This window comes from Lysinibacillus sp. NPDC059133 (assembly GCF_042755925.1).
Taxonomy (GTDB): Bacteria; Bacillota; Bacilli; order Bacillales_A; family Planococcaceae; genus Lysinibacillus.
In genome coordinates this window covers 1-57671 of sequence record NZ_JBHZDH010000025.1, presented here as the reverse complement: position 1 = coordinate 57671, position 57671 = coordinate 1, and the positions used below count along the sequence as shown (strand labels likewise).

Annotated in this window: 55 protein-coding genes (1 of these 55 running past the window's edge); 12 read left to right on the top strand and 43 right to left on the bottom strand. The window is 37.2% G+C overall.

Annotation, left to right across the window (positions count from 1 at the left end):
- The 11 genes from ACFXN8_RS14505 to acpS all read right to left on the bottom strand — a co-directional run.
- On the bottom strand, positions 1 to 453 hold the 5' end (the start) of the coding sequence (locus ACFXN8_RS14505; protein WP_386846012.1) for a Tex family protein. 1722 nt of this gene lie to the left of the window's left edge; the window shows 453 of its 2175 coding nt (coding positions 1-453); the start codon lies at positions 451 to 453; its stop codon lies beyond the left edge, outside the window.
- Between the two features lie 221 nt (positions 454 to 674).
- Positions 675 to 1460 carry an RNA polymerase sigma factor SigB gene (gene sigB / locus ACFXN8_RS14500; RefSeq protein ID WP_386846010.1) on the bottom strand — a complete coding sequence of 262 codons (786 nt, stop codon included), beginning with the start codon at positions 1458 to 1460 and terminating at the stop codon, positions 675 to 677.
- Positions 1438 to 1908 (bottom strand): anti-sigma B factor RsbW, encoded by a 471-nt coding sequence (gene rsbW, locus ACFXN8_RS14495; protein ID WP_376072671.1) that lies wholly within the window; start codon positions 1906 to 1908, stop codon positions 1438 to 1440. Before rsbW ends, sigB begins: the two co-directional genes overlap by 23 nt.
- Complete coding sequence (locus ACFXN8_RS14490) at positions 1905 to 2240, bottom strand: anti-sigma factor antagonist (protein WP_376072668.1); 336 nt, start codon at positions 2238 to 2240, stop codon at positions 1905 to 1907. Before ACFXN8_RS14490 ends, rsbW begins: the two co-directional genes overlap by 4 nt.
- Before the next feature lie 71 nt (positions 2241 to 2311).
- The gene (locus ACFXN8_RS14485; RefSeq protein WP_386846007.1) at positions 2312 to 3307 is read right to left on the bottom strand and encodes a PP2C family protein-serine/threonine phosphatase; all 996 of its coding nucleotides are present in this window, start codon (positions 3305 to 3307) and stop codon (positions 2312 to 2314) included.
- A gap of 12 nt (positions 3308 to 3319) precedes the next feature.
- Entirely contained in the window at positions 3320 to 3721 is a 402-nt protein-coding gene (locus ACFXN8_RS14480) for an anti-sigma regulatory factor (RefSeq protein ID WP_386846005.1), read from the bottom strand.
- Positions 3722 to 4126: 405 nt separating this feature from the next.
- Positions 4127 to 4477 (bottom strand): type II toxin-antitoxin system PemK/MazF family toxin, encoded by a 351-nt coding sequence (locus ACFXN8_RS14475; RefSeq protein WP_376072659.1) that lies wholly within the window; start codon positions 4475 to 4477, stop codon positions 4127 to 4129.
- A gap of 4 nt (positions 4478 to 4481) precedes the next feature.
- The gene (locus tag ACFXN8_RS14470; RefSeq protein WP_049663444.1) at positions 4482 to 4745 is read right to left on the bottom strand and encodes a hypothetical protein; all 264 of its coding nucleotides are present in this window, start codon (positions 4743 to 4745) and stop codon (positions 4482 to 4484) included.
- A 321-nt stretch (positions 4746 to 5066) separates the two neighbouring features.
- Positions 5067 to 6188 (bottom strand): alanine racemase, encoded by a 1122-nt coding sequence (gene alr / locus ACFXN8_RS14465; RefSeq protein ID WP_386846003.1) that lies wholly within the window; start codon positions 6186 to 6188, stop codon positions 5067 to 5069.
- Between the two features lie 219 nt (positions 6189 to 6407).
- Positions 6408 to 7514 (bottom strand): LolA family protein, encoded by a 1107-nt coding sequence (locus tag ACFXN8_RS14460; RefSeq protein ID WP_386846001.1) that lies wholly within the window; start codon positions 7512 to 7514, stop codon positions 6408 to 6410.
- A 305-nt stretch (positions 7515 to 7819) separates the two neighbouring features.
- Entirely contained in the window at positions 7820 to 8173 is a 354-nt protein-coding gene (acpS, locus tag ACFXN8_RS14455; RefSeq protein WP_100546140.1) for a holo-ACP synthase, read from the bottom strand.
- Positions 8174 to 8237: 64 nt separating this feature from the next.
- Between acpS and ACFXN8_RS14450 the strand changes: the two genes are divergently transcribed.
- Complete coding sequence (locus ACFXN8_RS14450) at positions 8238 to 8858, top strand: rhomboid family intramembrane serine protease (RefSeq protein ID WP_376072647.1); 621 nt, start codon at positions 8238 to 8240, stop codon at positions 8856 to 8858.
- Between the two features lie 96 nt (positions 8859 to 8954).
- On the opposite strand, the gene ACFXN8_RS14445 is transcribed toward ACFXN8_RS14450, so the two are convergent.
- The 9 genes from ACFXN8_RS14445 to ACFXN8_RS14405 form a co-directional block, all read right to left on the bottom strand.
- Positions 8955 to 9530, bottom strand: coding sequence for a GNAT family N-acetyltransferase (locus tag ACFXN8_RS14445; protein ID WP_386845998.1), 576 nt, complete (start codon positions 9528 to 9530; stop codon positions 8955 to 8957).
- A gap of 113 nt (positions 9531 to 9643) precedes the next feature.
- Entirely contained in the window at positions 9644 to 11110 is a 1467-nt protein-coding gene (locus tag ACFXN8_RS14440) for a PH domain-containing protein (protein WP_386846017.1), read from the bottom strand.
- Entirely contained in the window at positions 11103 to 11582 is a 480-nt protein-coding gene (locus ACFXN8_RS14435; protein ID WP_376072641.1) for a PH domain-containing protein, read from the bottom strand. The genes ACFXN8_RS14440 and ACFXN8_RS14435 overlap by 8 nt, the downstream gene beginning before the upstream one ends.
- A 207-nt stretch (positions 11583 to 11789) precedes the next feature.
- Entirely contained in the window at positions 11790 to 13346 is a 1557-nt protein-coding gene (gene cshA / locus ACFXN8_RS14430) for a degradosome RNA helicase CshA (protein WP_376072635.1), read from the bottom strand.
- A 351-nt stretch (positions 13347 to 13697) separates the two neighbouring features.
- Positions 13698 to 14390, bottom strand: coding sequence for an alpha/beta hydrolase (locus tag ACFXN8_RS14425; protein WP_376072632.1), 693 nt, complete (start codon positions 14388 to 14390; stop codon positions 13698 to 13700).
- A 114-nt stretch (positions 14391 to 14504) separates the two neighbouring features.
- Positions 14505 to 15872 carry a UDP-N-acetylmuramoyl-tripeptide--D-alanyl-D-alanine ligase gene (locus tag ACFXN8_RS14420; RefSeq protein WP_376072629.1) on the bottom strand — a complete coding sequence of 456 codons (1368 nt, stop codon included), beginning with the start codon at positions 15870 to 15872 and terminating at the stop codon, positions 14505 to 14507.
- An 11-nt stretch (positions 15873 to 15883) separates the two neighbouring features.
- A complete protein-coding gene (locus ACFXN8_RS14415; protein WP_376072626.1) occupies positions 15884 to 16963 on the bottom strand; it encodes a D-alanine--D-alanine ligase in 1080 nt (359 codons plus the stop codon).
- A 40-nt stretch (positions 16964 to 17003) separates the two neighbouring features.
- Entirely contained in the window at positions 17004 to 17153 is a 150-nt protein-coding gene (locus ACFXN8_RS14410; RefSeq protein ID WP_386845994.1) for a hypothetical protein, read from the bottom strand.
- An 88-nt stretch (positions 17154 to 17241) separates the two neighbouring features.
- Positions 17242 to 17997, bottom strand: a complete 756-nt coding sequence (locus ACFXN8_RS14405) for a hypothetical protein (protein WP_376072707.1) — start codon at positions 17995 to 17997, stop codon at positions 17242 to 17244.
- Between the two features lie 384 nt (positions 17998 to 18381).
- Between ACFXN8_RS14405 and ACFXN8_RS14400 the strand changes: the two genes are divergently transcribed.
- Positions 18382 to 19569 carry an FtsW/RodA/SpoVE family cell cycle protein gene (locus tag ACFXN8_RS14400; protein ID WP_376072623.1) on the top strand — a complete coding sequence of 396 codons (1188 nt, stop codon included), beginning with the start codon at positions 18382 to 18384 and terminating at the stop codon, positions 19567 to 19569.
- A gap of 64 nt (positions 19570 to 19633) precedes the next feature.
- Here ACFXN8_RS14400 and ACFXN8_RS14395 read toward each other — a convergent pair whose 3' ends face one another.
- Positions 19634 to 19771 carry an Lmo0850 family protein gene (locus tag ACFXN8_RS14395; protein WP_166672133.1) on the bottom strand — a complete coding sequence of 46 codons (138 nt, stop codon included), beginning with the start codon at positions 19769 to 19771 and terminating at the stop codon, positions 19634 to 19636.
- 847 nt (positions 19772 to 20618) lie between these two features.
- Here ACFXN8_RS14395 and ACFXN8_RS14390 point away from each other — a divergent pair.
- The 3 genes from ACFXN8_RS14390 to cls all read left to right on the top strand — a co-directional run bounded on the left by ACFXN8_RS14390 (position 20619) and on the right by cls (position 24389).
- Positions 20619 to 21779, top strand: a complete 1161-nt coding sequence (locus tag ACFXN8_RS14390) for an MFS transporter (RefSeq protein ID WP_386845991.1) — start codon at positions 20619 to 20621, stop codon at positions 21777 to 21779.
- A gap of 96 nt (positions 21780 to 21875) precedes the next feature.
- Positions 21876 to 22667, top strand: coding sequence for a YwqG family protein (locus ACFXN8_RS14385; protein WP_386845989.1), 792 nt, complete (start codon positions 21876 to 21878; stop codon positions 22665 to 22667).
- A gap of 264 nt (positions 22668 to 22931) precedes the next feature.
- Entirely contained in the window at positions 22932 to 24389 is a 1458-nt protein-coding gene (cls, locus tag ACFXN8_RS14380; RefSeq protein ID WP_386845987.1) for a cardiolipin synthase, read from the top strand.
- 53 nt (positions 24390 to 24442) lie between these two features.
- On the opposite strand, the gene ACFXN8_RS14375 is transcribed toward cls, so the two are convergent.
- From ACFXN8_RS14375 to ACFXN8_RS14360, 4 genes are all read right to left on the bottom strand, one after another.
- Positions 24443 to 25219, bottom strand: a complete 777-nt coding sequence (locus ACFXN8_RS14375; RefSeq protein ID WP_386845985.1) for a M15 family metallopeptidase — start codon at positions 25217 to 25219, stop codon at positions 24443 to 24445.
- A 180-nt stretch (positions 25220 to 25399) separates the two neighbouring features.
- Positions 25400 to 25648 carry a hypothetical protein gene (locus tag ACFXN8_RS14370; RefSeq protein ID WP_386845983.1) on the bottom strand — a complete coding sequence of 83 codons (249 nt, stop codon included), beginning with the start codon at positions 25646 to 25648 and terminating at the stop codon, positions 25400 to 25402.
- Between the two features lie 55 nt (positions 25649 to 25703).
- Positions 25704 to 26465, bottom strand: a complete 762-nt coding sequence (gene yidC, locus ACFXN8_RS14365; RefSeq protein ID WP_386845981.1) for a membrane protein insertase YidC — start codon at positions 26463 to 26465, stop codon at positions 25704 to 25706.
- Positions 26466 to 26631: 166 nt separating this feature from the next.
- Positions 26632 to 27426: a helix-turn-helix transcriptional regulator gene (locus ACFXN8_RS14360; RefSeq protein ID WP_376072704.1), complete on the bottom strand. Its 795-nt coding sequence runs from the start codon at positions 27424 to 27426 to the stop codon at positions 26632 to 26634.
- 509 nt (positions 27427 to 27935) lie between these two features.
- Between ACFXN8_RS14360 and ACFXN8_RS14355 the strand changes: the two genes are divergently transcribed.
- The 3 genes from ACFXN8_RS14355 to ACFXN8_RS14345 all read left to right on the top strand — a co-directional run bounded on the left by ACFXN8_RS14355 (position 27936) and on the right by ACFXN8_RS14345 (position 31887).
- A complete protein-coding gene (locus tag ACFXN8_RS14355) occupies positions 27936 to 28586 on the top strand; it encodes a LytTR family DNA-binding domain-containing protein (protein ID WP_376072595.1) in 651 nt (216 codons plus the stop codon).
- A 513-nt stretch (positions 28587 to 29099) separates the two neighbouring features.
- Complete coding sequence (gene scpC, locus ACFXN8_RS14350) at positions 29100 to 30620, top strand: succinyl-CoA:acetate CoA-transferase ScpC (protein WP_376072592.1); 1521 nt, start codon at positions 29100 to 29102, stop codon at positions 30618 to 30620.
- A gap of 121 nt (positions 30621 to 30741) precedes the next feature.
- Positions 30742 to 31887: an MFS transporter gene (locus ACFXN8_RS14345; RefSeq protein WP_386845978.1), complete on the top strand. Its 1146-nt coding sequence runs from the start codon at positions 30742 to 30744 to the stop codon at positions 31885 to 31887.
- 13 nt (positions 31888 to 31900) lie between these two features.
- Here the strand turns inward: ACFXN8_RS14345 and ACFXN8_RS14340 are convergent, their stop codons facing one another.
- From ACFXN8_RS14340 to ACFXN8_RS14285, 12 genes are all read right to left on the bottom strand, one after another.
- Entirely contained in the window at positions 31901 to 32209 is a 309-nt protein-coding gene (locus tag ACFXN8_RS14340; RefSeq protein WP_386845976.1) for a hypothetical protein, read from the bottom strand.
- Between the two features lie 938 nt (positions 32210 to 33147).
- Entirely contained in the window at positions 33148 to 33429 is a 282-nt protein-coding gene (locus ACFXN8_RS14335; protein ID WP_376072580.1) for a GNAT family N-acetyltransferase, read from the bottom strand.
- Positions 33430 to 33584: 155 nt separating this feature from the next.
- Positions 33585 to 34499 (bottom strand): DUF1002 domain-containing protein, encoded by a 915-nt coding sequence (locus tag ACFXN8_RS14330; protein ID WP_386845974.1) that lies wholly within the window; start codon positions 34497 to 34499, stop codon positions 33585 to 33587.
- Positions 34500 to 34928: 429 nt separating this feature from the next.
- The gene (locus ACFXN8_RS14325; protein WP_386845972.1) at positions 34929 to 35786 is read right to left on the bottom strand and encodes a CvfB family protein; all 858 of its coding nucleotides are present in this window, start codon (positions 35784 to 35786) and stop codon (positions 34929 to 34931) included.
- 150 nt (positions 35787 to 35936) lie between these two features.
- Positions 35937 to 36356 (bottom strand): transcriptional regulator MntR, encoded by a 420-nt coding sequence (gene mntR, locus ACFXN8_RS14320; protein WP_079562516.1) that lies wholly within the window; start codon positions 36354 to 36356, stop codon positions 35937 to 35939.
- A 764-nt stretch (positions 36357 to 37120) separates the two neighbouring features.
- Positions 37121 to 37420 carry a late competence development ComFB family protein gene (locus ACFXN8_RS14315; RefSeq protein ID WP_376072567.1) on the bottom strand — a complete coding sequence of 100 codons (300 nt, stop codon included), beginning with the start codon at positions 37418 to 37420 and terminating at the stop codon, positions 37121 to 37123.
- A 168-nt stretch (positions 37421 to 37588) separates the two neighbouring features.
- Positions 37589 to 39715 (bottom strand): heavy metal translocating P-type ATPase, encoded by a 2127-nt coding sequence (locus ACFXN8_RS14310; protein WP_386845970.1) that lies wholly within the window; start codon positions 39713 to 39715, stop codon positions 37589 to 37591.
- Positions 39696 to 40067 carry an ArsR/SmtB family transcription factor gene (locus tag ACFXN8_RS14305; protein WP_376072560.1) on the bottom strand — a complete coding sequence of 124 codons (372 nt, stop codon included), beginning with the start codon at positions 40065 to 40067 and terminating at the stop codon, positions 39696 to 39698. Before ACFXN8_RS14305 ends, ACFXN8_RS14310 begins: the two co-directional genes overlap by 20 nt.
- A gap of 506 nt (positions 40068 to 40573) precedes the next feature.
- Positions 40574 to 42937 (bottom strand): penicillin acylase family protein, encoded by a 2364-nt coding sequence (locus ACFXN8_RS14300; RefSeq protein WP_386845967.1) that lies wholly within the window; start codon positions 42935 to 42937, stop codon positions 40574 to 40576.
- A 695-nt stretch (positions 42938 to 43632) separates the two neighbouring features.
- Positions 43633 to 44388 (bottom strand): exodeoxyribonuclease III, encoded by a 756-nt coding sequence (locus tag ACFXN8_RS14295; protein WP_386845965.1) that lies wholly within the window; start codon positions 44386 to 44388, stop codon positions 43633 to 43635.
- Positions 44389 to 44443: 55 nt separating this feature from the next.
- The gene (gene murB, locus ACFXN8_RS14290) at positions 44444 to 45358 is read right to left on the bottom strand and encodes a UDP-N-acetylmuramate dehydrogenase (RefSeq protein ID WP_386845963.1); all 915 of its coding nucleotides are present in this window, start codon (positions 45356 to 45358) and stop codon (positions 44444 to 44446) included.
- A gap of 223 nt (positions 45359 to 45581) precedes the next feature.
- Positions 45582 to 45887, bottom strand: coding sequence for a winged helix-turn-helix transcriptional regulator (locus ACFXN8_RS14285; protein WP_370043822.1), 306 nt, complete (start codon positions 45885 to 45887; stop codon positions 45582 to 45584).
- Between the two features lie 450 nt (positions 45888 to 46337).
- Here ACFXN8_RS14285 and ACFXN8_RS14280 point away from each other — a divergent pair, with 450 nt between their 5' ends.
- Together ACFXN8_RS14280 and ACFXN8_RS14275 are read left to right on the top strand one after the other, a co-directional pair.
- Entirely contained in the window at positions 46338 to 46613 is a 276-nt protein-coding gene (locus ACFXN8_RS14280; RefSeq protein ID WP_386846015.1) for a YceI family protein, read from the top strand.
- A gap of 261 nt (positions 46614 to 46874) precedes the next feature.
- Positions 46875 to 47243 (top strand): DUF2500 domain-containing protein, encoded by a 369-nt coding sequence (locus ACFXN8_RS14275; protein WP_386845960.1) that lies wholly within the window; start codon positions 46875 to 46877, stop codon positions 47241 to 47243.
- Between the two features lie 30 nt (positions 47244 to 47273).
- Here the strand turns inward: ACFXN8_RS14275 and ACFXN8_RS14270 are convergent, their stop codons facing one another.
- From ACFXN8_RS14270 to ACFXN8_RS14260, 3 genes are all read right to left on the bottom strand, one after another.
- Positions 47274 to 49634 carry a bifunctional 2',3'-cyclic-nucleotide 2'-phosphodiesterase/3'-nucleotidase gene (locus tag ACFXN8_RS14270; RefSeq protein WP_386845958.1) on the bottom strand — a complete coding sequence of 787 codons (2361 nt, stop codon included), beginning with the start codon at positions 49632 to 49634 and terminating at the stop codon, positions 47274 to 47276.
- A gap of 307 nt (positions 49635 to 49941) precedes the next feature.
- Complete coding sequence (locus ACFXN8_RS14265) at positions 49942 to 50565, bottom strand: FMN-dependent NADH-azoreductase (protein ID WP_386845956.1); 624 nt, start codon at positions 50563 to 50565, stop codon at positions 49942 to 49944.
- 534 nt (positions 50566 to 51099) lie between these two features.
- Complete coding sequence (locus ACFXN8_RS14260; protein ID WP_386845954.1) at positions 51100 to 51807, bottom strand: DsbA family oxidoreductase; 708 nt, start codon at positions 51805 to 51807, stop codon at positions 51100 to 51102.
- A 126-nt stretch (positions 51808 to 51933) separates the two neighbouring features.
- Here ACFXN8_RS14260 and ACFXN8_RS14255 point away from each other — a divergent pair, with 126 nt between their 5' ends.
- Positions 51934 to 53313, top strand: coding sequence for an FAD-dependent oxidoreductase (locus ACFXN8_RS14255; RefSeq protein WP_386845952.1), 1380 nt, complete (start codon positions 51934 to 51936; stop codon positions 53311 to 53313).
- Between the two features lie 218 nt (positions 53314 to 53531).
- On the opposite strand, the gene ACFXN8_RS14250 is transcribed toward ACFXN8_RS14255, so the two are convergent.
- Positions 53532 to 54458, bottom strand: coding sequence for a manganese-dependent inorganic pyrophosphatase (locus tag ACFXN8_RS14250; RefSeq protein WP_386845950.1), 927 nt, complete (start codon positions 54456 to 54458; stop codon positions 53532 to 53534).
- 975 nt (positions 54459 to 55433) lie between these two features.
- Here ACFXN8_RS14250 and ACFXN8_RS14245 point away from each other — a divergent pair.
- Positions 55434 to 56234 (top strand): GNAT family N-acetyltransferase, encoded by an 801-nt coding sequence (locus ACFXN8_RS14245; protein WP_376072510.1) that lies wholly within the window; start codon positions 55434 to 55436, stop codon positions 56232 to 56234.
- A 64-nt stretch (positions 56235 to 56298) separates the two neighbouring features.
- On the opposite strand, the gene ACFXN8_RS14240 is transcribed toward ACFXN8_RS14245, so the two are convergent.
- Positions 56299 to 57165: a MurR/RpiR family transcriptional regulator gene (locus ACFXN8_RS14240; RefSeq protein ID WP_376072507.1), complete on the bottom strand. Its 867-nt coding sequence runs from the start codon at positions 57163 to 57165 to the stop codon at positions 56299 to 56301.
- 299 nt (positions 57166 to 57464) lie between these two features.
- Positions 57465 to 57671 (bottom strand): hypothetical protein (locus tag ACFXN8_RS14235; protein ID WP_386845947.1); only part of this gene is annotated, 207 nt, incomplete at its 5' end.

The window sequence follows — 57671 nt, the reverse complement described above, 5'->3', positions numbered from 1 at the left end:
AACTTTCTCCTCATCTATGAAAGCCATTGCTAATTGTTCTAAAGCATCATTACGATACTCTAATAGAAGATCCGCAAGAGGTTCTAACCCTTTTTCTTTCGCTATTGTCGCCTTTGTTCGGCGTTTTTGTTTATAAGGTCGATATAAATCCTCTACACGCTGTAAAACAGTTGCTGCTTGAATCGCTTGTTCTAATTCAGGCGTTAGTTTATATTGTTCCTGAATTAATCGTATAACCTCTTCTTTGCGTTGTTCAAGCTGCTGTATGTAGTGATAACGATCCTCTACAGCTTTAATCTGTACCTCATCAAGGGATCCAGTAGCTTCTTTTCGATAACGTGCAATGAATGGCACGGTATTTCCTTCTTCTAATAATTTAATAACAGCCTCAGCTTGTCCAGGCTTAACAGCTACATCTTTTGCAATGAGCTGTAACATTTGCTTTTGTTCCACATCATCACTACCTTTTTTCTTTTCATTTTACCATTACACTTTACTAAAAATGCAAAAAAATAGTCTACCCTAACGGAAGAGTAAACTATTTCATTTAATTATGAAGAGGCTTTTTTCGCTAACATTTCCTGCTCGGCTTATGCTATTACTTGTATCTGCGACAACAACAGGCGTCCTCCAATATCATTATTTTCAGGACAGCCCCTCTCCCCCAAAAAAATTTAGAGCGAGACACCATCTCTTACTAAGATAGCTTCTTGTAATTTTTTTATTGCCTTCCTTTGTATTCTAGATACATGCATTTGAGAAACTCCTAATCGTTCCCCAACTTCTTTTTGAGTGAGTTGCTCTAAATATGTAAGCTGAATGATTTGTCTTTCTCTCTCATCTAAAATACTCATTGCTTCAGAAACAATCATTCTTTTATTGGTCATTTCATAGCCATCATCTTCTTTACCCATAATATCGAATAACGTTACTGTGCTACCGTCAGTATCTGACTCTACTGAATGATCCATCGAAAGAGCATGATAACTACGGCTCATCTCCATAGACTCTAATACTTCTTCTTCTTCCACTTCTAATTGATCCGCTATTTCCTTAATAGATGGCGAACGCTGCAACTCAATTGTCAACGCTTCCACTGTTGTTTTAATGCGTGGTCCTAATTCTTTTATCCGTCTTGGTACATGAACATCCCAAGTCTTATCACGTAAAAAGCGCTTAATTTCTCCAACAATCGTTGGAACAGCAAATGCTTCGAAACTTCGGCCAACGTCAGGATTAAAACGTCTTATTGCACCTAGCAACCCCAGCATACCTACTTGAGTAATATCATCATAACTAGATTTACCATTCGAATATTTACGTGCAATGGCCTCCACTAAATATCGATAATGAATCACTAAATTTGTTTGAGCTTCATCATCCTCCGTTGATTGGTACAGCGCAATCCACCTTAGTATATCTTCTTTAGACGAAGTTTTATGTTGTGATTCTTTCGACATTTTCCTCCACCTGCTCTCTTGCGACATACTTAGTCATGAAAACAGTTACGCCACCATCGTTATTTATCATCACCTCATCCATCAAAGTTTCCATTAAATAAAGCCCTAAACCACCTTCGCGTAGACCCGCAATACTCTCTTCAGGATGATACGGACCAATTTTCGATTTTATCTCCTCAAAATTGAAACTGTTACCATAATCTGCAATCATCATTTCTATTTTATTCTCATACAAAGCGCAACCAATGACGACTTCTCCCTCTTCTTCGTCCTTATAGGCATGATGTACAACATTTGTTACCGCTTCACTTGCTGCAATTTTCAAATCTTCAATATCATCGTAATTAAATCCAACCCGACTAGCTAAGCCAGAAACCGTCAATCGAATCACACTGACAAATTGCGGTTTTGCAGGAACCCTTATCTCAATATAATCAAATTCCTTCATTTTCGTAATTCCACCTTTTTATCAGTTTCAATATCCATTAAATCGCTTAAACCAGTAATTTCAAACAACCTTTGTAATCTATTCGATAATCCAACCAGTTTAACTTTACCATTTTCGCGTAGCGTTCTTTTATAAAAGGCTACAAAAATCCCTAGTCCTGTACTATCCATATAATTAACTTTTGATAAATTAAGTACTATTTCTAATCCTTCAGTAATTTTTACTGCCTCTAATTCCTCCCTAAGTCCTGAAGCAGTAAAAGTATCTATTTCACCCTCTACAAATCCGTATAGTTTATGATCAAGTTCCTTAAAGTGTATCGCCATGTCCATACAGCACACCTCCACCAATTTGTTAGACTGTTTTTCTATTCCCGTAATTACAAAAAATCAAACCTAAATAATTATTTTTTTATAATTGCAATCGTAAAATCATCTGATAGTTTAAAATCCTGTAAATTTTCAATTTGCTTATAAAGAAGATTACATAATTGTTGAGCTGACAAGTATTTATTTTCCAATATTAATGACGTTATGACCTCTCGCGAATTCACTTCATCATGCGATCTGAATTCAGTAACACCATCCGTCATCATGATTACGATATCGTTTTCTTCCAAAGCAATTTCATTATAAGAATATTTCGTTTCTGGCAACACCCCTAATAATAACCCCGTTGATTCCAAAGGGATAAATTGATCACGTTTAGCACTGTAATGAAGAGCTGGCTCGTGACCTGCAGAAGCATAAGAAAAAATACTATTTCGCATATCCAAGCAACCGTAGAACATAGACACAAACATACTGTCGTCTACACTCTTCTCAATCACTCGGTTAATGACCTCTAATACATATGAAGGATCTCTATATGCATATTCCAATGCTTCCAATCCATATTTTACCATAGACATACATAATGCGGCTGGAACACCTTTACCTACCACATCTGTCACAGCTACACTCAAATAATCATCTCGATTATATAAAAAATGTACATAATCCCCATTCATTTTCCGGATTGGAATAGATATCATTCCTATATCGATGTTTGAAAGTTGTGGTACTTCTGTTTTAAGTAATGTTTTCTGGATACTTGTAGCAATTTTCATTTCTATTTCATACTCAGCTTGTTTTTGTAATAAACTTTGGTGCTCCCTATGAGCCATTCCATAATGCACCATAACTTCGATAAGAAAATCATATGCAAGCTGTTCTTCACTCATTCTACGTGGAAATAGCTTTTCAACTGCGTTTTTATGAATACTTACAACATCCTCTGGAGATATATTATTTTGGATTAACTGACGAGTGAAATTTTGAGCAATATACAAATTCTTTTCAGTTTGATCAGCCATATAATCTGATAAAATCTTTTTATATTGAGATTCTAATCGGTCCAACAACTCCACATCCTAACGCAGCCATTTTTCAGCTCTAATCGTTGTTCCTTCTCCAATAACCGATTGAATATTCATACTGTCCATCAATCGATTAACGCCTGGTAAACCTGCACCGAGCCCTCCTGAAGTGGAGTAGCCATCCTCCATCACTTTCCGAACATCCTCTATTCCTGGGCCTTGATCAGTTGCAATAACAATTATTTTTTTCTCTGTGTCTGACTCAAATTTCTCAATTTCAACGACACCTATCCTTGCATATAAATATATATTTCTAGCTAGTTCACTTATAGCTGTGGTGATTCGAGCCTGATCAACAGTGTCAAATCCAAGTGCCTTTGCTTCGTCACGCCCCAGTTGTCTTGCTGCTACTATATCCCACTCAGTAATAATTTCAACCGAAGACTTAATTGTCACTGCTGTCCCCCCAATTCCTTTCGGAGTTATACTCTTAACTTTTTTCGACCTACTTAACTAAATACTTTAAATATTTTTATTATATTATCGATTTTACCTTAGCGTAATGGTTGCTGTCGCTACGTTTGCATTTCGCTTTCGCACAGACAAACCTTGTTGCTGCCGCTTCGCTTTCGCACAGACAAACCTTGTTGCTGGATGAAGGTAAAAATCTATGTATATTTTCTTAAACCACTCAATGTTTTTTCAAAAATCTATTCTAAGTTTAGATTTTGACTACACCTTAAATCTATTAATACCATTTTTGAATAGCGATTTCAATTTATGGTAATAAGTATTTGAGGTACAATATAAAAAAGCATCGAGATGAAAATTCATCTCGATGCCGCTATACACATATGTATATCAAAATTTAACCAGCCCTAAACTAATCATCAATGCACCATCAACTTTCTCCATCAAAGAATGGTCAAGTTGTGTAATACGATCTGTCAATCTTGACTTATCAATCGTCCGCACTTGCTCGAGCAGAATAACCGAGTCACGTTCAAAACCATACTTTTCAGCATTAATTTCGACGTGCGTCGGTAACTTTGCTTTTTGAATCTGTGCAGTAATAGCTGCGATGATGACAGTCGGACTAAATCGATTGCCAATATCATTTTGAATAATCAGCACCGGCCTAGTGCCCCCTTGCTCGGACCCAACTACCGGCGATAAATCTGCAAAAAAAACGTCACCACGTTTTACATTCAAAGTGTCATCCCCCGCTAACGAGACGCTCCACTGTATGTTGTGCTTCATATTCTGCATGCAGGCATTCACTTGCAATACTCAGATTTATATGAGACATTTCAACATATCCTTTCATCATAGCTTCCCGTATTTGATTTGGTTGCTCCTGCATTAAAACTTTGCGCGACAAAATACGCGCAAAAGATTCACTTTCAATTACTTCCTTTGTTTGTAGAAACAGTCTATCCTGAACAGCAATTGTAGCTTCTCTTAACTTTTTCTCGTACACAGCAAGCACCTCCAACGGAACCATCCACTTTTCATTACTACCCATTCTACCATTGAAAGATATCGTTGAAAAGACACGAAATGACAAAATATCTGACAATTTAAAGTCCAAGTTGTAAAAATATGTAGGTTGTCGAAGGTATATGCCGATTCATTCACCTTGCAATATGCCACAAATTATGAACGGCTCAGCTACTCGGTAATTTAACATCCTAATTAATAAGTAGTTATTCACCAAGTTTTTTTAGTTGTTCTAATATAGTATTCATTGTCCCAAGATCAATTATGCCTCGGGATAATTGCATCCGATTTTAGTTTAAAGTCAAATGTATAATCTAGGAACCCTCGCTGTAATAATGCACGGTACTTCATAATTAATGGTTTCAAGCTTCGCTGCCCATTCATTCATTGAAATAACATCCTGTCCTTGACGACCAATGAGTGTTACTTTCTCACCTATAGCATATGCTTTTGGCAAGGCAACCATACATTGGTCCATACAAATTCGTCCAACAATCGGCATTCTTTGTCCATCAATTAGTACTTCTTGTCCACCTAATTTGCGAATTACTCCATCAGCATAGCCTATTGGTATCGTTCCTATCCACATATCCGAAGAGGCCGCAAAAGTTGCTCCATAGCCTACTGAATCACCTGCTCGTAACTGTTTCACATGAACAAGCTCACTCTCAAGCGAAAACGCTGGCTGTAACGAAAATGGTAAAATACCTTCTACATAAGAAGATGGTGATAAACCATACATTGAAATACCATATCTGACGGCATCAAATTGTAAATGAGCATCTTTCACTAAGGATGTAGCCGTATTTGATGCATGAACAAGTCTAGGTTTTTCAGGCAACACTGTTACACATTTCTCAAAAAATTGTACCTGTCTATCGAAGTATGAGGTATCTTCTTCATCCGCAGTCGCAAAATGTGTGAATATCCCATCAAGCTCCACATTCACTGTATTCTGTATTGTTTGATAGAGTTCCAATAATTCTTGTTCTGAACGAACGCCAATTCTGCCCATTCCACTATCTACTTTTATATGTAGTCGTAAAGGATTTGCTTCATTAGCTATGAACAGAGCTGCTTGCTGCACCCATTCACTTGCAAAAGCTGTAAGGATTATGCGCTGCTGGGCAGCATATGGCACGAACGAAACTGGAGAAGCACCCAATATTAGTATGTCTGGTTCTTCAAAATGCGCTCGAATATGTAATGCTTCATCGGGCGTTGCCACGGCAAGTATTGTTGCCCCTGCCTCAAGTGCCGCTTTTGCAACGGCTACATCTCCATGGCCGTATGCATTTGCCTTTACGACAGCTATAATTTGAACATTAGGTCGAAGTAGCTTTTTCAAATTTTTTACGTTTTGTTGAATTGCTTGTAAGTTTACAATTGCTTTGGTCGGTCTAAAATACTGCTGTATTTCCATTAGAATACCCTCTTTATATTTTATTAAAACAATATGTATTGATTAAATCGCCTTTGCTCTACTGTTTTACCATAAGTTTTTCTATTTTAGACTAATTTTCTACATAACTTTTATCATATATGACTTAACACTTTCTAAACAGTGTTAATTTTCATCAGAACTGTACTATTTTACTTAATAAGCTACAGCTTTCCATATAGAAAGCTGTAGCTAGAAAAATTATTTCATACTACCTATCGTCATAGAAGTGGCAACTTCCACCATTTCTTCACGAGACAATTTACTAGACGCTACAAAGAATTCGACGCCATCCTTTTCCCAGCTAATAGATGTATCTGTAATAGCTCCAATCGTAAAGCCTAAATCTACCGGATCACCAGGAGATGATACTGGCAACATAGCCGTCTCTTTCGTAACTGGTTGTTGCATAACCGTAAATGGCTTATCACCGTCAAATGTTAAGATAACACGTTCCATGCCACCCTCTTGCATGACTTTCTCATCCACCATTTTCGTATTTCCTAAACTTACAACAGGGTAATGAGTTTGGAACTTTGTATTTTCGGCTTCTGCACTTACTGCTTGTTTCCCTTCATTTCCATTCGCATTATTGTTGCTCTCTTTATCTCCTTTATCCTTTTCTTCCTTGTTATCTTTTTCTGGCGGTGCAGCTTTTTCCCCTTTTGTTTCATCTTTTTCTGTAAATTGCTCAACCGCATACTCTTTAGCCGCGTGTTGAACACCTAATTTTATATTTTTAAATGTGATACGAATTTGTTCTTCTTTTACATCATTCATAATTACTACGGAAGTTGGAAGCATTGTTTTCTTATCAACTGTTATAACTTGATGAGGCATACTATTTTTATAGCTGTTTCTAGTAGCCGCTTCAAATATATATGCTTTGTCCTCTTCTTTCATGACTAAATTTTTATCTTGAGCTAAATCTTCTGCTAGTGCACCTATTAAATAAGCTTGACTATTTTTCTTCGGCCAATCACTTTGGAATTTATACATTTTGTTCAATGTAGGTGTAACAACAAAAACTCCATCTGCATTTCGCACTATCATTTGTGAAACATCTTTCCCACTTTCTACTACTTCTACTCGATAGAAATCAGGTTTCGTATGCCAAACCGTTACATCATATTTTTTCGGATCCCCACCAGATTTAATCTCCATCGTAGCATTTAACTCATAACCATTGGTCTCTGCCCATTTTCCGTTAACTTTCTTCAACACTTTTTCCTGTGAGTCTGTACCACATGCCGATAGAAGTAATATCGTACAAAGTAAGACGAGCCATTTAACTATTCGGTTGCCCACGCTTTCACCCTTTCCTTCTTTCAAATCCACTACGACAATATATGAACCGTATTTGTCAGTTATGTCATTTGAATAAGGGTAATATATTTATCTTCACTCAGAAATTGATTTACTTTTTAATAGCGATCACCATAAAGTGTGGTTGATTTCCGTTCCGACTGGGCGCTTTCCTGGAGGCGTCGGGACAACAAATATTTTCTGTGCGAAAGCGTAGTGACAGCGACACATGTTTCTGTGCGAAAGCGTAGTGTTAACATAGCGACAGCAACAAATGTTTTATATGGCGAAAGCTTGTTTTACACTTTTTATTGTAATAATATTACTTGTGCTGCTGCGTATTGCTTGGAGTGTGTTATACTTACAAATCCATTTACAAGCTGCCCTTTGAAATATAAAACCGGATTTCCAGCTTCCCCTCTTAAAACTTCAATATCATGAAGCTTACATTCTTCACCAATACCAGTTCCTAATGCCTTTGAAAATGCTTCTTTTGAAGCGAATCGTCCAGCTAAAAATTCTATTTTACGAGTTTCTGAATGTGCATCAAACAAAACTCTTTCCTTTTCAGTTAAAATGCGATCTTTAAATTTATTTGTTCTTTTCATTGCTTTAGCAATACGGTCAATTTCTACAATGTCGAGACCAATTCCTTTAATCATTTGAACTTCTCCTTTTCCTATTTCTAAAAAGCCATGTATAATAATTGTAAATTGAGGTGGAGTTATGTTTAGTAGAACAGAAAATTTTAAGCAATACACAAAGTATTATCCGATTGTTTCAACATTAATAGCAGTTAATTTAATTGTTTATGTACTAACTATTTTACCTGGAGTAGGAGAAAATTTATTGAATTACGGAGTTCAAGCGAACTTCCTTATACGATCAGGTGAATGGTGGCGTGTTTTTTCTGCAATGTTTTTACATGCTGGCTTTTTGCACGTTTTCTTTAATATGTTTTCACTGTATTTATTCGGGCCAGAGCTTGAAAAAATTGCTGGCAAGGTACGTTTTACGACAATTTATTTAATGTCTGGTATTGTAGGCAACATGGCAACCTATTTACTTTATGATAGTAGCTATGTAAGTCTTGGTGCAAGTGGAGCTGTTTTTGGAATATTCGGTGCTTTCGGAGCACTTGTCTACTATACACGTCGCACAATGCCTATGCTGCGTAAACTTATTTTGCCTATCATTGTTATCAGCGTTATTATGACTTTCCTACAGTCAAATGTGAATGTCTATGCTCACTTAGGCGGCTTAGTAACAGGATTCCTTCTTGGACTCGTTTACTTACATCCAAAAAGAATTTTAAGCTGGCGTAAACAAAAGATGGCAGGTAAGTAATAGGTACAAGAGGAGCACTCCTCCGTGATAAACTATCATCACGGATTGCTCCTCTTATTTTTATACTAGAGTGATATGCAATTCGTCAATTTTATTTCAAAGTGCGACCGTATCCTCTTTCGCTGCCTTTATTTTTTTCCATTCAACCGCTGTTAAGCCATAGACAACTTGGTCTACATGATGATCATAAAGCCACTCAGCATCTCTTAAACGTCCCTCTTCATGAAAACCTAACACTTTTGGAATTGTACGACTTCGAATATTCCCTACCGCTACCCGCACTTCAATGCGATTTAATTTTAAATAGCTAAAGGCGTAATCAATAAATGCTTTCATAGAATTTGTGACTAAGCCCTTACCAACAAATTCGTTCCCTAACCAATATCCAATACTTGTCCATTTATGCTGCCAATTCACTTGATGATAGCCAATCACTCCCGCAAGCTTCCCATCATAATATATCCCCGCTTGTAGGCCATTATTATCTGCGTATTGTTGCATCGCACCTCTTACAAATCGCTCTGTATCCTCTACTGTTGTCACATCATCTACAAAAGGTAACCATTCACGCAACGTATCTCTCGAACGATCCGTCAACGCGAATAATTCATCTACGTCACTTAAATCCAACAATTTTAAATACGTGTTCTTATTAATATCATACTTAAACAAAATTACCACCCCTTTTGTTTGATTTATTCTATTATAAACAGTATATTTGCATATTTATAGATAAAAAAGGCTAATCCTCCTATTAATTGTAAGGATTAGCCAAATTATTGCATTCAATGTTCATACCAAGATAATATTGTTTCAGCATCTTGCTGCTCTAAGTTTCGTACATTCCCTGCCATACCGGTCATGCCTGACATGACCGTTGCTTTTACAGACATAACATTCTTTCTTTTTTGGAAATAGGTTTGAGTAGTCCCAATAGATTGTATGCGTTTTTTCTCCATAAAGAATGTAGTACGACTGAACACACGATATTGCATAGTTAGTTGCTTTCCATCGATCATATAACCAGCTGATTTATGTTGCCAAACACCAATTACTATCGTTAATGGAATTAATAATAACGAAAGCAACCCATACGGATATAAGAAATAACTACATCCACCAATTATAGGTATGAGCCAAACAAAATCAATTCGGTAAAAAAATGGACGAGCTCGTTCTGGTGAATTAATAAATTCTGGTCGCCAATTTATATCTGGAAAAAGTTGCTCTAGCGTTCCCAAACAATCTTGCTTCTGAATAAGTGGGAACAGAGTAATTTTTTTATCATTTCCCTCTCCACCATTTCCTCCAGCACTCTCAACAACAACTGTTGCAAAGCCAAATAATTGGCGCACTGGATTCTCTACAATACGAATCGCCTGAATTCTATTTAACGGTAAAGTAATCCGTTTTTTCTCAATTAGCCCTTTTGTAATAATAAGCTTTTCATCTTCAATTCGGACTGTATATTCGTAATAATTGAACAGTGTAATAACAAATGACACAAACCATGCCAGAATTAGGCTGAATATCACCATTAGTACAACTAAAAATGCACCAATTTTCGCAAAGTCTGCTAGCTCGTGAAAAATTTCCTCATATGGGATTATATCCGAAATCTGGGGGATAAACGCTGCTACCCCGGACAGAACGAACCCAATTCCACCTGAAGTTATGGCCAATATAAGCAAATCACGTATCGACATATGATAAATAGTTGGAACTGGTATTTCCTCTATTAGCGACTGTTCATCATTCATCTGTTCATTTACTTGGTTCTTTGCACGGCGCATTTCTAGCTCTATTACATCTGCCGCTGCCTTACGTATAGCCGTTAGCTCTACCTCAGGTTTTCTATCCTTACTTCCCGCAGTTTCAACCTGAACTTTTACTAAGCCAAATAGTCGATGAAAAATACCCTCATTGTAATTTAAGCTTTGAATACGTTCAAATGGGATATAACGTTTCTTTTTAACGAACAAGCCATACTTTACACGCAATTCTCCATCTTCAAACCAATATACAAAGGTACGCCATTTAACAATGCCACTAACAAGCGCAAGTAAAGCCCCTACTCCCCATATACCAAATAAGAAAATCATCCGCCAAAAATTATCACTATGGAAATTAAAGGAGAAGTGAAACCCATTAGTTGCAATAATAATAATTAACGGGAAAATCATACTCTTTAATGCTTTTGCACTTGTAATAACAGCCGATACTGGGTGTAAACGATTAATTTCCTTAGACATCATCTTCCGCCACCCTTGCTAATTCCGAAATACGTGCACGAAGCCCATCAGCCTCGTCCATTACAAGTGCAGGAATTGTATGTACAGTTGCAGCCGTAGATATTGAAATATTACCTAAACCATATTTTTTTAATATCGGTCCTTGCGTCGTATCAACATGTTGTACACGCACCATTGGAATAAGTGTGCGTTTAACAACGAATAAACCATGTTGCACTTCAATCTCATTTTCACGCACCTCATAGCGCCAGCGTTCCCATCTCACTTTCGGAAATAGATAAGCAGATAGGATAGCACTAAGTATAACTACAACAACTGCAATGAAATAAATAAATGATGGCCATTCAAAATAATAAGTTCCATAACATACTAAAGCCGCTACAATCAAAAGAAATATCGTTTGCAATACACCATATAAACGCCATACTGTTAACCCTTTCCTAGAAATCTTATGAATTGGTTCAGATCTCAAAATCGATCCCTCTCTTTCCTTATCTATGTATACGTAACCAATTATCTTTTTGTTTCAAAATTTTATCAATTTCGCCTTGGCGTAATTGTTGCTGTCGCTTCGCTTTCGCACAGATAGCCTTTGTTGCTAGACACCCGCTGAAAGAAGTTAAAAAAAACCTTACAGCCACTTTGACTGTAAGGTTTAATCATTTTCGTGAAGATAAAATTAATCTTCGTGACGACGTGGTGCGCGTGAACGACCTTGTCCACCTTCACGGCGTCCGCCTTCTCGACGACTTCCACCGCTTCCTCCACGACGATCTCCGCCGCTTCCTCCACGACGATCTCCGCCACTTCCTCCACGACGATCTCCGCCACGTCCGCCATCACGACGTCCGTTAAAGCTACGGTTACCGCCACGTCCACGATCTCCACCACGACTGTTAGAACGCTCACGACGCATTGGTAATGGTCGTTCTTCAGTAATTGTTACTGGCGAGTCATCTGGCTCTTTTGTTAATGAGCGAAGTGCAGCAGCTACAACATCGATTGCATCATGGTTTTCAAGTAATTCTGTCGCAAGTATACGATAATCACCTAAATCGTTGTTCGCAATAAGACCTTCTAGTGTCTCCATAGATAGGCGTTGTTGACCCACTAAAGCTTCGTCCGATGTTGGTGGTTGAAGTGGTGTCATACGTTTTTTCGTTGTTTCTTCTACAATACGTAGGTAACCCATTTCGCGTGGTGTTACAAATGTTACTGCAAGACCTGATTTACCTGCACGACCTGTACGACCAATACGGTGAACATAAGATTCAGGATCTTGAGGAATATCGAAGTTATAAACATGTGTTACACCAGAAATATCAAGCCCACGAGCAGCTACATCTGTTGCCACAAGAATATCAATTTTATTCTCTTTAAATTGACGTAACACAGAAATACGTTTCGCTTGGCTTAAATCACCATGGATTCCTTCAGCAAGGTAACCACGAATTGATAACGCTTGTGCAAGCTCATCCACACGGCGTTTTGTACGTCCAAAGATGATAGCAAGTTCTGGTTGGTGAACGTTTAATAAACGAGATAAAATGTCGAATTTTTCACGCTCAGCAGATTTCACAAAATATTGATCGATGTTATCAACTGTTAGTTCTTTCGCTTTAATTTTTACGATTTCTGGATCACGCATAAATGTCTCAGCAATTTTACGGATTGCTGGTGGCATTGTTGCTGAGAACAATAATGTTTGACGTTCTGAAGGCACATTTTCTAAGATTGAATTAATATCATCGATAAAGCCCATGTTTAACATTTCATCAGCTTCATCAAGTACCAATGTTTGAACATCTTCTAATTTTAAAGTACGACGATTAATATGGTCAATTATACGACCAGGTGTACCTACGATAATTTGAGGTTTATTTTTCAGTGCACGGATTTGACGGCCGATTTCTTGACCACCGTAAACTGATAACAATTTTACACGTTTATCATAACCAATTTTATATAGCTCTTCTGAAACTTGAATCGCTAATTCACGAGTTGGTGCAATTACTAATGCTTGGATATTAGGGTTTTTTGGGTCGATTTTTTCGATAAGTGGAATCCCGAAAGCGGCAGTTTTACCTGTACCTGTTTGCGCTTGACCTAATACATCACGGCCTTCAATTGCAAAACGAATAGTACCTTCTTGGATTGGTGTTGCTTCTTCAAATCCCATACGCTTTACTGAGCGTAATGTAGATTCGCTAATATTTAATTCTGAAAAATTTGTCAAACTTCTCAATCTCCTTTTTTTGCTTTTAAGTTGACAAATGGTTACATTTTCAGATGAAGTTGTCGGCAAATTCGAGCCTGTGTTTTGGAACGTTTCCGTTACTTAAAATTTTTCTCTATATGATGGTCACATAGAGCTCTCTTATATGAAAAGGAAAGCCCGGTCTTTACCGAGCGGTTTGATTCTGTCGTAATTATTCACTTTAGAATAAAACCGTTGTGTTCAAAAAAAAGTACTCTTCAATCAAATATGAAGAGTCTTCGCACAAAATGTATCCATTGCTTACACTAGTCTAACATGGGATTAAAACGTATGCAACGATAACGCATGAGTCGTAATAATCTGACTACTTTACGCACTCTTTAAAAACGACAAAACATAAGAAAACCATTCAGAACAATCTTCACCATAACATATATGATGCTTCCCATTATCAGAAATATACAAAGTTTTTTCGTTTGAAGTTAATTGATCGTATAAAAAGCGAGCAGTGTGATAAGGCACAATTCCGTCTAATTTCCCTTGTACAATATACACTGGAATTTTAATATCTTTATAATACGGCTCCACCATTCGAACAAGCTTCATGAATTCAATCGTTGACGATAGTGGCACATGATTAAACTTATGCCGGTATCGTAAATACAGCTCATTATTAGACAAATTACGATGGTATGCCTCAGTGGCAAGCATTTTAAAATCTTTAACCAGTTGCTTCGGGCTCACATATTTAGCAGCAGCGCTTAGTAATACGAGCTTTTTCACTTTATAACGCTTGGCTAAATAGAGCGCTATAATGCCTCCCATCGAAAACCCAACTACTATTACTTCATCTACTTTTTTGGCAAGCGCACGAAAAGCGAGCTCGGCATCCATTAACCAATGCTTAGCGGTGAAACCACGCATTTGTAGTTCTTCTCCATGCCCTGACAAGGTAGGTTCTTCAATAAGCCAATTTGTATGCGTTCGTAAATAGGTAGTAAAAGGTTCTACTTCATAAGGTCCGCCTGAAAATCCATGTATACATAACACACCTACTGACATTACTTTCACCTCTAAATGTGTAACTCATTTAAATCAAGAATTTAAAGAATCGATGAGAGAATGTCCCACCGATTCCTTGTTTCATTTTATCTCACATTAATCGCCCGTTTAAAGTTACTTTGTAAATGCACGTAAGATCGTTTCTAATTTCATGCCACGAGAGCCTTTTAGTAAAACGATAGACTCCTCTTTAGCTTGCTGTAGTTTATCGATAATTGGCGAATAATCATCCTCTACATATAGCAAATGGTCCTCATCAAATCGCTCTTTTAAGACTTCATTTAAATAAGCCATTCGTGGGCCAAATAAACATACATAAGCGATTTCATCCGCATGAATATCCTTCGATAAATCTTCATGGAAACGCTTTTCATTTGGTCCAAGTTCAAGCATATCACCTAACACAAGCCATTTTTCTGGGCGAATCGTTGTCGATGCGACAAATTGAATAGCCGCCTTTACAGAAGTTGGTGCAGCATTGTATGCATCATTAATAAACAATGCCCCATTTGATCCATTCACTTGCTGCATGCGCATATCCGTAAGAGCTACTTGTTTTAAGGATGCACGAATTTGGTCATCATTTAAACCTAGCTGTTGAGAAATTAACATGGCGACTAATGTATTTTTCACCTGATGCTTCCCGAGAACGGAAATAAAGAAATCCCCTTCAATCACACCTTGTGTGGAGAAGCTACTACCATCAGCAGTTGCTTCAATATTGTCTGCATACAATAAGTTGCCATGCTCTAAGCCAAATGCCACGGCCTTTAACTGCTGCTCTTTCGCAACTAGTTCTTGAAGCAGTGGTTCATCTCCATCATAAAATAGCACTCCATCTGGTTGCATTCCTTGAATTATTTCAAACTTAGCTTTTGCGATTCCGGCACGTGAGCCTAAATCTTGCATATGAGCCTCACCAATGTTTGTAATCACTGTCATATGTGGACGAGCAAGATTCGTTAAAAACTCAATTTCACCAAAACCACTCATACCCATTTCAAGTACGGCAACATCAGTATCTTCATCTAGCTGTAATACCGTAATAGGTAAACCTAGCTCATTATTAAAATTCCCAATGGTCTTTTGTACTTTAAAAAATGGTGTGAGCGTTCCTGCTAAAATATCTTTCGTCGATGTTTTACCATTTGAACCAGTTATGCCAATAAACTTCGCCTTATGCTCATCGCGATAGGCACGTGCCATTTGTTGAAGCGCCACTTCTGGATCATCTACAAAGAGTAATGGTACATCTTGAGGTGGATTCGGTTCATCTTTCTGCCAAAGAGAAGCACCTGCTCCTTTTTCAATAGCCTGCTGAACGAATTTATGACCATTGGCCTTCTCGCCACGAAATGGAACGAATAAGTCTCCTTGTTGAATTGTTCTTGTATCAATGGAAATTCCTGATACGACCGTGTCGCCAAAAGCTGGTTCTTCTTCATTTAACCATGTAGCTAACTGCTTTAATGTTTTTTTCACAATAATCCCACTCAGTCTTTTTTATAGTGAAGCTGTTGTTTTTCTTCAAAACGCTCAATCGCTAGAGTAATCAGACGATCAATAAGCTCTGAATAGCTTACATTTGTATGTTGCCAAAGTAGTGGATACATACTTACAGGTGTAAAACCTGGCATTGTATTCACTTCGTTAATATAAATGCTGTTATCGGCTGTCACAAAAAAGTCCGCACGAACTAAACCGCTTCCATCAATAGCTTTGAATGCACGTTTAGCTAGCTCCTGTAAATTAGATACTGTATCCTCAGGAAGCTCTGCTGGAATAATAAGGATTGTTGAGCCATCTTTATATTTAGAGTCATAATCATAAAATTCAGTAACTGGTTTGATTTCGCCAGGTACAGAAACTTCCGGGAAGTCATTTCCTAGCACAGCTAGTTCAATTTCACGAGCGATAATACCTTGCTCAACTACAATTTTACGATCATACTGTAAGGCTATTTCGATAGCCTTCACTAATTCATCACGATTTGTTGCCTTGCTAATTCCAACACTTGATCCTAAGTTTGCAGGTTTCACAAACATCGGCCAATCCAGGTTTTCTTCGCAACGAGCAAGGATAGCCTCCTGTTCATGAGCCCATTCGCTACGAATGAAATACGTATACGGCACTTGTGGTAAGCCAGCAATTTCAAATAATTGCTTCATGATTACTTTATCCATGCCAGTTGCTGATGCTAACACACCATTTCCTACATAAGGTAAATTCAGAACTTCAAGTAAACCTTGGACAGTTCCATCTTCACCATTAGTACCATGAAGTAATGGGAAAATTGCATCGAATTGTACAGATTTACCATCTTTATCAATTAAAAAATCTGTAATATTATTTTCTAAAATAGTGGCATTACCACCAAATTGTAATTCTTCAATTGTACTTGCAGGTTTTTTTAGACGCTCACCGCGGCGCCATTCTCCTTCAAGGGTAATGAAAATCGGATATACTTCATACTCCTCGAAATTCAAAGCTCCCGTGACCGCACGTGCTGTCGATAATGACACCTCATGCTCTGCTGACTTTCCACCGTATAATAAACCGATTCTTTTTTTCATTTTTGTGCCCTCCACATACTTCTTGTGTACTATTAGTTTATCATGAAACGTCTTGATAAATGACATCAATTTCGCCTTGCCGTAATTGTAGCTGTCGCTTTGCTTTCGCTACATAAAACATTTGTAGCTGTCGTTTTGCTTTCGCTACACAAAACATTTGTAGCTGACTCTTTACTTTCGTTACAAACATTAAAACAATTACTGAATGACGATAAAAATCTCACCGTAATTTTGACGGTGAGATTTAGTGTATATTCATTCTACGTACAAATGAACGGTTAAATAATATAAATCAATTCATCGTGCTCATTTTTCAAAATTGTATTTTTTAAATCATCCCACACCTCATCAGGGAAGGAATACTCTGACAGATTGCGAATTTCGAGACCATAAGCTACTTTAGGCTTTTCAATTCGATACAATGATAACAGTGCCCCATCTTTAGCAAATGAACGATAGGCACGCAAAAATTCCGGTGAAATAGCAGGAATACTCGAATTCACCTTCCTTCGCCAAAAACCAGTGCTACGTTCCTTTTCACGAATCAAACCGTTCAAAACATTAGCTATGAGTAAATCTGAATCACTTAAATGGCGAAAATAAATTTTAGTCATTTTCTCTAAATCTGAAGAATAGTAGACAAATCGATTTTGTAATTTATTAAAAAATGGCGAAGTAATCGGTTCCTTTTTATGACTTATGTAAAGTAATTCCCCTTGTTCCATCGGTGTTAGTTGGTCTAGCCTCTTCTCATCCATAAAGTCTATCCAACATAATTCTTTGGATTCGGTAGATTTTTTTACAAACTGAGGTACTTCCTCTTCTGGTATATAATCCAACTGTGTATGCATATTAAAGGAACCATCTTCATAGGAATGTTTCAATAACAGTAAGTGATGAAGTGGTTCAAGTGCAGCCACAAATTGCGAGAATTTAAGCCCGCTAAAAACAACAAATTTATCGACCTCATTCATATGAACATAAATATGAAACATAAAATCTTCAGCTGACTTCAATTTTTTACCCACAACCATCACCCCATTCTTCACTACATTATAAAACTAAACAGGAATTTTTGAAACATTTAATGCTAATAATCGTCATAACAATATTCACAGGCGTAAAAGTGTTTTTTACGGTATAATATGAATGTTAAAGATGCTATTGCATATATGTTTTTTAACTACTCGGAATGAGCACATTTAGAAAGAATATAATTCTATTCATTTCTTACAAATATCTGAGAGGATTCTAAATCAAAAGCAAGTATTGAGCCCCCTTGTTCACACGCTCACTTCGGTTTGATATTTGCCTCTTGAGGATGCACTTTTTAAATATATTTGGTAGTATATTGAATTGGAATTAATTTAAATCAAATTTACTCATTAAGAGATACTATTTTAATATAGGTGGCTTGTATGGAAAATAAACGAAATTTCGCGAATCGTTTTGACTGGACGCTCGCTTTTATACTTTTAACCTTCCTAGTCATAAGTTTGTTAGCCATCGCGTCGGCTCAAACATCAGGTCAGTATGGTGTTAACTATGTTCCTTTACAATTGCGATGGTACGTCATTTGCTCAGTAATTATTGGAATAGTTATGTTTTTCGAACCTGACCAATATAAAAAAATGTCTTGGTATATGTACGGGGCAGGCATCGTATTATTAGTACTACTTATCTTCATGCCAGAAGGAACAGGACAAATCGGTGCAAAAATTAATGGTGCAAAAAGCTGGTATCATACACCTCTTGGAAATATTCAACCTTCTGAGTTTATGAAAACCTTTTACATTTTAGCACTTGCTCGACTTATTAGTAAGCACAACGAAGTCTATTCTTTTAGATCATTAAAAACAGACTTTATATTGCTAGGTAAAATCGCTGTTACACTGTTACTACCTTTAGCTCTTATTATGCAGCAGCCTGACCTTGGTTCAGCATTAGTGTTCTTTGCCATTACAGCTGCCGTTGTCATTGTAGCAGGTATATCATGGAAAATTATTTTACCAACTTTTCTAGGTGGCGCTATAGTAGGTGGTTCTCTTTTATGGATGGCACTCTATATGCAGGGTTTTTTAGAGAAAACATTCGGCTTTAAACCATATCAATTTGCTCGAATCTATTCTTGGTTAGATCCATATTCATATTCTTCTAGTGATGGATACCATTTAATTACTTCCCTAAACGCCATTGGTTCAGGTGAAATTTTCGGTAAAGGTTTCCGTAGTCGTGAAGTTTACGTTGCCGAAAATCATACCGATTTTATTTTTACAGTTATCGGAGAAGAATGGGGTTTTATTGGTGCTAGTATCGTTATTTGTATTTTCTTTTTATTAATCTATCATTTAACAAAAACTACACTATTATTGAAAGATCCATACTCAACTTATGTATGTGCTGGTATTATTGCAATGATTACATTCCACGTATTTGAAAATATCGGTATGACTATTCAGTTATTACCTATTACAGGTATTCCCCTACCGTTTATCAGTTATGGAGGAAGTTCATTGATGGGGAACGCTCTAGCCCTCGGTCTTGTTTTCAGTATGCGTTTCCACTACCGAACTTACATGTTTACCACTCATGATGATGATGATTAATTATGGATATAAAAAATGGGTAGTCTCAATTACAGAGACTACCCATTTTTATTTGCAAAACGAGTTAAGCTTGAACTTGCGGTGTTTGCGTTGGTGGTGTGAGCACTTTTAAAAGTTCAAGTCGAGACTTTGTTACAGTGGCTGTTACACCCAACTTAGATAAATTCGAAACAATCTTTTTCAAATCTACTTCTTTTTTCATACATTCCACCTCAATCTTTCCTCGAATTTATATAACGTTTTATTTCCAAAAAAGTTTCGTTTTTGCAAGCGTATGATGTCTGACGAGTTAATCTCTTTCTATCATACCATTTAACTTCGCTTTAAAATTTTTCATTTTTGTTACAATGTAAATTTTTCCTTCGCTTAACTATTTACGGCTTTTCATCAAAACGTAGGATGTTATTTTATTAAAACATATCCCATGTATATAAGTTGATCTTCGTTACGACTGGCCGACTCCTTAGGATTGGACGCCCCCAGAAGCTTTGCTCTGTGCGAAAGCGTAGCGACAGCAACAATTGTTTTATCTGTGCGAAAGCGTAGCGGCAGCAACAACAAAGCGCCCAGTCGGAACGGAAATCAACCACACGTTATGGTGACGAACCATTTTTTCTTCATTTACCACTAAATAGCAAAAATTAAACATGAAAAATTAAAATATCGATATACCCTCTAGTAGTATACCTCAGTGATAATTTAATACACTATACGACAATCGATACAAAAATTAAAAATGGAATGAGTCCATTTAGTTACTTTAAAAATCTTCATTAATTTTAAGCATTAATATAATTCCATTGTTAACAGTCTGCAGTTTTTTATACATCGTTTTAACCTCTTTTCTCTACTGCACTGTCCCTGAGAGCTCGTCATGCCTTCACTCTAATCACTTTTATACATGGCATGCATTTCAACAAATGTCATCCCCTACTTTTGATAATGGGAATTAACCACTTAATATGTTTTATCTTCCGTTTTCTTGTAATAGCAATAACAAGAGAGGTAGAATATACATACTAAAATATTGTATGAAAGTAGGGTACTGTATGAAAAAGGCAATTTTATTATTAATGTCTGTCCAATTCCTCGTCTACCTAGGATTTGGAATTATAATACCTGTCCTACCTGAGGTTATAGTTCAGCAAAACTGGGATAATATACATGTAGGTGGCTTACTTACAGTGTACTCGCTCGCCAGTTTTTTCACCGCACCACTTTGGGGTATGCTGTCCGATAAGGTAGGTCGTAAGCAACTTATATTAATAGGTCTTGTAGGTTTTAGCTTAAGCTTTGTTATTTTCTCTTTATTTATTAATAATTTAGTAATGTTGTACATCTCACGTGTTGTGGGTGGTTTATTCTCGGGAGCACTATATACAGCTGTAACAGGCTTTGTAGGAGATATGTCGAGTGAGGAGGATCGCAATAAATATATGGGTCTCATGGGCATGTCCATCGGGCTCGGTTTTATTTTTGGTCCAGCAATTGGTGGTATGCTCGGACACTATAGCTTGCAACTACCCTTTATCGCTTCAGCAGCACTAATTGCACTATTATTTATTTATGCAAGTTTCGTTTTAAAAGAACCTACAAAACGAAAAGATACAAATAAACGTGCACTTGTGCCAAAGGGTGCTACAAAAATGCTGCAGTACCGTGTGCGTTATTTATTTATGTTCTCATTTTTAGTGACTTTTATGCTGGCAGGAGTGGAAGCGACGTTCCAGTTGTTCCAAATTGATCGAATTCAAATTACACCATTACAAATTGGTTATTTGTTTATGTTTAGTGGCTTTGTAGATGCAGCTATTCAAGGCGGTATTGTTAGACGAATTAAAAATGGAAGCGAGACAACTTGGTTAATAGGTGCACAAATTGTCACAGCAATGGGTATGCTTTTATTCACTTTAACAGCTAACTTATTGATCGCAGGTTTTGCCCTTTGTGTTTTTACAGCAGGAAATGCACTCGCAAGAACATGCGTCGTATCCCTTTCAACTAAAGAATCTGGTGGTCAATATGGGACTGCTGCAGGTCTTTCCTATTCAATGGATAACCTAGGACGCATTCTGGGTCCACTATTCTTCACTTGGCTATTTACAATGCAATCTAGTTTAGGCTACTATACGTCAGCAGCAATAGCCCTCGTTTCAATAAGTTTAATATTTATTTTTAAAGCATCAAATAAATCTTTACGACTTGAATAATTTGTTGATAAAAAGCCGTAACTTACTAGTAATTCTAAGTATGGAAAACACGTCAAGGAATTGGACTCCTTAAAGCGGAATATCGGAGGGCTCTGCATGAACAAAACAACAAATCTTTTACTTCCAAAAGAGCTAGAATTGTTTCGTTTTGAAATTGAAGATACACTACTTTCAGCAATGATTATCACACCTTATAAGCGTTCAACTACGTTAACGGAAAGTAAATTTGCTGGAGAACCATATTTACCGTATTACCAGACATATCCGAAAGATATTACAGGCGAGCCTATGCGGCTATTAGCTCAAATTAATTTTGCAGAAATGCCACCACTAAAGGATTTCCCATCTCAGGGTATTCTGCAATTTTTTATTTCATCTACTATTTTTGTAAATGCTGATCATTATCATGAGGATATTTTCCAGCAATTTTATAAAATACGTTTTTATCCTACCGTAAATTTTGAAGCAACACCCCCTAGACAGGAGTCTTTAGCACAAATAGCAAACGATCAGTTCCCTATTCGTCAGGAATTAGCATTACAGTTTCAACCGATCCAAGAACCTGTTTCTGCTTTAGATTATCGAGCTATACATTATTTACCGAACTTAATTCCTTCATCAGAGGATGTTGATTTACGAGAGATTTATCTACAACACTTCTTAGGGGCTGGAGCTAAAATTGGTGGTTATGCTTATTTTTTAGAGGAAGATATCCGTCATGAATCACAACTTCTTAAACGATATGATGTATTATTACTCCAAATCGACTCTAATGATGAAATCGGTATTATGTGGGCTGATAGCGGCGTTGGGAAATTCTTCATTAACCAAGAAAAGCTTCTGCAAAAAGATTTTTCCGATATTTTATTCCAATGGGAGCATTACTAATTATTTATCTTCTGTGCGAAAGCGAAGCGTCAGCAACAATGTCTGTCTGTGCGAAAGCAAAGCGTCAGCAACAATGTTTTCGGTTGCGAAAGCAAAGATACAACCATTACAATACAACAAGGCAAAGTTGATTTTGGATTACCTCGTTCTTGTTTTGGAGGTAATCCTTTTCCATGCTTACTAACAAATTTCTTATCTTCTTTCCACATATAAAGTAAGCTATACTAGATATATTGCGAAAATATAGTAAAGGCAGGTGTAGGAATGAGTATTTTTACAGACTTTGGATATCTAGTATCGTTAATTATGTTTGTCAATATTTTAGCAGCAATGGTCATAATTTTTTTAGAGCGTAAAGATGCCACTTCTACATGGGCATGGATTCTCGTACTATTTTTCATTCCATTAGGTGGGTTTATTTTATACTTGCTATTTGGACGACAATTACGGAGAAAGCATTTATTCCGTTGGGAAGGACGCAAGGATATTGGTATCGATAACCTCATTAGCTATCAGACAGAAGCGATCCGAGATAATACGTTCGAGTTTCGTATAGAAAATGCGGAAAATTATAAAGAAATGATTTATATGCATCTTAAGACAAATAATGCAGTATTAACGCAGGACAACCACATTGATATTTTTGATAATGGTGCAAATAAATTTGAGCAACTTCTGAAAGATATTGAGGTAGCAAAAGATCATATTCACATTCAATATTATATTTTCCGTCTAGATAACTTAGGTACACGCATTATTGATAAACTTATAAAAAAAGCAAAGCAAGGGGTTAAGGTAAGAATCTTATATGATGAAATGGGCTCACGCAACGTTAAAAAGCGCCATTTCAAGGAATTGCTTAATGCAGGCGGTGAAATCGAAGTATTTTTCCCATCTATTTTTCCACTTATAAACCCTCGTTTAAATTTTAGAAATCACCGGAAAATTGTTGTGATTGATGGCCGTATTGGTTACATCGGGGGCTTTAATGTCGGGGATGAGTACCTTGGTCTACAAAAGAAATTTGGCTATTGGCGAGATACACATTTACGTATTGAGGGTAGTGCCGTACATCCATTACAGACACGCTTCTTACTTGATTGGAATCAAGCTTGCGCACAACAGAAAATGGGTTATTCGGACCGTTACTTCCCTGCTATTCCGAAAAAAGGTGATGTGGGCTTACAAATCGTGTCTAGCGGCCCTGACTCTGAATGGGAACAAATTAAAATTGGTTATTTAAAGCTTATCAATATGGCAAAAAAATATATATATATCCAAACGCCATATTTCATACCAGATGCTAGTTTTTTAGAAGCTATTAAAATTGCAACGCTTTCAGGTATTGATGTAAGGATCATGATTCCAAATAAGCCTGACCATATGTTTGTTTATTGGGCTACATACTCATACGTAGGACAATTATTGCGTGCAGGAGCAAAAGTTTATATTTATGAAAAGGGCTTTATTCATGCTAAAGCAATTATTATTGACGATGAAGCATCTACAGTCGGAACTGCAAACCTTGACGTACGAAGTTTCAGTTTAAATTTTGAAGTAAATGCCTTTATTTATGACTCAACGATTTCACATCAGCTTGCTGAGGTGTTTGAAAAGGATATTTTTGATTGCACTGAATTAACTTGGGAAATGTACAAAAATCGTTCCACACTAATTAAATTTAAAGAATCCATTTCACGCTTATTAACACCTATCTTGTAGAATGCAGAAAAGGAAGAGAGCTAGTTCGTTACGAACAACTCTCTTCCCTTTTTTTATTTCACACCTAAATATTCTTCTAGCGTACTATTTTGTTTTTTAATATCTTTTGCTATATCTACACCAACATAACGGTAATGCCATGACTCATACATATAACCTGTGATGTCTTCTTTATTTTGGGGGAATCGTAAAATAAAGCCGTAGTCTTGAGCATGTGTAAATAACCATTGGCCTGCTGGTGTTTCACCAAATTCTTCAGTTAGCCATAATTTATCTTTACCGCGCTCCCCTATATCAAAGGCCAAACCGGTTTGATGCTCAGAATAACCCGGGCGAGCACTATAGCGATCAGCGGCAGCTTGCCCATCACGGTTAACATAGTTATTATATAATGTTGTTTGATAGTCAAAAGATCGATAGCCGCTAAAAGCTACTAGATCAAAACCTTGTTGTTTTGCTGCAGCAAACATTTTATTTAGAGCTTGACGTGCCTCAGGACTTTCTTCAGGCGCAAAGGTAGATGGTAGCGGATATATTTTATTCGCTAATAAAATCCCTTTAATATATGTCGGCTCAGTTGGTAATGTTTGATTTGGTACATAGCCATTTTCATCTAGCTTCTGCTCAGGCTTCACAGGATTATCCGCTGTCTTTTTCGGCTCTTCTTTTACTGGTGAATCTTTTTTAGTCGGTTCTGCTGTTTGTTGGTCCTGTTCATCTGATGCATTACTTATCTGTTTATTTTTATAGTTATACACTACGAAAATAGATACAATAAGCACCACTGAGATTAAAGCACCCAGAATGAGTGGTAAACGTTTCTTTTTCACTATTTTTTACCCCTTTTAAGTTATCCAGTACTACATGGTAAGTATCCTCTTTCAAAGAATTTAGAAAGAACAGTCCTAGTAAGTACCGATACTATTTTGTACTATATTGGTATAGTCTCATTTTAGCACTGTTCACAATTTAGGGTGTAGATTTTCACCAATGATTTTAAAATTAATCTGTTAGTCTGTGAGAATAATAATAAACACTACTAGAGAAGCAATTGAGAAAAAGATTGCCATGTACTTCATCCATTTTGCTTCTTTTATATAACCTTGCTCTTTGAAACTTTTCGCCCTAAATCCATTCGATACAGCAAACATAATCGTCATTGCAAATACCGCAAAGTTAAAGTTACCCATGATAATAAATACGATAGCCGCAATACTAAAAATCGCGACTAGAATCGATGATAGCCACTTTATATTCATCTTACTGTCCTCCTAAAAAAAATCGAGGCTACATAGGCGCCTCGACAAAATTATTTTATGAGTTTATTTTTTCCGGATGTTCCGAATAGAATTTTCTACCGATATATGTTTGAATAATCAATAATGCACCGCTGACTGACCAATAAAGTGGTAGGGCCGCCATAGATGACATCGAGATAAAGACAATCATAATTGGTGAAATATAAATAAACATTTTCATTTGTGCTTTTTGTTGCTCTGGTACTGTCCATAATGATACACGTGCTTGAACTAAATAAACAAGACCAGCGACAATTGTCATAGCAATATCAGGTGAACCTAATTTAAACCATAAAAAATCATGTGCTTTCACATCTGTAGAATATAAAATAGAGAAATAAAGACCCATGATAATTGGCATTTGAATTAACATTGGTAAACAGCCCATGTTGAGTGGATTGATACCATGTTTTTGATATAATGCCATCATTTCTTGTTGATACTGCGTTTGCTCTTCTTTTGTCTTTGCTTCCTTCATCTTTTTCTGAACAGCTTCCATTTCAGGCTTAAACGCATCCATTTTCGTTTTCATCTTTTGTTGCGAACGATAATTTTTTAACATAATCGGCATTAAAATTAAACGAATAAGAACCGTAATAGCGATGATTGCTAAACCATAGCTACCTAAAAAAATAGTATTACCGAAAAATTCCAATAAAAATTCCATAGGTTTTACAAAGATACTATAGAAAAAACCTTCTTTGTTTTGCACAGCTTGACAGCCACTAAGAACAAAAACGACAAGTCCAAGCATTGAGAATAGCTTCAAATTTTTCATTTTTCCACCTACTATTATTTATCAACTAAAATGAAGTATACATTATAGGTCCTATTTTTATCAAATAGCAAGTGCTACTAATTCCATTGTCATTGATAGCATAAAAAAAGATGCGAGCTATAGCATCGCTAAGACGTCGCATCTATTTATTAATCTTCTTATGACTTTAAACGTTTTGAAGCTCCGATTCCGCCATCTCAAAACGATAAAACTCATGATGTAGCTCGTCTCGGAAATGTTTGGGCGTTACCCCCGTATATTTTTTAAAGATGCGGGTAAAATAGCTTTGATTACAAAAATGGAATTGATCTGAAATAGAAGTTATACTTTTATTAGTATGTCTAAGGTAGTACTGTGACTCTTCTACTCGACGAACATTTAGATATTCAACTAGCGTAATACCAACATGCTCTCTAAAAATACGTGATAAGTGACTAGTACTTATATGAAAATTATTTGCGATGCTTTCCACTGTTAAGTCATTTTCCAATTCATCATTTATATACATTATTACTTTATTAACGGTCTGGTGACGGAAAGTCGGTTGCTTGCGATCTGCGATAAAGTAGACAAAAAAATCAATTAAATCATCCGCGAATTGTAAAAATTCCGCATCTTTCATTTGATTTTCAATCATATCATTACAAGCAATGTTAAAAGCAAAAGCCTTTTTCGAAGGAACTTGATTGTCTAGCAATTTACGTGCAACAATTGACGACAAAACAGAAAAATAACTTCGAACAATTTTAATGACTTGTTTGCCAAAACGTATTGAAAGAATATCAATTAATTTATGCAAAGATTTCTTAGCCTTCGCAGATTCTAAATGGTAAATTTCAAATATTAATTTCGACTCAATATTAAAAAATTCTTCTACACCGATGTATTGGTTAATACTATCGATTTCCTGAAAGTATCTTTTGGATATCGTTTCTGACATAGAATGTTGATGTAGTTGCATAATCTTCCCCATCTTTCCTCAGATTGCACGAATTGCTTTTACAATTCTTGACACCAATCTACTTATTTCAAAATAAGAAAATAGTATTTCCTTATTAATTGTACGAATTGAGTCATATTTCACATATTATATAATGAATATAACTAAAAAAATAACCCAACTATACCACCCGTTACAAAAAAAATTAGACTATACAGTGAATTTTACCATATTCTGCGATTTCCTTTCAACCACATTTTGTCTTTCACACTAGTTCTAATTTATCATATATACACAGTTGAAACCTCGTAAACTTATTTCGCACAATTAAATTTTACCATATATATATCAAATTGAATTAGTAATTATTTAAAATTTGTTACAAATTATGTAATGGCATTTCGCACCTATATTTTTCATCAATCGACATTTCTCTTTTTTATTCCGAAATCTTCTCTATATAATTTATACGAATATGTAGTAAAATAGATGATAATACTATTTTTAAAAGTTTAGACGAGGTGTTTATAGTGGATCCAAAACAAATAGAAGAAATTATGGAGATTATTAAGGAGTTCTTCCCTGAGAATACTTCCATTGCAATCTCCGATACAAACGAATACTTGTACTACCAAGCAAGCAAAAAAGTTGATTTAAAAATCAAACCTGGCGACCCAATTAAAGAAGGTTCAGCGGCTCATAAAGCGTTAAACTACGGGCAAAAGATTAGTTCTTACATTGAGCCTGATGTATTTGGAGTAGCATATTATGGCATGAGTATTCCTTTAATGGAGGAAGGCGAAACTACGGGTGCTATCACTGCAATCTTCCCACAAAAGCCATCAGCATTTTTAACGAACTATATTACTATTAAAATTGATGACTGCTGGTACCCAATCAAACATGATCAAGTTATTTATCTTGAAACACAGCTTCGAAAAACATTTGTTAAAACAATGAGTCGTGAAGGTTATCACCGCTTAAATCTAAGTGATCTTGAGCTATTTTTAGCACCTGACTCATTTATACGTTGTCACCGCTCTTATATCGTTAACATTGACTACATTGATGAAATTCAACCAGATTCTCATTCAACGTTTTTATTAATTATGAAAGACGGTACTCGCATTCCAGTTAGCCAACGCTACGCAAGTTACTTCCGTCGTTCTTTAGGTTTCTAATCTTTTATAAGTACAGCGAGCATTTTTATTGTTCGCTGTACTTTTTTCTTACTGCACATCACCAACAGTTTAGGATGACACGTTAAAGCTCATCAGACGCACCCAGGAAGCTCTGCTCTGCGCGAAAGCGAAGCGTCAGCGGCAAATGTTTTCTGTAGCGAAAGCAAAGCGGCAGCTACAATTGTTTTATCTGTGCGAAAGCGAAGCGTCAGCGGCAAAGCGCACAGTTGGAACGAAAATCACCCCCCATTATGTTATTTAATCTTTTATTTTTAGAAAATTTCCTTTGTAGCTCTACATTAAAACGTTTTCTCTGTCGAAAATTCGTTTTTATGCTCATTTTTCCTCTTTTTACTCAATTTAATGCTATTTCTAAAGTAATTGTGACAATTTGGTGATAGTATTATTCAAATGGTTGGTGTCATACTACAACTAAATAAACAGAAAATTCTTACACGTTTTTTCTAGTTTTGTAATCGGTTTCCATCAAACTTTTTAGGGGAGGATTTTTTAATGGATGCAATTGTTCAAAAACGCCTAGGCTTAAAAGAACTTGAAAGTAAAATTGTTACTGCTGAAGAAGCTGCAGCACTGATTTCTGACGGTGATGTAGTTGGTATGAGTGGATTCACTCGTGCGGGGGACGCGAAAGTTGTTCCTATGGCTTTAGTAGAGCGCGCTAAAAACGAAAAATTTAAAATTGATGTATATACAGGGGCTTCTTTAGGACCTGAAGTAGATAAATACTTAGCTGATGCTGGTGTTATCCGCAAACGTGGACCATTCCAAGGGGATGCAACGATCCGTAATTTAATTAACTCTGGTGATGTCCTATATGTAGACGCTCATCTTTCGCATAATGCTGAATTAGTTCGTCAAGGAATTATTGGACCAATTAAATATTTAATCCTTGAAGCTGTTGCTATTACAGAAGATGGATTTATTATCCCAACAAACTCTGTTGGTAACTCACCAGTCTTCGCTGAATACGCTGAGAATATTATTATCGAATTAAATATCTCTCACCCAGAAGCGTTAGTAGGTATCCATGATATCTATGTTCCAGGTGAACAAGGTCAACGTGAAGCAATCCCAATGACTGATGCTATGCAACGCATTGGTGACATCGGTATTAAAGTAGATCCAGCTAAAATTAAAGCGATTGTTATTTCTGAAGAGCCAGATGCTCCTTCATTAATCGTTCCACCAGATGAAGAAACACAAAAAATGGCGAACATTTTATTAGACTTCTTCAGCGATGAAATTAAAGCTGGTCGCTTAACAAAACAATTAATGCCATTACAATCTGGTGTAGGTTCTGTTGCAAACGCTGTACTTGACGGCTTCGCAAATTCAGAATTTGAAGATTTAGTTGTTGCTTCTGAAGTACTTCAAGATGCTGTATTCAACTTAATTGATGCTGGTAAAGTTAAATTTGCAGCAGCTACTTCAATTACACTGACTGAAGAATTACAGAAAAAAGTTTACGGCAACCTAGAGAAATATGCTGATAAAATTTGCTTACGTCCACAAGAAATTTCTAACCACCCAGAGCTTATCCGTCGTTTGGGCCTAATCTCAATCAACACTGCTCTTGAATTAGATATCTATGGAAACGTAAACTCAACACACGTATCTGGTACTCGTATGATGAACGGTATCGGTGGTTCAGGTGACTTTGCACGTAACGCACGTCTAGGTATTTTCGTAACTAAATCATACGCAAAAGGCGGCGCTATCTCTTCAATCGTGCCTATGGTTTCTCACGTAGACCACACTGAACATGATGTCGATGTAATCGTAACTGAGCAAGGTATTGCTGACTTACGTGGTCTTGCACCACAAGAGCGTGTGCCATTAATTATCGAAAACTGTGCACACCCAGATTACAAAGAACAACTTTGGGATTACTATAACCGTGCTCTAGAAGCAACTGGCGGCCATCAAACACCTCATATTTTAGAGGAAGCACTTTCTTGGCACGTAAATCTTGCTAAAAACAAAACAATGAAAAAAGAAGTTGCTAAAGCTTAATTTTCATAATTCAGGAACGCCTCATTAAGTCAAAAAACTTATGGGGCGTTCTTTTTTATTGAAAATGGTATACTAAGAGTGATATTCATTCTCACTTATACAATTTTCTATTGGAGGAACTATGAAGAAGCTTATCTATTTGATTATATTCTTTTCATTTTTCGACTTATTTACCCAACTTCCTGTCATGAGTACATATGCTGAATCCTTAGGGGCATCAGCCTTCATTACCGGCCTAGCAGTAGGTATGTATTCCCTTTCCAATACATTTGGTAATATTATCTCTGGTTTATTAACAGATCGTAAGGGACCATTCATTATTTTAATCCTAGGTCTTTTAACAACAGGTCTTTCACTTTCACTTTATAATTTAGTAGAAGATCCTATTGTTCTATTAGTAGTCCGCTTTGTACATGGATTGGTTGCGGGCTTTATCGTTCCCGCTGCTTTCACATTTTTAGCAAATGCAACTGAGCAAGAAAAAAGAGGTAAGGGTAGTGCTATCTCTGGAGCGTTTGTTGGCATCGCCGCAATAATTGGCCCTGCATTTAGTGGAATTTTAGCGAGTCGTACTAGCGTACCATTCGTTTTTAATATAACAGCAGGCTTTATGCTCTCATTGGGGATACTTTCCTTCTTTTTGCTAAAATCAAATCAAGTAAAAAAAGAAAAGTCTGCTCCGACTGCAAACATTCCTTTTTATGTACTTTTTAAAAATATAGGTGCATTAAAAGCCTTCACTAGTGCATTCTTTTTAATGTTTTCTCAAGGGGTTATTGCCTATCTCCTTCCTCTAAAAGTACAATCTTTAGGCTTTGATTCACGTTTAAGCGGGACTTTGATGAGTACATTTGGATTTATTGCTGTACTCGTGTTTATTTTACCGACTAACCGTATTTTCGATAAGGTTGCCCCAATTAAAACATTATCATTTGGTATAGGTTTAATGGGGATCAGCCAATTATTAATAAGTCAGGCGGATTCAAGTACATTACTTTATATTGCAATGTCCTGCTACGGTATCGGGTTTGGCTTCTTATTCCCATCAGTAAATTCCCTTTTAATAGACTCCACGACTGCTGAAATCCGTGGAAAAGCCTATGGATATTTTTATGCCTTCTTCTCACTAGGAGTTGTCTTAGGTTCTTCACTGCTCGGATGGCTCTCACTAGGTATTGTCAGCGGCTTTATATTTACCGGAATAGTATTATTAGTATTTGCAACGATCATCATATGTACACAAACAAAACCTTCTCACGTAAAATGAGAAGGTTTTGTTGTTATTTCTCTTGTTCCTGAATTTCTCCATTGAAATAATTGATACCTGTATGCCCTCCACCTTCAGCAACCATTTCATTTGAAGCTATTTTTGTTGGAGATGTTCCGGCTTCTGTCGCCACTTCAGTAGATATACGCTTTGTAATGTTTTCGTGCATCTCCATATTCGTTGTATTCAAATAAGATGTTAATTTAGATTTTGCACTATTAAGCATACTTAATGCTTTATCACGGTTTTCTTTTTTACTTAAATAAGATGCTGCTAAAGTTAACCCTACTAGCACAACACCTGATCCTTTACGTTTTGCCATTATAAATCCCTCCCAAAAATATAGAAACTGGCTCTATATTATATCTTTTCCCTATTTTTTGAGGACTAAACATAATTTTTATATACATTACAGCATATATAAAAAGAGAGTAGTCATTTATTCCCCTTTGCTTCCATTATATAAAGATATTTCCTAGTACGCCTATATTTTTATAGACATAGCTAATCATACTTCTACAAAATTTTATGGTAAAATTTTTTTCATATATCACAATATTTTTATAACTTTTTATGATTATAAAGGACAAGTAAAGGGAATTAATGAATTAATACTAATAATAGGAGGGTGATTATCATGAAAGATCTAGATTCATTATATGATTGGGTAGACATGGCTTCATTAGTAGGTGGAGCAGGCATCTTAACAATACTAATTTATAGTATTTTACTGTAAGGAGCGGCACGGATGATTTACAAAAATTCAATTATGCCTCCGGAATCGGCTTTGTGCTTAGACCTGCAAATGTTTTTTGTGCGAAAGCGTAGTGCTAACGTAGCGGCAGCAACAGATGTTTTTTGTGCGAAAGCGCAGTGCTAACGTAGCGGCAGCAACAGATGTTTTTTGTGCGAAAGCGCAGTGCTAACGTAGCGGCAGCAACAGATGTTTTTTGCGCGAAAGCGTAGCGGCAGCGGCACAATGCAGGTCAGTTAGTCGTTATCGCATGGATGCGCTGACTTTAGGCTAACATCCTATGTGAACTCCTTTCCGATTCTGTGACATCCTCCGGAGGCTTTAACTTCTTTCAGTAAATGTTTTACAAAAACATTTACTGAAAGAAGTTAAAAGGCAGTAGGTTTCACCATATAATTAGCAAAATTAAAGAAGTAAGGTGGGATTAAAACTGCCCGTAAACGCCCGATTGGTGAAGACTAATAATCAGTGGGGATAAAAAATCCCCCACTGATTAAAGTTTTACTTTATTGTTTTACATCATCGTAAGCATTAGATTTTTCAAATGCTGCAACTACATACGAGCAAACCGCTTCCATTTTATAACCTTGCTCACGTGCATAAGTTGCGGCATGATCCAACAATTTTTTGGCCACACCTTGGCCACGGAGCTTATCTGATACATATGTGTGATCCATTACCATTACTTGACCCTTTTGCTGCCATGTAATTTCCGCTAATCTTTCCCCTTCTTGCTCATAAACAAAAGCATACTTTTGTTCCGCTAGCTGTTGTAATTGAAATTCCATTTCTCACCACTCCTTTTTATCATAGTAACATAGCTTTTTATATTTTTACAAAGCTGGCGGATAACACTTTAAAAAAGTCTCATCCCTGAAAAATAAAAGAATCTGCCACTTTCTCTAGTAATCGGGAGAGAGTGTTGCAGATTCTTTTCTATGAATTAACTAAACCATGATGCGATTGTATCCTTTAAATTAACAAAGAAATTTTTCACACTTCCCCAGAATCCTGTATCTTCCATTAGTGATCCAAATTTTTCTTTAATCGTACTGCTAATATCGTCTAATTGTTTAGACCATTTACCAAAATCAATGTCTAGTTTACTAATTTTGTTCATCAAATCAACTAGCAATTGACGGTCCTTATCACTTAAATTAATTTCAAGCTTGTTTAATTGCTCTTGCACAATCTTTTCAACCTCTTCTTTAGTTGCTGGCTTTGATTCTGCAATTTCTTTTTTGATTTCTGTTAGTAACTCTGCAACCTTGGCATCGTCCACTCCTGCTGATTGCGTAAGAGTAGTTGCTACTGATAGTTCGTCATTTGCAACATCTGTACGCTCAGTATCAAGCTTTTCACCTGTTGTTACTTCGTATGCTTTGTATATTCCCACAAGCGCTGAATGACCTGTTACTGCTTTAGGTGCAGCCACCTGTACTGTTGCATCTTCAATACCTGCAGTTAGCATGGCATTTGCATACATTTCAGACGTAACCTGTGTAATATTTGATGGTGTAACAATTTCAATAACTAAACCTTCTCCTGCATTTTTACGCGTAATTTTGGCAGAAGAATACATACGAGAACTTGAATTACTATCTTTAATATATTTAGCTAAGTCTTGACCTGATACTGTTATTTCTTCAACTTCAGGCTCTTCGTTCACTTTTAATGACTTTTTAACAGACTCTTTTTCAGCCTCAGATAAGTTTGCACCATATACGACGATTGGTGCTCCTAATTTTTCATCAATTGCTTTAGGTGGCGTATTATCAGCTGCAAAACCTGTTGCTGGTGCCATCACGCCAAACACTAACATAGTCGCAGTTAGTATTTTTATCCACGTTTTTTTCAAATTGTGTGACCCCTTTCGTTAGAAAACTCATTTGGCCTGTATAATGTTTGCCAATCCATTAGTAAACAATAATTAGTACGAAAAAAAGACGAGAAGGTTTCAAAGTGGCTCTCGTCATTTTCTTTAATTTTATTTAGTAGTCGTTCATTCTATCTTAGACGAATGTCTCCTACAATCAATTATACCTCGACATAATTGCGTCCGGAATCGGCTTTGTGCTTAGGCCTGCACGAGGGCCGACACGATGTCGGTCATTTCGGTAATGCCACAGGACGTGGCGTTCTTAGACTGAGTTCCTCTATTTCAGCTGATGTTTGGACACCCGCTGAAAAGTGACTTAAAACCGCATTCTTCTCACCAACTGTAGAGGTGGGAGACTTCTGTACCTGTCGTTATGCTTTCGCTACATGAAACATGTGCTGAAAGAAGTTAAATTTCCTCTGTCCAACCGTCCTGCTGTTTCACTTTACCAGCTTTCATAAGTGTACCTAACGCTCGTTTAAATGCACCTTTACTCATGTTAAACATTTCTTGAACTTCATCAGGTGAGGATTTATCGCCAAATGGCATTCTTCCCCCTACCTCTTGTAGATAATTTAATATTTTTTGCGCATCACCTGAAATACGCTCATGCTTACGTGGTAAAAGTGAACCATTCATCGAACCCTCATCTTTTACATCAATAATACGAACAACAACATCTTGTCCAAGACGAGGTTCTTCATTACGTTCTGATTCATGGACAAAAATACGGTACGGAACTTCTACACCTAATAAAAATGAGCCAACTGGTAATAAACGATATGGACGTGCCTTAATGTTTTTATTGTGCATGTCTTCAAATGCACCTTCAAATAATTCCAAAATTTTTTCTTCAGTTGCCAAACGTCCAAATAAATCACCATTGCGATCTGTGCGCAATGTCATAAATAAATGGTCGCCTGGTGCTGGCCAAAGCTCTTGTATTGCAGGTAAATCTTCAGCTCTCACTAGCACCTCGCGTGAAGTACCGATATCTACAAAAGCCCCTTCATGCTCGGCTACTTTTAGAACACGAGCCCAGCCATATTCCCCTTGTACGAAAGATGGGATAGCTGTTGTAGCCGCTAAATCGCCACGACGATCCGCAAATAAAAATACTTCAAGGCGGTCACCTACTGTAAGTGGCTCTGTCACCTCTGAAGCATTTAAGGGCAGTTCGTCAACTCCATTTGTTAAGATCCATTTCGATGCTTGTTGCTCTAATACAGTTAATGTAACAACTTCACCTGATTTTAATTCGTTCATATTGTCTTCCTTTCCCTCTTACCATCATTTTCGCAAAAAAACTTATCCGCCGAAGGCTTTAACATCTGTAGCTGTCGCTTTGCTTTCGCTACAAAAAACATCTGTAGCTGTCGCTTTGCTTTCGCTACAAAAAACATTCGCTGATAGAAGTTAAAAGTTATGATGTGTTTTAGATGCCTCTAGTTTTTTCGCGATGTCCGGATTTTCTTCCATTACCTGCACAAGATCCGCAATTCGATCAATTGAATTCCAACTTAAATGATGTTCAATACCTTCTACATCATTGTAAATTCGCTCTTCATCTACACCAATGATTCGCAAAAATTGCTCTAGAAGCTCATGGCGCTGTACAAGACGTTTCCCTAGCTTTTCTCCTTTAGGTGTCAATGTAAGGCCACGGTATTTTTCATAAACTAAATAACCATCTTTATCTAATTTTTGAACCATTTTTGTAACAGAAGAAGGAAGAACAGATAATGCTTCAGCAATGTCAGACACACGAGCATACCCTTTATTAGTGATTAATAAATATATTTGTTCGATATGGTCCTCCATACTAGGTGTTGGCATATCCTATTCCCTCTCTTTCCTTTTCTTACTCTCTAGTTTACTACAAGCTTGCCTTAAAAGTTAACTGAAAATACATATGCCAGAAAAACAATACATGTGCAACATAAAAAGAATCAACTTCATACGTTGGCCCCCATGTAGTTGGAAAATTTGTGTCAATGAAATTAAGGTATCATTTTAAATAAAGTATGCTTTTCGGCAAAGCAAGGGGGTGATTTTCGTTCCGACTGGGTGCTTTGTTGTTGCTGTCGCTACGCTTTCGCACAGATAAAACAATTGCTGCCGCTTCGCTTTCGCACAGAGCAAAGCTTCCTGGGGGCGTCCGATGAGCCGCTTCACTCTCGTTGCTCGCTCCAGGGTCTCGGGCCAACAGATGTTTTTTGCGCGAAAGCGTAGTGCTAACGCAGCGTCAGCAGCACCGATGTTGGTCACGAAGGCGTTATCACAGGATGTGATGCTCTTAGCCTTCGTTCCTCTATCGCTAATCCCCAAGGAGTCACCCAGTCTCCACTACAATCAACCACTTCACTTAGAATGTATCTTCTAGCATGACATTCTAATTTATAACGATAAAACGAAACTTCAGCAACAAATGTTTAAAGTGCGAAATTGTAGCGGCAGCAAAAGGGTTTTATCTGCGCGAAAGCGAAGCGTCAGCGACAAAGCGAGTAGCCTGGAACGGAAATCACCCTCATATAATGCATCACATCATTCACTAAGATTTCCTTGACCATTTTGTTTTTCAAAAACGTGAAAAGCCAACTTCATATAGAAGTCGGCTCCACCTTATGTCGAGGATACTTATTTACCACATGTAATGCATGAATAATCTCTTTATTGATTCGTTCGATATTTTCAGGAGTATTCATCATTTTAAATGCTTCATCTCGGGATTCCATAGATGTAACATACTTACTAGGCAATGCATTCAGTGTAAGTGCCACTGCGTCAAGTTCACAGATTTCACATTTACAAAATGTTTGATATTCCGGTCCTCGTAGTAGAAAACTTACTAAACCACGTACAATTTCCTCTGTAACATTTACTAAAATAGGATCTGACATATTCAAACCTTCGCCTCATTTATATTTAATTGTTACATTATTCCTGAAACCATAATAGCGTTAACAAAGTTTTTTTTCAAGAATCGCTAGTAACATCTATATCAATTAATATCACTAGCTCCTCAGAATGACTTTTTTTCTACACACTTCCACTGGATTATATCTTATTTACCATTTCTTAGATTTGATTAATCGTAATGAGTTCAACACAACTAGAAGTGTAGCACCCATATCTGCAAAGATTGCAATCCATAATGTTAGCCAACCTGGGATAACAAGTAACAGGGCAACTAATTTTAGGGCTAGGGCAAATATAATGTTCTCTTTAATGATACGTAATGTTTTTCTACTTAAACCAATTGTATAAGGCAGTTTCGTTAAATCGTCGCTCATCAATGCGATATCCGCAGTTTCCAGCGCTGCATCCGTGCCAGCACCTCCCATTGCAATACCAACATCAGCTGAGGCAAGTGCAGGTGCATCATTGACACCATCTCCTACCATCGCCACTGCACCAAACTGTGCACGTAAATCTTTAATGGCCATTAATTTTTCTGCTGGTAATAAACTTGCTCTCACATCTGTCATATTTAAAGAGGTTGCAATTGCCTGTGCTGTTGGTTCTGCATCACCTGTTAGCATAACTTTATGCTTCACTTTTAAACCATTTAATTTATTTAAGACATCTTTACTTTCTTGACGTAATTGATCAGCAATACCAATCATCCCTATAAACCGATCATTACTAACAGCTGCTACAACCGTTTTACCCTGTTGTTGAAGTTTATGAACCTGTTCTTTTATCATTTCATCAACAGTCGTTAATGTAGCTATCCATTTTAAGCTTCCTACATAGATTGTTTGACCGTCGACCGTTGCATAGGCACCCTTCCCTGTTACGGATTGAAAGTCTGTTGGTATAAACTCTGTCAAATCTTTTTCATGCAATGCCTGCAAAATAGCTTTAGCTAATGGATGCTGTGATTGCTTTTCAACAGCCGCTACTAGCTGTAAAACATAATCCTCAGACATCTCCTGCGATGGGAAAATATCCGTTACAGCAGGTTGACCTTTTGTAAGTGTACCTGTTTTATCAAATGCTATTGCTTCAATATGACCAAGCTGCTCTAAATGAATACCGCCTTTAATAAGAACACCTTGTCTAGCAGCGTTCCCGATTGCCGTAACAATAGCAACTGGTGTAGACACGACTAATGCACATGGACACCCTACAACGAGGACCGCCAATCCTTGGTAAATCCAATGTTGCCAATCACCTATAAATAAAGGTGGTAGAACCGCTACAAGTAAAGCAACAAGCATAATTGCAGGTGTGTAGTATTTCGCAAAGCGATCAACGAATTGTTGCGAAGGTGCTTTTTCTGCCTGTGCTTCTTCAACAAGATGAATGATCTTGGCAATTGTTGTGTCCTCAACTCGCTTTGTCACACGAACCTCTAAGGCCCCTTCTTCATTCAGAGTTCCTGCAAATACTTCGTCATCGACTGTTTTACTGACCGGAATAGATTCGCCTGTAATCGCTGCCTGATTCACTGCTGACAATCCACTAATTACTATTCCGTCCATAGCAATCTTCTGACCAGGTTTAACGATTAAAATGTCACCAATTTCAATCTCCTCAGTAGGCAGCTCCATCTCATGGAAATGTTCGCCATGTGCACGTTTTATCGTCGCTGTTGGTGGAGCTATATCCATTAGCTGACGAATCGATTGACGTGCTTTATCCATTGAATACGCCTCAAGCGCTTCACTTACTGCGAATAAAAAGACAACAACGGCCGCTTCTTCCCATTCCCCAATAATGGCTGCACCTATTACTGCAATAGTCATCAGCGTCTTCATATCAAATTCAAAGCGTGCTAGATTGAGGAAGCCTGTTTTAAAAATCCCAATTCCCCCAACTAGAATCGCGATAATAAACATCCCAATAGTTAGCGAATCCGTTTCACCACGCATTGTTCCAAACATATATCCAAGCACTACGAATAACAAAGAGATTCCAGCTAATATATTTTCTGTTTTTCGATAAAAAGGTGTTGATTTTTCAATTGTTCTTGCCGTTGATTGGGATATTTTTATGCCATCGAAGGCACCTGCTTCTTCAAGTTGATCAACATCAATATCACCAATAACTGTTATTTTAGAAGCACCAAAATTCACTTGTGCATCCTGTACCTCTGGAATAGCCTTCACGTTTTTTTCGAACTTTGCTGCACAGCTGGCACAGGATAAGTTTTGCAACCTATATTCTTGTTTAGTTGGTGTCGCTACCATTTGCAATCCCCTCTTTCACATGTTCGTAGGCAACCGTTACAATTTGATACACATGCTCATCAGCTAAAGAGTAATACATTTGCTTTCCTTTACGATATGACTTCGCTAAATTATTATCTTTCAAATAACGTAAATGATGCGATGCTGTTGCTACTGACGAGCCGATTATAGAGGCAACATCACAAACACATAATTCATCTTCAACCGTTAAGGCATACGTAATTTTAAGTCTTGTTTCATCAGATAATGCCTTTAAAAATTTAGCTACTCCCGATAGATCTGGCATTTGCTGTTGTACCTTAATGACCGATTCTTCATGAACCTGTGTTATCTCGCATACTTCTTTTGGCATTTCCTCACCTCATTCAAATGTTTGTTTGATTGTTTTCAATATAACATAATATCCCATCATATTCAAACGATTATTTGAATGTAAATGATTTATATCACAAATTTAAAAATACTTTATTTAAATTGTTAACTTATAAATATAAAAGCAAAAAAGCTATCACTTCAATGTGATAACTTTGCATGTTGTTGTGATAATGAAATTATGGTGACATATTAAACAAAGTGGAGATAAATATGCCATGCTAAGAGGTTGATTGGAGTGGAGACTTAGCGACTCCTCGGGGATCAGCGTCACAGATGAGACCCTGGAGCGAGCAGATAGGGGAACGAAGGCTAAAAGCATCACATCCTGTGATAACGCCTTCGTGACCAACATCATGTTGGCCCAAGCGGCTCATCGGACGCCCCCAGGAAAGCGCTCAGTCGAAACGGAAATCAACCACTCGTTTTGCTGAGAAACCATGTTGTCTTAATATAAAAACCTATAGATTCTTATAGCCTCTCATCCTATTGTGCTTTTAAGCGCAACGTTTTACCTTTAATATCTTCTTTTCTCACAAACGTTTGATGATAATCTCCATTAGCCCAATCCATTACTTGATCTTGATACCAAGCAGATTTTACATGTCCACTCTGTCCAGGACCAACGATATGATAGGCTGAACTTAAATCACCAACATCTACAACAAAGCGCCATGATGCTCCATGATTAACATTTCCAGCTAAGTCATTATCAGCAGCCTGAACAGTAACCTTTGAACCACCAATAGGAACCTTTTTAGCATTAAAATATGCTGCAAGAATTGGCGAAGCTTTACCTAATGTATGGTCAAAGGTAAGCTGATGGAAGTTACCCCATTTCCATTTCGATACGTTTTTTCCGAATTGATCTTCTATTTGTGCGACAGTGAGCTCTAACGCCTTGTAAACTGTTGCATCTACTCCACCCTGCTCATCAATCCATAGGCTATTCTTACCAGCATAAGCTGTACGTAAAAGCTGGTCTGTAATATTAAATTTCCCATACATTAATTCATACATATCATCTGGCATCTGATCCTTAAATAACACTTCCTGTAACTTTTCCATTAATGTATGGAACACTAATGGCGCCCCTGAATCCTTTGCATCTACCATATCCCAATTCTCTAATAATTTAATAACATCTTTATATTTCCCATCCTGATCTTGTGCTTTTATTGATGTTAATAAATATGGTAAAAACTCACGAGCATATAGGTTATGCTGATCCATTTGTAAATTCATCATGTCTTCCACTGTTAAAGAGTCATTCGCCGCTAAAACTTCCTTAATCCGTTCAAAACGATAAGGCTGTGCCCAGAAATCTGTTATATGATAAGGATATTCTTCCCCAATAACTTCATTATTCGCTGTTGCAATAAAGCCTTCATCTGGGTTTACTACAGTCGGAAGTTCATTCCACGGAATAAAGCTCTCCCACCCATAGTCACTAGAATCACCCGGTACCGGCAATTGCCCGTCCCCTTGTTTTCGAATCGGAATTTGACCATTCGCTTTATAGGCAATCGTGCCATCCTTTGATGCAAAAACAAAATTTTGAGCTGGTGCCTTAAAATCCTCTAATGCTTTTTCAAATTCACTCCAGGATTTTGACTTATTAAAACCTAGCACTGCACGTAGTTCTGTCGTTGGTTGCAGTGCCGTCCACTGCATCGAAAATTGTGCTGTAGGCTCAGTATCTTTAAAAGCTAAATCTGTCATGATTGGGCCGTGACGTGTGACAACGACTTCAAAATCTACTGTTTCGCCGTCCTTTACCTTAATCGGTTCATTACGCACCTCTGCTTGCTCCCACTTACCATCATAGCGGAACTGTGTTGGATTATTCGGATTTGGTATTTCAATATATAGATCCTGTACATCAGGTCCAACATTCGTTACACCCCATGCAATGTTATCGTTGTGGCCTAAAATAATGCCCGGAACACCCGCAAAGATTACGCCACTCACATTTTGCTCGGGAGATTGTAGATGCATTTGATACCAAATAGATGGTGTACTCAATCCTAAATGTGGATCATCTGCTAAAATTGGCGTACCGTTTTTTGTTTTCTTCCCCGATACAACCCAGTTATTACTGCCATTAAATTCATTTGGCAACAGTTCTGTCTTAAAATGCCCTGCCACGGCTACCGGATTTTCTTTATTTGCCTTGATAATGGATGAAGCGTTTTCAGGATACTTTATAAATAATTCTTTAGCTTTTTCTTCACCAAAGTTTTGTAAAGCCCAATGACGGAACGCAAGCGTATTCCAATTACCCCCTAAGTCATAGGCCATATATTTACCAATAGTAAGAGAGTCTACAACGGACCATTCCTCCGGTTCGTAGCCTAGTAATGCAAATTCATAGCTTAATGTATTATTTTTCTTAGCCTGTGCAATAAAAGCATTGACGCCATCTGCAAACCACTCAAGTACCTGTCTACTTTCTGCATCATAGGTAGATAATGATTTTTCAGCTGCATCACGCAAGCTAAACGTTCGGAAATGTTTGTCAGTATCAATAGTTGCCTCACCGATTATTTCCGACAAACGACCACTAGCTTGTCTTCGTGCCAAATCCATTTGAAACAGTCGATCTTGTGCTTGAACATAGCCTTGTACCCGATACAAATCTGCATCCGTATTTGCAAAAATATGAGGGATCCCCTTGTCATCCCTTGTGACGGTTACATCTTCATCTAGCACGCTCAGCGAAAGCTCTCCATCAATTACTGGTTTTGATTTATTCATAAACCATGTAAATCCGATAAATGCGACAATAGCTACTACAGCTAAAAATCCTGCTATAGCCAGTAGCCACTTTTTCCATGTAAACTTTCTCACATCTCAACCCCCTTTTTGCAATATATTCTTTTACCCGCTTTCAAATCCTTTTAAAAGGTTTGAAATTTAACTTCTTTCAGCGGGTGTCCAAACCCCCGCTGGAATAGAGGAACTCAGGCTAAGAACTTCACATCCTGTGAAAACGCCTGAGTGACCAACATCGGTGCTGCTGACGCTGCGTTAGCACTACGCTTTCGCACAAAAAACATCTGTTGGCCCAAAGCCTCCGGCGGATGTCATGGAATCGGAAAGGAGTTCCCAGAGGATGTTAGCCTAAAATCATCGCATCCATGCGATAACGGCTAACTGACCTGCATCGGTAAAAACGCTACGTCCTGTGGCATTACCGAAATGACCTACATCGTGTCGCCCCTCGTGCAGGCCTAAGCACAAAGTCGATTCCAGACACAATTATGCCGAGGCATAATTGATTATTTATTGCGTTGCAGTAAAAAAAAAATCGTATTTCCTTTTAGAAATACGATTTTTTATGTTGTTGAAAAACTATACCCAAGCGGCTCATCGGACGCCCCTAGGAAGCTTTACTCTGTGCGAAAGCGTAGCGACAGCAACAATTGTTTTATCTGTGCGAAAGCGTAGCGACAGCAACAACAAAGCGCTCAGTCGAAACGGAAATCAACCACTTATTCTGCCGAAGAGCCCTACTTTAATTGACCTTTTTATTTTCATAGATATTACTGACCAAGCTGTAATTCGATTGGGCAATGATCACTGCCCATAACCTGTGAATGAATGCTTGCCACATTAATTTTGTTCTTTAGTCTTTCAGAAACAATAAAGTAGTCAATACGCCATCCAATATTGCGCTCGCGTACTTTATTCATATAAGACCACCATGTATAGTGATCTGTCGTATCTGGATACATATAGCGGAATGAATCCACAAAACCACTTGCCAATAGCTCCGTCATTTTTTCACGTTCTTCATATGTAAAACCTGAATTACCGACATTAGACTTCGCATTTTTTAAATCAATTTCCATATGTGCAACATTTAAATCCCCACAGTAAACTATAGGTTTCTTGGAATCTAGCTCTTTTAAATATAGCGCTAATCGATCCTCCCATTTTAAACGAAGAGGTAATCTCGCTAAATCACGCTGTGAATTTGGGGTATAAACATTCACTAAGTAAAAATCTTCATACTCTAGTGTAATAATTCTTCCCTCTTCCTGCGATTCATCCTCACCAACGCCATAACGTACTGTAAGCGGGGTATGTTTTGTAAAAATGGCTGTACCTGAATAACCTTTCTTCTCTGCATAATTCCAATATTGCTCATATCCCTCAAGAGAAATCTCCACTTGTTCAGCCTGACACTTTGTTTCTTGAATACAGAAAAAATCTGCATCTACATGATTGAAGAAATCTAAAAACCCTTTGCCTAAACATGCTCGAATTCCATTAACATTCCATGATATAAACTTCATTTTCTGTTTCACTCCTCAAAAAACGCCCTCCACCATTAGCGAAGGGCGTAGTATCCTATAAGTCGTCACCAACGATTTTTACTTCTGTTTCTAAATCGATGCCAAACTTTTCTTTAACTTCTCGTTGTACCATTTGAATTGTCGCTATATATTCAGTAGCCGTTGCATTACCTTTATTAACAATAAAGCCTGCATGCTTCGTTGATACCTCTGCATCACCAACGCCTTTTCCTTGTAAGCCACTATCTTGAATAAGCTTGCCAGCAAAGTGACCAGGCGGGCGTTTAAAAACGCTCCCTGCAGATGGGTATTCTAATGGCTGCTTAGATTCTCGCTGAAGTGTTAAATCAGCAATTTTTGCATCAATTTCTTCCTGCACACCTTTTGCTAACTGAAATTCGGATGATAATACATAATAGCCCTTCTTGGCAATGATACTTTGACGATAACCAAGTTCAAGATCTTCTTTCGATAGTATTAAAATTTCGCCTTCTTTTGTTAACACTTTCGATGAAATAATAATATCCTTAATTTCACCGCCATATGCACCTGCATTCATTGCCATCGCTCCACCAACTGAGCCTGGGATACCACATGCAAATTCAAAACCTGTTAAAGATGCTGCCGCAGCCAGTTTCGATACATCCTTAATAAGTGCACCGCTTTGCGCATAAACAAGGTCACCATTAATGCGAATCTCATCTAAAAATGAAAATGTAACAACGATCCCTCGATGACCGCCATCACGAACGACCATATTAGATCCATTACCTAACATTAATAAAGGTATATTATTCTTATGGGCATAGCGAATAACTGTTGCTGCCTCTTCCTCTGTTTCAACGAGAACGAAAACATCCGCTTTACCGCCTAATTTTGTCATAGTATATTGCTGTAATGATTCATCTAACTTTATATTGGCTGGATTAACGCTCTGTGCTAAATCCGCCACCCATTGTTCTTTTGTCATGAGAGCTAATTCCTTTCTAACGTCCTTCTTACTCTACACTAGTATGGATTTAGAACCCTAATTTGACAAGTAAAATGAAGGGTAATTTTTATCTCGCCTTAACAAGTAGCGAGACTCTCCGTGCAGAGAAGATGAATAGGATAAAGAAAATTCATGGTCATTAGTATTACATATGTCCAATGTTTATCTATCCATCAGAAATTTCGAGATAGACTTCACACTTTTACAGCCAACTCGTTGCCCACGATTCGATATTGCGGATTGCTCCTTCTAGTGCCCAACCTTTATCCGTCAAAGAATACTCAACACGCACTGGTACCTCTGAATATACTTTTCTTTCAACAAGCCCTTCTTTTTCTAGCTCTTTTAAACGTTCGGATAATAAACGGCCACTTACAGGTAATGCAGTTTCAATCTCGTTAAAGCGCTGTGGTCCATCTAGTAATTGATATAAAATCAGCCCTGTCCAGCGTTTTCCGATTAAATCCATTGCTTTAGCTAAACGAGGACATAAATTTGACTCACTCATTTTTTTCACCTCTTATGTACTCTATTGTAACGATTATTTTTTAAAAAGTAAATTTGAAGTAACTTATTTACTACAGGTAATTTATTTACTATTTATTATTTGATTACTAAATGTAACTATAGTTGGTTTTCATCTTCGGCATTTCCTTTTGACACAACATCATATAAAGGCAAATGATGACATAAAAAATTAGCCATGGCCACCCGATCAGAGAGTAGCCATGGTAGCTTACTATTTAAAAATAGGCCACTTACTTCTATATGGATGCACATGATTTTATTATTATGACTACTTCTATTGTTGCATCCCCTTTGTAAAAGAAAAGTTACCGTTTATAACGTTATGTCGACTAACCTGACTTTCATTGAAAAATTCACAAAATAAACTCGCGTCAATGTAATATTCCCTCATTTTTCCAAAAACTCATTGAATATCTGAATTGTTTAATTTATCATTCGTGTAAGATCAGTTTTAGGGTGCTTTTCCAAAGTAACGTTTGATTTTAGTCATTCAACTATTGGCTTTTCTGTACGACATATGATGATATCCAAAATATATGGTGTATTTGAATCGTACACTACAGAAATAGCCTTGTCAGATATTGAACAAATGGAGGATGCAAAAATATCATTCACAATCGCTGTTGCTAGGAAAACTTTGATCGTGATGTGCATCTTGTATAGCGGACATTTATCCAAAAATTTTATTTACGTCTACATATATTAAGAAATTAGAAGGTAAGAAGTTTGCTATACAGATTTGACGAATCCTATCGTATTTACAACAGTATATACAGGGAACAGTGTAAATCCACGGGCGCAAAAAGTACATGGATTCTATGCTAAGGCACAGATTGAATTTAGTTTATAACACTCTCCTAAAACAGGTGGTGTTTTAATTAGTGATGTAATTGATGTTGTGGTGGATCTAGAAATAAATCCTTTATAACAACTTCAAGCACAATATTTCGTAGATCGGAGGACTTTTATGGTTGGGTTTGATGAATTCTCTTTTGCACATTCTTTTATTTCAATAATGTTTTTTATCGTGTTCGGTCTTATAGCATTTACTATTATTAAAGGTGTCTTACAATGGTCGAAAAACAACAATGAACCAGTATTAACAGTACCCGCTAAAGTCGTAACAAAACGGTCTAATACTAGTGGGGGTTCTGGTAACTCCAGTGCTCATACATCGTACTATGTCACGTTTGAAGTACAAAGTGGCGATCGTCTAGAATTAAAAATGAATGGTCGTGATTACGGACAGCTTGCAGATGATGACTTTGGCTTATTAACATTTCAAGGAACACGTTATCATGCATTTGAGCGACAAAAAAAGGAGAGCAGCGTTTAACAACGCACTCTCCTTTTTAACATTTCATTATTACTTAATTAAATATTTACCAAAGCCGCCTTCTGTATCGCCTAAATATTCAATATTGCTGCCTGCAGGAATGACTTTTTGTGCATCCTTTGCAGAGTTGTAAATAACTTTTGTATTTGCTGGGAACGGTACAAATGACCAATTGTTATCCGCAGCAGGATTAATTGTTTTGTTTGTCATAATGTAGTCGATTACAGCTTGGCGATTTTCATAAGCATAGTTTCTTAAGTTAGAGCCATCTGCCTTTTTAAATGTGGCACCATAAGAACCACCCACGCGGTAATTGTTCGAAATGATGATAAATTCTTGTTTTAGATCGATTGGTTTACCGTTGTATTCCACGTTTTTAATACGATTTGCTTTTTCGTCTAGTAGAATACCTCGACTATCATATTTCGCTGGTGATGTTACATCGATTTGATAGGTTAAGCCATCTAATACATCAAAATTGTAAGAACGTGCCTCTGGGTCAATAATATTTTGTTCTTTCGTTTGATTTGGATCAATTGTTGTAAAAATACCAGCAGCCATTTCTAACCATTCAATAGCTTGTGCACCTGTTACCTTAATCGTTGCAACAGTATTATCATAAAAATAAATGTCTGCCATATTTTTAATCGCAAGCGGTCCTACAGGAATGTTTGTGTAATCTGCAGGGTTATTACGAGAGCCTGCTTTGAAAGGTGCACCAGCTGAAAGAAGTGGTGTGTTTTCATCAGCAGTACCTTTTAATTCTTTTTCAATAAACCATTTTTGAGCTTGTGTCACAATTTGAATAGAAGGATCATCTTGAACCATTGAGAAGTAGCTATGGATTGGTGCAGTTGTCTCACCAACAGGCTGACGAATATACTTTAATGTACCTTCATGCGCTTCTTTAATTGCATTTAATACTGTTTTAGATGGTTTTAGGCCTTCTTGCTTGATAGAACGGATAGAACCTTGTCCATCCTTTACAACCCATTTAGAGCCTTGTTGTTCTAGTTGTAAATCAATGACTCCAAGATAGCTACCATAGCTTCCTGCCATTACAGTAGGTACACCGTTGATTGTCCCTTTTTCTTGATCGACATTTTTCAGATTTTTATAGTCACCTGGGAATGTTAAATGAGAGTGGCCTGTAATTAAAGCGTCGACACCTTTAATCTCAGAAATTTGGTATCCAACGTTTTCGTTACCTTTTACATAAGTATCCTCACCAATACCTGAATGTGAAAGTACTACAATTACGTCTGCACCTGCTTTTTGCATTTCTGGTACAACTTCTTTCACCGCTTCAACCGGTTCTTGCATTTCTACTTTGCCTGCTAAATGAATAGCATCCCACTCGACAATTTTCGTAGGTACAATTCCTGTAACACCAACTTTAAGCGTGTGCTTCTTACCTGCTTTGTCTACAACCTCTTTATTAAGAATTACATAAGGTGTGTACATACGCTTTTTTGTTTTAGCGTCGTATGTGTTTGCATTTACGACTGGATATTTTGCATCATTTAATACTTCATCTAAAAACTTTAAACCGTAGTTGAACTCGTGATTTCCTAAAGTTCCTCCATCATATTTCAGTGCATTTAGTGCTGCAATAGCTGGATGAACCTCACCTGGCTTCAAAGGATTCTCTAATGCTTTATAAGAGCCTAGTGGCGTTCCTTGAATTAAATCACCGTTATCAAATAATAATGTATTTGGGTTCTCAGTACGAGCCTGTTCAATTAATGTAGCCGTGTTTGCTAAACCTACGTCAGCTGATTCAGCATCTAAGAAATAATTGTAATTCGCAAGGTTTGTATGAATATCTGTTGTTCCTAATATTTGAAGATCTACTGTAGTTGTAGATGTTGATAATTTGTATTCGGCTACAAAGCGTTTAATAATACTTTGCATTTGCTCAGTTGTTACATAGGCACGAGGACGAATTGTGTTATCCTCAAAGCCTTGTAATAAGTTTGCTGCAACGGCATTTGCTAAATCTTGCTTATGTGTTGTAGCAATTTGATTTGCATCTTTAAACTTATCTAGTACAGAAAGTGGGGCGTTGTCTTTGGCTAATCCACGAGCAGAAATAACAAATGCTTGTTGTCGTGTCAATTTATCATTTGGACCAAACAATGTCGCCGTTTTACCTTTAATAAGATTCAATTCTACTGCCTTTTCTACATACGGAGCTAACTCCTTAGAGATGTCAGTGAAGGCAGTTTTGGAACCATCCCCTAGCTCTACATTTAAGCTTTTTACTAATTCTTTCACGTAATCCCCGCGTGTCACATCGTTTGATGCAGCATTCGCGGATAGTCCAAATGGTAACACCGTGAATAGAACAAGTAACATTGCCAAGAATTTAGTCATTAATTTCTTATTCATGAAACAACCTCCCTATAAATCTAATATTTTCCTACGATTTCTATTATATTATACTAATTGCTTTATTAACTGAACAAATAGTCCTAATTGTATGTATTTTTAAACGAATAGCAAAACACTTTACTAGAAAATGATGGATTAATATTATTTCATATTCATTTCACATAACGTGATGTTATTAAATGTAAATCAAGAATAAGCGCATAATACCAATATTTCAAACCTCCTTACCATTACCATACCTCTATGAAAGAAATAAAAAAAAGTTCTCTCAAATTAGAGAGAACTTTTATTAAAAAATAATTTATTATGCGTTTACAGTTTGTAAAGATTGAGCTACTTTTTTAACCGCTTCTAGGCCATTCGCAATAATTTCTTGCGCTTTATCTTGTGACGCGTTATGACCTTCAATGATAACTTCTTCGATAATTTCCATACCGAACATGCCAACAACGTTTTTGATATAGTTAACTGACATTTCCATTGGTTGTGCTTCAGGTGCAGAATAGTAACCACCACGAGCATTTAAGATCACAACTTTTTTGTCACCCATTAAGCCTTCTAATTGACCGTTTTCATTATATTTAAATGTATAACCAGCTTGGAATACATAGTCGATGAAAGTTTGTAATTTCGCTGGGATTGTTAAGTTCCAAAGTGGGAAAGCAAATACAACAACATCAGCTGCAGTTAAAGCATCCATAGCTTTTTGTTTTGCTGCTAAAAGACGTGATTCAATGTCAGTTAACGCTTCACCGTTTTGAACTTTACCAAAAGCATTGAAAAGATCTTGACCGAAATAAGGCATATCTTCTGCGAATACGTCAAAAGTCGTTACATCTACACCTTGTACATTTTCCATAAATGTGTCGTACATTTTTGTTGAAATACCATCTGGACGGTTGTTTGCTTTTACTACTAATACATTCATTATATAAATTCTCCCTTAAAATCAAAGTTTAATATCTCGAATTCAAGATATATAAGTATATTAAAAAATTTCGCGGAAAAAGTCAACGCTAGTAGACTCAGACTTTTGACTGAAATGCGGTTTATTCAAAATATTTACACCATAACGTAAGGTTGATTTCCATTCCGACTGGGCGCTTTGTTGTTGCTGACGCTTCGCTTTCGCACAGATAAAACATTTTGTTGCTGACGCTTCGCTTTCGCACAGAGCAAAGCTTCCTGGGGGCGTCCGATGAGCCGCTAATCCCCAAGGAGTCGCCCAGTCTCCATTCCAATCAACTTTGCCACATAATATGCGTTTAACAAAGGTCCATCCTCTTTTGGTAATGAGCCATTAAAGCATATGTGTTAGGTGCTTGGAGTGTGAAATGAACTTACCAGAGCTTCTTCGTGTTTCAAGAGTATTCTGTAAGAGAACCCAACCTTTTCGAGGTCCTTACCCGAATGTTGTAATAGTCAGATCGGTTCTATTATTTCTTACCTTTCTCCAACAGCATTAAAATTTACAACTATCATCGGTACAAACTCCACCATCTTCAGAGCCTACCATCTTTAATCTTGGTTGTAAGCCTTCTTCTTCTGCAACTTTACGTAAAGTTTCTTCAAATACTTCTTGAGGTTGTGCCCCAGAAATACCGTACTTACGATTTAACACAAAGAACGGTACCCCTCGTACGCCCAGTTGTAGCCCTTCTTGTATATCCGCCTCTACTTCTGTTTTAAAATCATCGTTTGAAAGAACCTTTGCAACTTCTTCACGATTCAAACCTACTTGCTCAGCAATATCGATTAATACATTATCCTGACCAATACGTTTTGCTTCAATAAAATAATTGTATAATAGTGCTTCAACAAGCGCTGGAACATCCCCTTGTTGTTCTGCCGATTTTACTAGACGATGTGCTTTTAATGTATTTTCCTCCATTAAGTGATCAAAGTTATAATCTAGACCAACTTCTTTTGCGCGAGCAGCAACACCTTGCGTCATTTCCTTCGCTTTTTCTAGCGACATCCCATACTTTTTCGCCAATGCTTCATACGTAGACACATTTGTATCCACAGGTGTTGTTGGGTCAAGTTGATAGCTTTTATAAACGAGCTCTACCTGCCCTGCAAAACCAGTTTCCTGAATTGCTTGCTCTAGTTGCTTTTTACCAATATAACAAAACGGACATACATAATCTGACCAGATTTCAATTTTCATAGCTAGACACGCTCCTTTTGCTACATTGTAGCGATAGTAATAATCACTAGGCAATTTTTATGCTTCATTGCATAATTTCTCAAATCAATCTACATACTGAACGTAAAAACAATGTGAGGGTTATGTATGACACAATCTCTTTGGCTCGGAACAATTGATCCCGTCTCCCTACCATCTCTACCTGCTTCAACAACTTGTGATGTATGTATTATAGGTGGAGGGTTGACGGGACTATATACAGCCTATGTCTTAGCAAAATCAGGTGTAGATGTAGTCTTGCTTGAGGCAAATTCCCATATCGGTCATGGTACGACTGGTCATTCAACAGGAAAATTAACTGCACAGCATAGCTTAGTTTATGCCAACCTTATTGAAAAACTTTCTGTAGATGAGGCACGGCTTTATTATCAGCTCAACCAAATAGCTGTAGAAAAAGCATTACAGCTACTCCCTAAAGAAAGCATTCAACAAGTAGATTCATTGCTTTATTGCCAAACAAAAGAAGGCTATGCCCAATTGTTAAAAGAATGGAATGCTTATAAAGTATTAAATATTAAGGCGAAAATCACTTCTGACACAGAGCTTCCCTTTCCAATTACAAAAGCACTTAGCATGTCCCAGCAGGCACAAATACACCCTGTAGAAGTGTGTAATTTCCTTGTAAAAGAAGCATTATCAATGGGCGCAAAAATCTATACAAATACCCGTGTTCAACAATTGAACATACCGCAAAATAGCTTACATACCGAAAATGACATGTCGGTTCAATACAACAAGCTTATTTTATGCTCACACTATCCAATCGAAGCCTTTAGAGGACTAAATCTTTTTAAACTTTCTAACAGTCGCTCCTATATGGTTGCTGGTAAAATTACTGATACACTACAAGGTCAATACTTATGCGTAGATAATCCGACACGCTCTATTCGAACAGCTACCATTAATGGTGAGCATTATTTAGTATTAGGTGGAGCTAATCATATTGCAGGGGAAACAACCAATACCCAGCCCTATTATGAGGCTATTCAAAATGAAATGAAGGCTCACTTTGATCAGGATTCAATCTATCGCTGGTCAGCGCAGGACATCGAAACACCTGATATGGTCCCATATGTTGGCAGGATTACACCGTCCTTACCTAATGTTTTCATTGCAACTGGCTATCGAAAATGGGGAATTTCCAATTCTTTTGTAGCAGGAGATCTACTATCCTCCTTAATAACAGGTGCCGGGAATGAGGATGGCGCAATTCCTCTTTATTCGCCATCACGTACGAAATTTGGGGCTCAATTTATGCAGATGCTAAAGGTAGGAGGCTTTGTAGCAAAGGAATTTGTCACAGGTTATGTGAAACATGCCAATACACCAACTTGCACGCATTTAGGCTGTAAAACAAAATGGAATGAAGCCGATGAAACTTGGGATTGCCCTTGTCACGGCTCTCGCTTTAATGCCAAAGGGGAAGTTCTTGAAGGTCCTGCCGTACACCCTTTAAAGCTAGATTAACAAATGCGCTAAAGCGCCCGTTTACATCCGACAAGCGCTGGAGAATCCGAGGCAACAGTATGCGTTTCACCACTTTTGCCCAAGGGACCGAAGCGACCTCGAGGATGTAGCGCTTTAGCCTAAACGATAACTATGCCCTTGGTTATCCACAATATAAAAATCTATAATTTCCTTAACATAAAAAAGAGGTTGCCTTTTTCAGGGCAACCTCTTTCTCATTATTTCAATGCATCAGTTAAAACTGGAACGATTTGTTTTTTACGAGATACAACACCCGGTAAAACAACGCGATTATTTACAAGCTCTACGCCAAATCCTTTTGCTGCAGCCTCTGCTACTTGTCCAATTGCAACAGCTGTTGAATCATTGTTTAAAATATCCGTTACAACAAAGAAGAATAAATCTAAACCATTTTCCGCTACATTTTTATTTAATAAATTTTCTAATTCCTCTTGGCGGCCAAGTACATCGTTAATATCGACAGCATTTACTTGGGCTACTACAGATTTATATTCACCGAATTGGAATTCTTTCGCATCTAATGATAAAAGATCTTCTAATGATTTATCTGAAAGATCCGCACCTGCTTTAAGCATTGCTAACCCATATTCAGCGGCATCAACACCTGCAATTTTCGCTAGCTCCTCACCAGCTTGTACATCTTGCTCTGTGCAAGTTGGAGATTTGAATAATAATGTATCCGAAACGATGGCCGAAAGCATTAAACCTGCAATGTTTGCAGGAACTGCTACGCCATGTTCTTTGAAAATTTTATTTAAAATCGTTGCAGTACAGCCTACAGGTTCTGCACGGTAGTATAGTGGATCAGCCGTTTGGAAGTTTGCAATACGGTGATGATCAATCACTTCTGCAATTTGTACTTCTTCAATTCCATCAGCAGATTGCTGGAATTCATTGTGGTCTACAAGGATTACTTTCTCTGCTTCTCCAACTACTGATGAAATTAATCGAGGTGCCTCAAAGCCAAATTTATCTAAAGCAAATTGTGTTTCGTTATTCACTTCACCAAGACGTACCGCTTCAGCATCAACACCAATTTGCTGTTTTAAATATGCATATACAATTGCAGATGTAATTGTGTCTGTATCTGGATTTTTATGACCAAAAACTAAAACTTTACTCATTGAAATTATTCCTCCTAAATGGCATAACATTTATATTTTATTTTATCATACCTTATGAGCAAACATGATATAAATTGAAAGTTTATCTATAAAGGATCTATTGCTATTCACAACTAAAATCTACTATTCTAGGATAACCATATCTTCATGTATTACTTACTTTTCTTATATATAAAAGAAGCTAAAATTAGGCTTATTTTAGTTAATCGTAAAATGGGAAACTCGAGGGGGTTATTTGATCAATTATGACTCAGCATAATTGCGTATAGAATCGGCTTTGTGCTTAGGCCGCAGATGTTTTTTGCGCGAAAGCGTAGCGACAGCAACAGATGTTTTTTGTGCGAAAGCGTAGCGACAGCAACAGATGTTTTTTGTGCGAAAGCGTAGCGACAGCAACAGATGTTTTTTGTGCGAAAGCGTAGCGACAGCAAAAGGGTTTTATCTGCGCGAAAGCGAAGCGGCAGCGGCAACAACATGACGCAGGTCAGTTAGCCGTTATCGCATGGATACGATGATTTTAGGTTAATTGAACTTGAACTCCTTTCCGATTCCGTGACATCCGCTGAAAGAAGTTAAAATGTATGCCATAAATAGGAGTTGATTGGAATGAAGACCCGGAGACTCATTGGAAATCAAAATGTCATAGATAAGTTCTTGGAGTGAGCCAGTAGAGGAACGTAGGCTAAAGGTATGACATCCTGGGAAAGCACACCTTTAGAACAGAGATAAAGTCTGCTTTATGGTAACAACTAAAACATTACCTATTTTCAACATTTATAGGTTATTATTAAATTTAATATATTTATCTGTTAAAAACATCCTATTTATAACATTTAATAATAAAAATGCATAGTTTATAAAAAATATTTACTATAAATAGATATATAGTTGTGTTTTTGTATTTAAGAAACCGTAATTTTATGCTATCATCAGGTAGTCTATATTTTTTAGGATATACAGGAAATGGGGATTACGATGACAAAGAAGATGGAAAAAAAGTATATTCCTTTAGCAAATTATTTTGAAGTAGCTTCACAACAAGAAATTACTTTATCATTTAGCGAACTCGAAAATATTATGGGACAAGCCTTGCCAAATGCAGCTTACTTGAATAGGAGCTGGTGGAAAAAAACAAAACCCCCTCTCTCTCACTATTTGTCATGGACAAATGCAGGCTATTATGTCATTGATGTTAAGCTCGGTACAAGTGTAACTTTCTCGCGTACACAAATGAAGACTACGAGTAATATCTCTAAAAATGACGATAACCCACCTGCATACATAATTCGAGCAATTGAAGCATCAGACGCCAGATCATTTATTCATCTACAAGAAGAAATTTTCCAACAAACTGACTTCATGTATAATATGGAAAACGAATTAGACCTCACAGTTCAACAGCTTCGAAAAGATTTGGGCTATTGGAAACAATTGAAAAACCGTACGATTTTATGTTGTATAGTAAATGGCATTTTTGCTGGCTATGCCGTTATCCATGGATATAAACATTCTAAAGTTAAACATGTTGCAACAGTTCACCTAGCTGTTAAGCAAGAACATCAGCGACAAGGAATCGGCTCAGCGCTGATGGAAGCAGTAGAACGTTGGTCTATACAGCGAGATATTTCGCGCTTAGAAGTATCTGTCATGGAGCATAATGATCGTGCTTTAAATTTGTTCAAAAAATCAGGTTTTCAACAAGAAGGTATCCGACAAAATGCCATTAAATTAAATGATGCCTTTATTAACGAGTATAGTTTAAGTAAAATTTTATAAGCTTTTTTCAAGGATGTCTAAAACTTATTTGGACATCTTTTTTATGTGTAGCGTTGTAAAATGATTAGAAGACTTGCTTTTCTCTTACTGCATCTAAAAATAACAAATTATTTTCTACTTGTTCATAGGATTGCTGATATTTCTCATATTGTGCCTTGTCCTGACTGACCATTTCCTCAATTAGCGCATGTAAAAAAGAAAACAGGACTGGAATAACATCCAATGAAGATTGCTTTTTCAGACCAAGTATAAATAACGCACTTGTATATTCCCGAATAGAAGACAACGCCGAACCAGTAATGGCAATAATTCTAGCCTTTTTCTTCTTAGCAATTTCTACAATCGTTTGAATGTCGTTTGAATGCTTGTCCCATGAAAAAACAATTAACGTCGTTTGCTCACTCATACTGTTAATTTGCTGTACAAGATCATCGGATTCTGAGCGAAGCTGCTTCACATTTGGACGTAACGTTTTCATTGTATACGATAACCAATTTGCAATGGACGCAGCTTGACGAGTACCCAAAATATAAATGTTCTCTGCTTCGTGCATCCATTTTGAACTTTTTTGAAGCATAGTATCATTAATCAAATGAATCGTATCTTGAATATTTTGAATATCACGTTGCATTACCTTACCAAAACTCGAAATATTTATCTTACTTGAAGAATATGTAGGTTGAAGACTCGCATTACCATTTTGAGTCATTAAATAGCTTCTAATTTCGTCTTGAAGCTCTACATAGCCCGATAAATCCATCGCATAACAAAAACGAATCACTGTCGATTCACTAACATTAGCCTGTCTACCAACTTCTGCTGCTCCGTTACCAATTACAACTGTAGGGTTATTCATAACAAATTGTGCAACTTTACGCTGTCCCTTCGACAGCCTAACAAATCTACTTTCTATTTCTTCATTAATGCTCATTTCTAACAACCTTTCTTTCAATGAAATTATCACGAATGGAGATTGTTTCCTATTAATTCTAAATTCGGATCAATTATGCCTCGGCATAATTGCGTCCGGAGTCGGCTTTGTGCTTAGGCCTGCACGAGGGTAGACACGATGTCGGTCATTTCGGTAATGCCACAAGACGTGGCGTTTTTACCGATGCAGGCCAGTTTGCCGTTATCGCATGGATGCGATGAATTTAGGCTAACATCCTTTGTGAACTCCTTTCCGATTCCGTGACATCCGCCGGAGGCTTTAGACCAACGTGATGTTGGTCACTCAGTCGTGTGTTGTTGTTGTTGTTGTTGTTGTTGTTGTTGCTGTCGCTTCGCTTTCGCACAGTTAAAACCATGTTGCTGTCGCTTCGCTTTCGCACAGATAAAACCGTGTTGCTGTCGCTTCGCTTTCGCACAGTTAAAACCATGTTGCTGTCGCTTCGCTTTCGCACAGATAAAACCGTGTTGCTGTCGCTTCGCTTTCGC

Bases quoted from the DNA above. Each gene is read 5' to 3' on its own strand.
- mntR (WP_079562516.1), bottom strand. From the start codon at position 36,356: ATGCCAACACCTAGTATGGAGGACCATATCGAACAAATATATTTATTA.
- ACFXN8_RS14325 (WP_386845972.1), bottom strand. From the start codon at position 35,786: ATGAACGAATTAAAATCAGGTGAAGTTGTTACATTAACTGTATTAGAG.
- ACFXN8_RS14405 (WP_376072707.1), bottom strand. From the start codon at position 17,997: ATGGTTGTGGGTAAAAAATTGAAGTCAGCTGAAGATTTTATGTTTCAT.
- ACFXN8_RS14240 (WP_376072507.1), bottom strand. From the start codon at position 57,165: ATGAGCATTAATGAAGAAATAGAAAGTAGATTTGTTAGGCTGTCGAAG.
- cls (WP_386845987.1), top strand. From the start codon at position 22,932: ATGAGTATTTTTACAGACTTTGGATATCTAGTATCGTTAATTATGTTT.
- ACFXN8_RS14315 (WP_376072567.1), bottom strand. From the start codon at position 37,420: ATGTCAGATCCTATTTTAGTAAATGTTACAGAGGAAATTGTACGTGGT.
- ACFXN8_RS14390 (WP_386845991.1), top strand. From the start codon at position 20,619: ATGAAAAAGGCAATTTTATTATTAATGTCTGTCCAATTCCTCGTCTAC.
- ACFXN8_RS14295 (WP_386845965.1), bottom strand. From the start codon at position 44,388: ATGAAGTTTATATCATGGAATGTTAATGGAATTCGAGCATGTTTAGGC.
- ACFXN8_RS14275 (WP_386845960.1), top strand. From the start codon at position 46,875: ATGGTTGGGTTTGATGAATTCTCTTTTGCACATTCTTTTATTTCAATA.
- ACFXN8_RS14415 (WP_376072626.1), bottom strand. From the start codon at position 16,963: ATGAAAAAAAGAATCGGTTTATTATACGGTGGAAAGTCAGCAGAGCAT.
- ACFXN8_RS14345 (WP_386845978.1), top strand. From the start codon at position 30,742: ATGAAGAAGCTTATCTATTTGATTATATTCTTTTCATTTTTCGACTTA.
- ACFXN8_RS14260 (WP_386845954.1), bottom strand. From the start codon at position 51,807: ATGAAAATTGAAATCTGGTCAGATTATGTATGTCCGTTTTGTTATATT.
- ACFXN8_RS14400 (WP_376072623.1), top strand. From the start codon at position 18,382: ATGGAAAATAAACGAAATTTCGCGAATCGTTTTGACTGGACGCTCGCT.
- ACFXN8_RS14310 (WP_386845970.1), bottom strand. From the start codon at position 39,715: ATGGTAGCGACACCAACTAAACAAGAATATAGGTTGCAAAACTTATCC.
- ACFXN8_RS14425 (WP_376072632.1), bottom strand. From the start codon at position 14,390: ATGTCAGTAGGTGTGTTATGTATACATGGATTTTCAGGCGGACCTTAT.
- yidC (WP_386845981.1), bottom strand. From the start codon at position 26,465: ATGAAAAATTTGAAGCTATTCTCAATGCTTGGACTTGTCGTTTTTGTT.
- ACFXN8_RS14490 (WP_376072668.1), bottom strand. From the start codon at position 2,240: ATGGACATGGCGATACACTTTAAGGAACTTGATCATAAACTATACGGA.
- ACFXN8_RS14270 (WP_386845958.1), bottom strand. From the start codon at position 49,634: ATGAATAAGAAATTAATGACTAAATTCTTGGCAATGTTACTTGTTCTA.
- murB (WP_386845963.1), bottom strand. From the start codon at position 45,358: ATGACAAAAGAACAATGGGTGGCGGATTTAGCACAGAGCGTTAATCCA.
- sigB (WP_386846010.1), bottom strand. From the start codon at position 1,460: ATGTCGAAAGAATCACAACATAAAACTTCGTCTAAAGAAGATATACTA.
- ACFXN8_RS14255 (WP_386845952.1), top strand. From the start codon at position 51,934: ATGACACAATCTCTTTGGCTCGGAACAATTGATCCCGTCTCCCTACCA.
- ACFXN8_RS14370 (WP_386845983.1), bottom strand. From the start codon at position 25,648: ATGAATATAAAGTGGCTATCATCGATTCTAGTCGCGATTTTTAGTATT.
- ACFXN8_RS14285 (WP_370043822.1), bottom strand. From the start codon at position 45,887: ATGAGTGAGTCAAATTTATGTCCTCGTTTAGCTAAAGCAATGGATTTA.
- ACFXN8_RS14340 (WP_386845976.1), bottom strand. From the start codon at position 32,209: ATGGCAAAACGTAAAGGATCAGGTGTTGTGCTAGTAGGGTTAACTTTA.
- ACFXN8_RS14245 (WP_376072510.1), top strand. From the start codon at position 55,434: ATGACAAAGAAGATGGAAAAAAAGTATATTCCTTTAGCAAATTATTTT.
- ACFXN8_RS14450 (WP_376072647.1), top strand. From the start codon at position 8,238: ATGTTTAGTAGAACAGAAAATTTTAAGCAATACACAAAGTATTATCCG.
- scpC (WP_376072592.1), top strand. From the start codon at position 29,100: ATGGATGCAATTGTTCAAAAACGCCTAGGCTTAAAAGAACTTGAAAGT.
- ACFXN8_RS14440 (WP_386846017.1), bottom strand. From the start codon at position 11,110: ATGTCTAAGGAAATTAATCGTTTACACCCAGTATCGGCTGTTATTACA.
- rsbW (WP_376072671.1), bottom strand. From the start codon at position 1,908: ATGAAGGAATTTGATTATATTGAGATAAGGGTTCCTGCAAAACCGCAA.
- ACFXN8_RS14265 (WP_386845956.1), bottom strand. From the start codon at position 50,565: ATGAATGTATTAGTAGTAAAAGCAAACAACCGTCCAGATGGTATTTCA.
- ACFXN8_RS14360 (WP_376072704.1), bottom strand. From the start codon at position 27,426: ATGCAACTACATCAACATTCTATGTCAGAAACGATATCCAAAAGATAC.
- ACFXN8_RS14395 (WP_166672133.1), bottom strand. From the start codon at position 19,771: ATGAAAAAAGAAGTAGATTTGAAAAAGATTGTTTCGAATTTATCTAAG.
- ACFXN8_RS14385 (WP_386845989.1), top strand. From the start codon at position 21,876: ATGAACAAAACAACAAATCTTTTACTTCCAAAAGAGCTAGAATTGTTT.
- ACFXN8_RS14305 (WP_376072560.1), bottom strand. From the start codon at position 40,067: ATGCCAAAAGAAGTATGCGAGATAACACAGGTTCATGAAGAATCGGTC.
- acpS (WP_100546140.1), bottom strand. From the start codon at position 8,173: ATGATTAAAGGAATTGGTCTCGACATTGTAGAAATTGACCGTATTGCT.
- ACFXN8_RS14410 (WP_386845994.1), bottom strand. From the start codon at position 17,153: ATGTTTGTAACGAAAGTAAAGAGTCAGCTACAAATGTTTTGTGTAGCG.
- alr (WP_386846003.1), bottom strand. From the start codon at position 6,188: ATGGAAATACAGCAGTATTTTAGACCGACCAAAGCAATTGTAAACTTA.
- ACFXN8_RS14250 (WP_386845950.1), bottom strand. From the start codon at position 54,458: ATGAGTAAAGTTTTAGTTTTTGGTCATAAAAATCCAGATACAGACACA.
- ACFXN8_RS14335 (WP_376072580.1), bottom strand. From the start codon at position 33,429: ATGGAATTTCAATTACAACAGCTAGCGGAACAAAAGTATGCTTTTGTT.